Origin of the sequence: Winogradskyella marina, assembly GCF_015645385.1 — a bacterium.
In the GTDB taxonomy this organism is placed as follows: Bacteria; Bacteroidota; Bacteroidia; order Flavobacteriales; family Flavobacteriaceae; genus Winogradskyella; species Winogradskyella marina.
On record NZ_JADOET010000013.1, the window covers coordinates 1 to 57,671 of the forward strand.

Consider the following 57,671-nt stretch of genomic DNA (forward strand, 5'->3'; position numbering starts at 1 on the left):
AGTACTTTGCCTAATGATGTTAACGTATATTTAGAAGACAATGTAGCTCATACGGTTACTTTATTAAATTCTGGTGATTACACGTTAACGCCAAACATGGATTTAAATGGAACAGGTCGCTTCTATCTTCGTTTTTCAAATTCGGTGTTATCCATAATAGATAATGAACTAAATAGTTTACAGATTTTTAGCACAACCAATCCAAAATCAATAGTGATTAAAGGAGTGCTTAATACTGCTACAACTATTAATTTATATGATATTCATGGTCGATTAGTGTTAAATCAATCCATAAATCACCTCAATGACACAAACACTATTGATGTTTCAAGAGTTGGAACAGGAGTATATTTTGTAAAGGTATTGAATGATCATCAAATGAAAACGCAAAAACTTATCATTAGGTAAGCTATAATAGCTGTATCATACTATCGAAAAGCTGTCTTTTTAAAAAGGGCAGCTTTTTTTATTTGTGAGGGTTAATTAAAGTGAGACGACAACGCTAGGCTGAATTTACATCTAGTGTACAAACACCGTTTAATACATCTCAACAGCTTCAAAAGAAAATTAATCTAAAAAATCGGAAATCATAAATCGTAATTCGTAAATCCTTACTATTTTTGCGCATGCAACACAACAAAGTCCTAATATTAGATTTCGGATCGCAATACACACAGCTTATTGCGCGCAGAGTTAGAGAGTTAAACATCTATTGCGAAATACATCCTTACAACAAAATTCCTTCAGACTCAGATAGCTTTAAAGCTGTTATTTTATCTGGTAGTCCAAACTCGGTAAGAGGAGAGGCAGTGCTTCATCCTGACTTAGATAGCATTAGAGGAAAAAAACCAATGCTAGCCGTTTGTTACGGAGCTCAATATTTAGCGCATTTTTCAGGAGGTGAAGTTGCGGAATCCAATACAAGAGAATACGGTAGAGCGAATTTAAGCTTTGTAAAATCTGACGAAGAATTCTTAGAAAATATACACGCAGGCAGCCAAGTTTGGATGAGCCATAGTGATACCATCAAACAATTACCAACAGGAGGTGTACTTTTAGCAAGTACCAATGATGTTGAAAATGCCGCCTATAAAATTGAGGGAGAACAAACATACGCCATTCAATTTCATCCTGAAGTTTACCACAGTACAGATGGACATCAGCTTTTAAATAACTTTTTAATTAAAATTGCTAAGGTTGAACAAGATTGGACACCACAATCTTTTGTTCAAGAAACCGTTGATAGTCTTAAGGAACAGTTAGGAAACGATAAGGTTGTTTTAGGGTTATCAGGAGGAGTAGATTCTTCGGTAGCAGCCATGTTATTGCATAAAGCAATTGGAAAAAACCTCTATTGTATTTTTGTAAATAACGGTTTATTACGTAAAAATGAATTTGAAGATGTTCTGCACCAATACGAAGGTATGGGACTAAATGTTAAAGGAGTTGATGCTTCGGCACGCTTTTTGGATGCTTTAGCAGGACTGAGTGATCCAGAGCTTAAAAGAAAAGCAATAGGCCGTGTGTTTATTGAAGTTTTTGATGATGAAGCACATTTAATACAGGACGTAAAATGGTTAGCTCAAGGCACTATTTATCCAGATGTGATAGAAAGTGTTTCTGCGACAGGTGGTCCAAGTGCAACGATAAAAAGTCATCATAATGTTGGTGGATTACCAGATTTCATGAAGCTTAAAGTGGTAGAGCCGCTTAAAGCTTTATTTAAAGATGAAGTTAGACGAGTTGGTGCGTCTATGAATATGGATAAACAACTATTAGGGCGTCATCCATTTCCTGGTCCAGGATTGGCAATTCGGATTCTTGGAGATCTAACCGCAGAAAAAGTGCGTATATTACAAGAGGTAGATGCTATTTTTATTAATAACCTACGGTCTTGGAATTTGTACGATAAAGTATGGCAAGCAGGAGCTATGTTGCTACCAGTAAATAGTGTTGGAGTCATGGGAGATGAACGTACTTATGAAAAATGTGTAGCTTTAAGAGCTGTAGAAAGTACAGATGGAATGACGGCAGATTGGGTAAATTTACCCTATGAGTTTCTGCAAAAAACGTCAAACGAAATTATAAATAAAGTAAAAGGTGTAAATAGAGTTGTCTATGATATTAGCTCAAAACCACCTGCTACTATTGAGTGGGAATAAATAAAGGACTAAGTGCAAGTTGAATTTGAAGCGTAGTTTGAAGTAAAATAGAATACATGAAAAATATCTTAACCATAATTTTAATTGCTTTTACAATAGGGCTTAGTGCCCAAGGTTATATTGAACATACTGTTAAACCAGGTGAAACAATTGAAAGTATAGCTAAAGGCTATTTAGTAACCGTAGATGATATTTTTGCGTTAAACCCTGATGCCAAACGTAAGTTTCAACCTAATACAGTCTTAATCATTCCAAACTCTAAAGTTAAAAACGACGCTATTGTAGAAGATAGTAGAGAATTAGTTGGCTATAAAAACCATAGGGTAAAACGAAAAGAAACCTTATACGGATTGTCTCAAGAATACGGTGTTTCTGAAGAGGAGATTAAAAAAGCAAATCGCTCGTTGTACTCTGAAAATCTTAAAAAAGGGGATAGAATTAGAATTCCTCGTTTTAGAACAATTGTTTCGCAACAAACTTTAACAAATACAGTTAAAAAATATACGGTTCAACCTAAAGAAGGAAAGTGGAGAATTGCCTATAAATTCGGAATTACTGTTGCAGATTTAGAAGCATTAAATCCATTTATGAATGAAACAATTCAACCAGGAGATGAGCTAAACGTACCTAATATTAACGATAAAGAAGAAAAACAAGTAGAAGCAACTTCTGGTTATTATGAAGTTTTGCCAAAAGAAGGTTTTTTTAGATTAAAGGTAAAGTTGAATTTAACCAAAGCGGAATTAGAAGCACTAAATCCTGAGTTGAAGGAAACAGGTTTAAAAGCTGGAATGATTTTAAAAGTGCCAGCAGGAGTTGCACCTACAGAAGAATTAGAAACTGTTGAGAGCACTAATTTAAAAAGTAACTTAACTAATTTTAAGACTAAAAAAATAGCCTTAATGATGCCGTATCGTCTCGACAGAATTGATGTCGATGCTGTAGACGAAACAAAAGAGATGATAAAAGATAATCGATTATTATCTACAGTATTAGACTTTCATGTCGGAGTTAAGATGGCCTTAGATTCTGCAAAGCAATTAGGGATTTCTACAGATTTAAAGGTTTTTGATACACGCTATCATATTTCGAAAACAGCAGAAATATTAGCAGAGAATGATTTCTCTGATTATGATGCAGTGATTGGACCCATGGAAGAAAATAGTTTTAATCGTGTTGCAATGACATTAAAAGCAGATAATGTGCCCGTAATTGCAGCAATGAGTAAACCAAAACAAGTTTACACTAATGTGTTTCAGACCTTACCAGACGAAAAGTTGTTAAGTAAAGTGATGACAGATTTTGTGAAAGCAGATAGTTTAAAAACTAAAGTGGTTATCATTTCAGATCATGCACATAAAACAAGTAGTGAAGCTTTGCAAAAGGTATTTCCTAACTCTAAATTGATTTTAACGCAAAAAGATAAAAAAGATAAATCAAAAGATGGGTACTTTATTTACCATGCTAATTTAAAGAATGTATTTTCTGAAGGTAGAACATTTGTGTTTCTAGAAACAGATAATTCGTCTTTAGCGTCGAGTGTAGTTAGTATGTTAAATGCTTTAGCGGTAAATAAAACTGAAATTATTTTAGCAACATTAAACAAAGGAAAGGCGTTTGATAAGGATGTAGATAACAATAATTTATCAAACCTCAAATTTCATTACCCTTCAGTACATAAAGACTTTGATGGAACAACATCTAATGGTTTTGTTGAGACCTACAGAAAAGAATATGGAATAGCACCAAGTAAATATGTAGCACGCGGCTTTGATATTACTTTAGATCTTTTAATGCGTTTGGCTACTGCTGATAATTTATATGACGCTTCAATAAACACTATACAAACGGAATACATAGAAAATAAATTTAGATATAATAAAATTCCATTTGGTGGCTATATTAATGAAGCTGTTTATATTGTAAAATACGATGACCTTAAAATTGTGAAGGCAGATTAATATCTTTTAATCGACCATTAATAGTTATTTCCTAGCCTTATATCGCATTTAGTATCCTAATATTGAAAAAGATATTATTTTTAATTCGAAATAATAACGCTTGAAAAATTTACTTATAATTATAACCCTACTTTTTCTTGGAGTACCTTCCAATGAAGAAGCCTCCGTGACTTGGAATGAAACCACCAAGCTTACATGGTCCGATTTTAAAGCATCTCCTGATTTAAAGTCAGGTGCTGTTGCAGTTACGGCTTCAGGGATTACTTTTGGATATTCTGTAAAAACGTCTGATGAAAGAATTGTTGACTTTTCTACAACTGTTCAAGCCCATTTTTACCCTAACAAATCTTGGTATGTAAAAGAAAAAGGAAATGCATACATTTTAGCGCACGAGCAGTTGCATTTTGACATTACAGAACTATACGCACGTAAGTTTAGAGCGCAAATAACCAAATTAACTGTTAACCAGAATGTAAAAGAACAGATGAAGAGGTTGCACGCTACAATTAATGAAGCCGTAAATGAAACTCAAAAACGCTACGATGAGCAAACCAAGCATTCTATGAATAGAGAAATGCAAAAACAATGGGAAGTAACAATTCAGAATGAACTTAGTAAATATGAAGATTTCAAGTCATTGTAGTTTAACTATGTTTCTCAACTTAATGATGTCTTTTCCGATCCACAATCATCTTTTTATTGATACTAAAATTCACTTAAAATGGAATTAGACGGCACAGTTTTAATTGAGTTAGCCCATTACAAAATGCCATTTGGCAAATACAAAAACCAATACCTAATCGATATTCCAGAATATTACTATATCTGGTATCAGCAAAAAGGATTTCCTGATGGAAAACTTGGACGTATGATGGCTCAGATGTGCGAAATAAAAATTAATGGATTAGAAGAGTTAATTTATACGATCCGAAGGGATTTTAGAAAGTAGGTTTAATAGTTTAAACAATGTCTCTCGGAGTATAAGTGCTTTATATCTTTGGTTAAATAATATGAGTTACTAACGCTACCAGGCAAACGAGGTATACGCTTCAGATATAAAATCTATACTATAAATTTAAAAACGACGTCATCATTTTTTGAAGAGCTAAAGGTGTTTGTTTGTAATGATATGTATATCAGTAGGTAAGACTGTCTTTTTTAAATTTTCATCCATAGAAATAATAACATATTAACAAACCATAAACAAATACAAAATAACCCATTAAATTTTGTAATTTTGCCTGCGTTTAAAAGCGTATCATGACTACAAACCCTAAATATATTTTTGTAACTGGAGGCGTGTCTTCTTCTCTCGGGAAAGGCATTATAGCTGCATCTTTAGCAAAACTCCTACAAGCACAAGGTTACAGAGCAACCATTCAAAAATTAGATCCATATATTAATATCGATCCAGGTACTTTAAATCCTTACGAGCATGGAGAATGCTATGTTACGGACGATGGTGCAGAAACCGATTTAGACTTAGGACATTACGAGCGTTTTTTAAACGTTCCAACATCACAAGCTAATAACGTTACAACAGGTAGAATATACCAAAGTGTTATTAATAAAGAAAGACGTGGTGAGTTTTTAGGGAAAACAGTTCAAGTTATCCCTCACATTACTGACGAAATCAAACGAAGAATCCAAATTTTAGGTAACTCTGGTGAGTATGATATTGTTATTACTGAGATCGGAGGAACTGTAGGAGATATTGAATCTTTACCATACATTGAAGCTGTAAGACAGTTGGAGTGGGATCTAGGTGAGCATAATACCTGTGTAATCCATCTAACATTAGTGCCATTTTTATCTGCTGCTGGAGAATTAAAAACAAAGCCAACGCAACACAGTGTAAAAACCTTGATGGAAAGTGGAGTGCAAGCAGACATTTTGGTGTGTAGAACAGAGCATAAACTTAACGATAGTATAAAAACAAAATTAGCGCGTTTTTGTAATGTGAAAAAGGAAGCGGTAATTGAATCTATTGATGCTTCTACTATATACGATGTACCAAATTTAATGCTTGAAGAAGGTTTAGATAAAGTGGTTTTAAATCAGTTGCAACTAAAAAATGTTGTGCCAGATTTAAAACGATGGAATGAATTTTTAGACCGCTTAAATCATCCTAAAAGTGAAGTTACTATAGGTTTAATTGGTAAATACGTAGAGCTTCAAGATTCTTATAAATCGATTCTAGAATCCTTTATACATGCTGGTGCAGAGAATGAAGTAAAAGTAAATGTAGAACCAATTCATTCTGAATATTTATCAGAAAATAATATCGAATTTAAGTTCGGTCATTTAGATGGCGTTTTAGTAGCTCCAGGTTTTGGTGAACGTGGTATTGAAGGTAAAATTGATGCCGTTCGTTTTGTCAGAGAAAATAATATTCCGTTTTTAGGAATTTGCTTAGGAATGCAAATGGCAGTTATAGAATATGCCAGAAATGTACTTAATCTTAAAGATGCGAATTCTGTAGAAATGGATGAGCGCACTCCAAATCCTGTTATTAATTTAATGGAATCGCAAAAAGGGGTCGTAAACAAAGGAGGAACAATGCGATTAGGAACTTGGGATTGTAATCTTGAAAAAGATAGCATTGCCTATAAAGTTTATAATTCAGAAACGATTACTGAAAGACATAGACACCGTTTTGAGTTTAATAACGATTATAAGGCTCAATTTGAAGATGCCGGTATGAAAGCTACAGGTCATAACCCTGAAACAGGTTTAGTAGAAATTGTAGAAATACCTAAGAACGATTGGTTTGTTGGTGTACAATACCATCCGGAATATAAGAGCACAGTGAAAAATCCGCATCCTTTATTTGTTGCGTTTGTAGCTGCTGCCTTAAAATATAAAAACAAAAGAAAGAAAAAATAACTATGCCACTTTGGCGAAAATAAAACTTTGGACAGTTTTTTGGATTGTTCAATCGTTACCATATAAGACCTGTCAAGATGAATATACATGACAGGTCTAAAACTGAAAATTAACCATGGAAGAAAAGAAATTCGACGTTAAATCTATTATAGGCTTTGTCCTCATTTTTGGTATTTTGTTATACATAATGTATCAAAATCAACCAAGCCCAGAAGAGCTTGAAGCACAAAAACTAGCAGAACAAGAGCAGGTTGAAGCTGAGAAAGCAGACAGTAAACAAAATGAGAGTTTAGTTACAACATCGTCAGACTATACAACTAATACTCAAGTTTTAGATTCTACACAAAAAGTTGCTCTTCAAAATAAAGTAGGTTCTTTTGCTTATGCATTAACCTTGCCATCTGCTACAAACGATCAAACTACAGTTGAAACTGATGTTTTTGAACTTAAGTTTAACAATAAAGGTGGTCACTTAGCCGAAGTGAAATTAAGAAACTTTGTCGATTATGATTCTGTACCAATTTATATGGTAAAGGATGATAATAGTGCGTTTAATATCAAATTTGGAACGTCTGATAATAGAACTTTAAATACACAAGATTTTCCGTTTGAACCTTCTGTTTCTCAAAGTGGTGAGAATACAGTTGTGTCCATGAAACTTAAAGTTTCTGAAACAGCGTTTTTAGAATACCGTTACGAGTTAAAACCTGACGATTATATGATTGATTTTTCAATTAAATCTCAAGGTTTAAGTGGAGTTTTTAATACATCGCAACCAATTGAGTTAGATTGGAAACAAAAAAGTATTCGACATTCTAAAAGTATCAGTTACGAAAACCGCTATACAAGGTTAACGTATATGTATGATGATGGCAAGGTTGATAAGTTATCGCAAGCAAGTGATGACGACGAAATTGCTGAAGACGTAGAATGGTTATCTTACAGACAACACTTTTTTAGTTCTATTTTAGTGGCTAATAATAGTCCGTTTAAAAAAGTAGAATTAACATCATTAGATTTAGTAGAAGATGAAGAAATAGATACGCTATATACTAAATTATACACATCAAAAATGCCTTTAGCGTTTAATGGTGGCGAAATAAGCGAAAACTTAGGGCTGTATTATGGACCAACAGATAACGCCACATTAAAAGATTACGATAAAGGACTAGAGGAAAGTATTCCTTTTGGTTGGGGAATTTTTGGATGGATAAATAAAGTGTTATTTATTCCATTGTTTGGGTTCTTAAGTGGTTTCTTACCTTACGGATTTGCTATTATTGTAATGACTATTTTGGTGAAAATTGTATTGTCTTTTGTACAGTATAAGCAGTTCTTGTCTCAGGCAAAGATGAAAATTTTAAAGCCAGAATTAGACGCTGTAAGAGAAAAGTATAAAGACAATAAGTTAAAAGCGCAGCAAGAAACAATGGCTATTCAAAGCCGAGCAGGAGCAAGTCCATTAAGTGGTTGTTTACCAGGTTTAATGCAAATCCCTGTGTTTTATGCCTTATTTATGTTTTTCCCAACAGCTTTTGAGCTAAGACAAAAAGGATTCCTTTGGGCAGACGATTTAAGTTCTTATGATTCTATTTACGACATACCTTTCCATATTCCATTGTACGGTGATCACGTTGCATTATTCCCGATTTTAGCGGCAATAGCAATTTTCTTTTATATGAAAATGACAACTGGTCAGCAAATGGCAACACAGCCAACGCAAGAAGGAATGCCAGATATGGCAAAAATGATGAAGTACATGATTTACTTCTCACCAATTTTAATGTTGGTATTCTTCAACAACTATGCGTCAGGATTAAGTTTGTATTACTTTATATCTAACTTAATTAGTATTGGTATTATGTTAGTGATTAAAAACTACATTATCGATGAAGATAAAGTATTGGCTAAAATTGAGGTCAATAAAAAGAAGCCTAAGAAGCAAAACAAATTTCAGAAGAAAATGGCTGAAATGATGGAGCAAGCTGAAGCACAAAAACAAGCGCAGCAAAAAGGCAAGAAGAAATAAATGATCTTCACTTAATTAATTGATAAAGAAATTATAGCCTCAACATTTTTGTTGAGGCTATTTTTATATAATGATATTTAATTACTCTTGAAGCTATTAACGAAGCTTACATTTTTAAAACGACGACTAATGGCTATGTTTAGGAATACTGTTAGGAGAATAAAAGCCCAAACGTTTTACTGTTTGAGCCTTTACCTAACTAATCAATCAACCTAATATTAATGAGGTGGTATCCCTCTGTTTGTTTTTATTGCATTGGTAAAAGTACTTTATCAATAACATGAACTACACCGTTAATAGACTGTATATCTACTAAACTTGTAACAATATTACTAACACGTGCGTTTGGATCTGTTAACGTAAATGCTGAATTATCAGCAGTAATATCTCCACCTAAAGTTGCTACAGTTCCGTTTGGCAAACTACTAGACTGAACATTTCCACTTACAATATGATAGGTTAAAACAGCATCAACAGTTGCTGGATCTAAATCACCAAGCGATGTGTTTCCAGAAGGGTCTAATTCTATTAGTAAATCTGCAAACGCATCGTTAGATGGTGCAAATACTGTAAACGGTCCAGCTGAAGCGTCAGATACTGTAGAAATATATGGCACTGTTGGTGTACCAGAATCAGCTAATTGTAATGCAGCTACTAAATTAGATAAAGCCGGATTTGTTGTCGCAAAAGTGGCGATAGTTGGTAGTCCAATCACTTCGTCAACAATATGCACAACACCGTTGCTAGCAACGTTATCTGCATTTGTAACAGTTGAAGACCCGTTTAACATAACTCCAGTAGACGTTGTAAAGTATAAACTTAAATTCGCTTGGTTTGGACCTGTTGCTGCTGTATTGGTATAACCAGAACCAGCATTAACCAAATCTGTAGAGCTTGTAACCGAACCAATAATGACATGGTTCAAAAGAATATTCTTTACTAAGGCTTCTTCAGCTGTAGATAAATTTTCTAAATCTAAACCAGTGTCAGTTAATAGTTGTGTGAATGCATCGTTTGAAGGTGCAAAAACGGTAAATGGTCCATCACCTTGTAAAGTAGATGTTAAATCAGTGGCCTCTAAAGCAGCTGCTAAAGATGTTAAATTGTTAGCTAGAGCTACATCCACAACGGTTGTCCGTGTTGGAGTAATTGTGTCGTCATCATCACTACAAGCAGTAGTTCCTATCACTAATAGAAATACTGAAAGTAATTTGAAGGTTTTTAAAATAATTTTCATTGTTTTGAGTTTTTATATTGTTCAACATTCAAACCTCGACTGGTTTGTTTAACAAAATTACAAAATGATTAAACAAAATATTTGTATAATTTTTACTTTAACACTATTTTTAACATCTACCTATGCGCAAAATCCAGTAAATCAGTTCGATAAAGATGGACTACGACATGGTTTTTGGACTAAGAACTATCACAAAACCAATGAGATACGTTACGAAGGGGTGTTTAATCATGGTAAAGAAATCGACTCCTTTAAATTTTACACCTTGTCTGGCGGAAAAAGTGTTTTAAGTGCTATAAAAGTGTTTAATGAGAAGGACAGTATTGCAGATGTGACATTTTTGGCTTCAACAAAGAAAGTGATTAGTGAAGGTAAAATGAATGGCAAACGCTTTATTGGTAAATGGACGTTTTATCATAAGAATTCTGATATCAAAATGATTGAAGAAAACTATAATAACGAAGGTTTGCTTGAAGGCGAACGCTTTGTATATTTCAAAAATGGAACGATTGCAGAAAGTGCCCATTATAAAAATGGAGCCTTAGATGGTGAATCTAAATGGTTTTCTGAGAAAGGTGTTTTGTTAAGACACACACATTATAAAGAAGGTGAACTCGATGGTAAAACCATTAATTACGATGCACTTGGAAACATTACGTCAGAAGGAAACTATAGTAATAGTCAGAAAACAGGTGTTTGGAATTATTACAAGGATGGTGTACTAACAAAAGAAATAAACCATACGACACAAGAAGTTATTTCAAAAAAGGAATAGTTTTAGACTATTAATATTATAGAATTTCAGAATGGCAATCGTAATAGGATTGCCTTTTTTATTTTGTAATTTTGCTGCGGTTTTTTCGAACAAAGACCATAACGTATTCAAATGTTGAATACTTAAATTGTCCTCTTGAGGGGACTTTAGGGGTGTTTTTAGTAACATCTAAATTATTAACTAAAAGATTTCTGCTGTGGCAGGAAATGTTATGAAAAGAGTCATTGTAGGACTGTCAGGAGGAGTAGATTCTAGCGTTGCAGCTTATCTTTTAAAAGAGCAAGGCTACGAGGTTATTGGGTTATTTATGAAAAATTGGCACGATGATTCTGTGACTATTTCAGATGAATGTCCTTGGTTAGAAGATAGTAATGATGCCATGCTAGTGGCAGATAAATTAGGGATCCCATTTCAAACCGTAGATTTAAGTGTGCAGTACAAAGAGCGTATTGTAGATTATATGTTTAACGAATACGAAAAAGGACGCACACCTAACCCTGATGTACTTTGTAATCGCGAAATTAAATTTGATGTCTTTATGGATATCGCTTTAGAATTAGGTGCAGATTACGTTGCTACAGGTCATTATTGTAGAAAAGCTACTATTGAAAAAGATGGAAAGGAAATTCATCAGCTATTAGCTGGTGCAGACCCAAATAAAGATCAATCGTATTTTTTGTGTCAATTATCGCAATCACAATTGGCAAAAGCGCTTTTCCCTGTAGGCGAATTATTGAAACCAGAAGTTAGAGATATCGCTAAAGCACAAGATTTAATTACCGCAGAAAAGAAAGATTCTCAAGGCTTGTGTTTTATTGGTAAAGTAAGATTACCAGAATTTTTACAGCAACAATTAAAACCAAAAGAAGGAGCTATCGTTGAGGTTGATGATGCTTTTGAAGCTTATAATCAAACGCTGCCAAAGTTCGATTCTAAAGAAGAGGAGCTCGAATTTTTATCCAAAAAACCAGTTTATAATCCTAACGATGGAAAAGTAGTTGGGAAACATCAAGGTGCACATTATTTTACTAAAGGACAGCGAAAAGGTCTTGGAGTAGGAGGAACCGTTGAACCATTATTTGTTATTGACACTGACGTTAATGCGAATGTAATTTACACAGGACAAGGAAAGAACCATCCAGGCTTATATAGAAATGTGTTGTTTGTGAGCAACGAGGAATTACATTGGGTCAGAGCAGATTTGGCTTTGTCAGAAGGAGAAACCATGTCAGTTATGGCAAGAATTCGTTATAGACAGGCTTTAGAAGCGGCAATATTACATAAAGTTGCTTCAGGTTTGTATGTAGAGTTTAACAACCCACAATCAGCAATAACCGAAGGTCAGTTTGTGGCTTGGTATTTAGAAGACGAATTGTTAGGTTCGGGTGTAATTTCTTAACTTGCCTTTTAAGAGATAAGTTATTAAATATTGAGTTACTTAGGGTTTTTCCTAAATGATTCTTGCTGAGAATTGTCCCCTTGAGGGGACTTTAGGGGTGTATAGAACAATAAATTGGAAGGCTATTACTTTCGAACACGGTTGTTTCATAAATGCAATAGGTCTTAGCAGTAAAAACCCAATGTCCGTTCGAGGGCAGTAGAACTCTATTCGATGACTTAAAAAGATTTCGACGGCGTTCAACGACCACTAAGTTAAGTGTGAAGCATCGTTATAGGCATATATATACTAATTTTTGAAAGTTAATTCCATGAAAAGAACGTTTACACTACTTCTATTTTTTGCAGTTACATTAGTTTTTGCGCAAGAAGACGCATGGATTTCCCTCACAGACAAGCCGAACGTTGCAGCCTCCATTGCAAATCCTATAAGTATTCTCACACAAAAGGCTATCGATAGAAAACAAAATCACAGTGTAGCGATTGATGAGCGCGATGTGCCTGTAAATGAAACTTATATTTCAAATTTAAAAAGTCAAACTGGCATCACCGTCTTGGCAAAATCTAAATGGTTTAATGCTGTTCATGTTAGAGGTACAGAAGACAATATTAATTCACTTAGCAATTTGTCGTTTGTTGAAAACATTGATTTTGCAAATCAGAATTTGGATACGTCTTCTAGAGGTACAGTAAGATTAGACAAAACAGCTATCGAAAACGAAACAATAGCTTTTACGTATGGTGATACCCAAAATCAGGTGGAAATGATTAATGTTGATCAACTTCATCTGTCAGGTTTTACAGGAGAAGGTATGACAATTGCCGTAATGGATGCAGGATTTCCAAATGTGAATACTATGGCGGCATTTCAAAGACTGCGAGATAATAATGATTTACTAGATGGTTATGATTTTGTGGATAGGACTTCAGCTATTTATGCTTTCGCAGGAAGTAATCATGGTACAAAGGTGTTAAGTACAATGGCTGGCTTTATTCAAGATCAGTATGTTGGCACTGCACCTGATGCATCTTATTATTTGTTTAGAACCGAAGACCCAGGAAGTGAAAATCCGGTTGAAGAAAGCTATTGGGTTGAGGCTGCAGAACGAGCAGATAGTTTAGGTGTAGATATGATTAACACTTCATTAGGTTATACGGTTTATGATAATTCTAATTACAGTTACACGCCAGATGATATGAATGGGCAAACGACCTATATTTCTAAAGGTGCTTCCATTGCTGCTGAAAAAGGAATTTTGGTCGTCGTGAGTGCAGGTAATTCAGGAGCAACAGAATGGCAGACGGTTGGTTCACCTGCAGATTCGCCAAACGTGTTGAGTATTGGAGCGGTTAATGCAAATGAAGACTATGTGTCATTTAGCTCGCAAGGTAGTACAGCGCAAGTGGGTTATCAAAAACCAGATGTGGTGGCTAGAGGTGGAGCTGCTTATGTAATAGACGAGTTTGATAATATCGTTCAGAATAATGGTACATCGTTTAGTGGCCCTATTATGTGTGGAGGTATTGCGAGTTTATGGCAAGCTATTCCTGATGTATTACCAACTGAAGTTATGAATTTAGTAAGGCAATCCGCCTCACAATTTACAACACCAGACGATTTTTTAGGCTATGGTATTCCAGATTTAGATGTCGCAAGAACTATGGCTCTATCTCTTGATGAATCTGAGCTGGAACGGATTCAGTTGTTTCCAAATCCTGTAAAATCTTATTTACATATCGAGATACCTTCAAACTTTAATCAAGTGGAAGTTTCAATTTATAACCAATTAGGTCAAGAAATTTTTAATCAAATAGTGACTAAACATTCAAAAACGATTGATGTTTCAAATTATACATCGGGATTTTACATGATGAAAGTTTCTACTGAAAACAATTCAAAAACATTCAAAATTATAAAAACTTGAAGTTAAGCCACAGCGTGGCGAAATATTAATTTAAACATGTCACTCCTCTGGAGTTTAAACAAACAAATGTATCTTGACTATTATTAATATAAAGCTTCAATAAAAACTTAATTATAAAACTCAAGACTAAAAAACCAATTCAGAAATGGCAAATAGAATCACATCACTTTTCAATATAAAATATCCAATTATACAAGCAGGAATGATTTGGAATTCTGGCTGGAGATTAGCCTCAGCAGCAAGTAATTCAGGTATATTAGGTTTAATAGGTGCAGGTTCAATGTATCCTGATGTGTTGCGTGAGCATATTCAAAAATGTAAAGCGGCGACTGATCAACCTTTTGGTGTTAATGTACCTATGTTGTATCCGAATATTGAAGAAATTATGAATATTCTTGTAGAAGAAGATGTGAAAATTGTGTTTACTTCTGCCGGAAATCCAAAAACCTGGACCAAATGGTTACAAGATAAAGGCATAACGGTTGTTCATGTGGTAAGTAGTGTAAAGTTCGCCTTAAAAGCACAAGCTGCAGGTGTCGATGCTATTGTAGCCGAAGGTTTTGAAGCCGGAGGACATAACGGACGCGATGAAACCACGACCTTAACGTTGATTCCAATGGTAAAGGAACAACTTCAAATTCCATTAATCGCAGCAGGTGGCATCGCAACCGGAAAAGCCATGCTAGCTTGTATGATTTTAGGAGCGGATGGAGTACAGGTTGGAAGCCGCTTTGTAGCCAGTGAAGAGTCTTCTGCGCACCAAGCATTTAAGCAAGTGGTTATCGATGCCAAAGAAGGGGATACCCAATTAACCTTAAAAGAATTAGCACCAGTACGATTGGTGAAAAACAAATTTTTTAATGACATCCAAGACTTATATAAAACTAGTCCAACACCTGACCAACTGAAAGAATTACTTGGAAGAGCCAGAGCCAAACGTGGTATGTTTGAAGGCGATTTAGAAGATGGTGAGCTTGAGATTGGACAAATTGCAGGTTTGATTCATGATGTAAAACCAGTTACTGAGATTGTGGAAGATATGGTTAATGAGTTTGAGGACGCTAAGAAAACCATGAGTTTATTTTAAAATAACCGTAAACGCCTATGAATATGATAAATAATGCGGTTTTATTTTTTGTATAATTCAATATTCTACCTTTTTTTAACGATTATTACACCAACTACTAGTAAGAAAAAAGTTAATTTTGCGCTTACTAAATTTCAGCTACTAACGGATGAATTTAACCACCGAGAATATACTTTTAATTGGCTCACTATTACTTTTTATAAGTATTGTTGTAGGTAAAACATCATATAAATTTGGTGTACCAACATTAATACTTTTCTTAGCTATTGGAATGCTTGCAGGCTCTGATGGTATTGGAGGTATTCGCTTTGATGATCCTAAACTGGCCCAGTTAATTGGTATTATTTCTTTAAATTTTATATTGTTTTCGGGTGGTTTAGATACCAATTTTAAGGCTATAAAACCCATACTTAAAGAAGGACTCATCTTATCAACACTTGGTGTTTTTCTTACTGCAGCAACATTGGGAACATTTGTCTGGTATGTCACAGATTTTACAATCTATGAAAGTATGTTATTGGGTTCTATTGTGTCTTCTACTGATGCTGCCGCTGTATTTTCTATTTTACGATCAAAGAATTTAGCTTTAAAAACAAATTTAAGACCAACATTAGAGTTAGAAAGTGGAAGTAATGATCCTATGGCTTATGTTTTAACATTGGCGTGTTTAAGTTTGGTTATTAATCAGGATCAGTCTTTTCTCAATATGATTTTTATGTTTTTCCAGCAAATGATCTTAGGTGGTATTGCAGGTTTTGCTTTTGGGAAATTGAGTGAGATGATTATTAATAGAATTAAATTGGGTTTTGAAGGCCTTTACCCAGTTTTAGTTATTGCTTTAATGTTCATTACATTTTCAGCAACGGATTTTGTGGGAGGAAATGGGTTTCTCGCTATTTATATATGTGCGGTTTACTTAGGAAATCAAGATTTAATACATAAATCGACCATTTTAAAAATGTTTGATGGAATAGCATGGTTAATGCAAATCGTTTTATTCTTAACCCTAGGTTTACTCGTTTTTCCTTCACAAATAATACCTTATATGGGAATTGGCTTACTCATTTCTGTATTCCTAATTTTAGTGGCAAGACCAATAAGTGTATTTATAAGTTTAATGTTTTTTAAAATGAAACTTAAAAGGAGGTTCTACATTTCGTGGGTTGGTTTACGTGGTGCTGTTCCTATTGTATTTGCAACGTATCCACTTTTAGCGGGAATTGATAAAGCCCCTATGATTTTTAATATTGTATTTTTTATCTCGGTGACTTCTGTACTAATTCAAGGTACAACCTTATCTCTTTTTGCGAAATGGTTAAATGTTGCACTACCAGAAAAGATAAAGCCTATTGCAGAAAATGATCGCTACATTCTTAATCTACCGAAATCTGCAATGGAAGAAATTTTAGTGACAGAGAATAGTTTCGCTGTAGACAAACGTATTATTGATTTACATTTTCCAAATTCTGCATTTATTATAATGATTAAACGGAATGATAAATTTGTGCGTCCAGGTGGATCTACAGTTATTGAAGCTAACGACATCTTAGTTTTACTCTTGGATAATGAAGATAGTTTAGCTGAAGTGAAGGACATATTAAAAGTAACTAATGGTTAATTACTAGTCCAATAGCTTATTTATTGCGCTTAATATTCTTTGTTTTTTATTTGCAGTTTTAAAATTAATCTGTATAATTAAGTGCTTAAATAAATTATATCTGTCGTTTATCTATGAATCATAAATCAAAATTTCACAGAATGAAAAGAGTCTTAGTTTTATTTGTTGTGGTTTTTGGTTTGTATTCTTGTAATGAAATTTTAGGTAAGGTTGAATTTGAAAAAGTTAAATGGGATGATCGTGAAGCGACTATAAAAAATGTAGACACGTTAACGTCTGGTCAGTCGTATTTATCTATTTATTCTCAAATTAACAGTTATTCGCATAAAAAGATTTATAATCTTACAGCTATGGTAAGTCTTAGAAATACGAGTATAAAAGATAGTATTTACCTTTTTAAAATAGACTATTTCGATAGTGATGGCTCCTTGTTTAAATCTTATATTGATAACCCTATTTTTATAAGACCTATGGAAACTGTTGATATCGTCATTGATGAAGTAGAAGTTGCGGGTGGCACAGGACCTAATTTTATTTTGGATTGGAAAACACCAGAAAACTGTCCTGAACCTATTTTTGAAGGTGTTATGACTTCCACTTCTGGTCAGCAAGGCCTATCATTTATAACACAGGCCAAAAGAATAAAGTAAATATTCATATTGTTTATAGGTTATTTTAAGGCCTATCATCTTCTTAATTATTTAGCAAATAATTCACTTTTAAAACTAAAAGGAGTAGTACTTTTGCTGCATGGTTTTAAGCAACTACACTAAGGAATTTAGATACAACCTGAAGCTCGCATCCCCTGTGATGCTGGGTATGCTTGGTCATACTTTTGTGAGTTTTATAGATAATATAATGGTTGGTCAATTAGGTGCAGCAGAGTTAGCAGCTGTATCTCTAGGAAACAGTTTTATTTTTATTGCCATGTCCATTGGTATTGGGTTTTCTACAGCCATTACACCTTTAGTAGCTGAGGCTGATTCTGAAGGAAATTTTGAAAAAGGAAAATCAGTATTTAAGCATGGACTGTTTTTGTGTACGGTATTAGGCTTGGTGCTATTTGGGATTTTATTATTCGCAAAGCCATTAATGTATATAATGGATCAGCCAGAAGAGGTGGTGAATTTAGCAATACCTTATTTAGATTTGGTTGCGTTTTCATTAGTTCCATTAATTGTTTTTCAGGCATTTAAGCAATTTAGTGATGGTTTGTCATTAACTAAATATCCTATGTATGCGACAATTCTTGCCAATCTTCTCAATGTTGCCATTAACTATGTTTTAATTTTTGGAAAGTTCGGTTTTCCTCAAATGGGAATTGTAGGAGCAGCAGTCGGAACCTTAGTATCTCGTTTTGTAATGGTGGCGTATTTATGGTGGTTATTAGCAAAACGCGAAAAATCGAAATCCTATGTTACTAATATTAAATTCTTTCAACTAAGTAAACAACCCATTAGAAAGTTGAGCAATTTAGGCTTACCAAGTGCGATGCAAATGTTTTTTGAAGTTGGAATTTTTACAGCTGCCATTTGGTTAAGCGGTACATTAGGAGCTAATGCGCAAGCGGCAAATCAAATTGCATTAAATCTATCTTCCATGACCTTTATGGTAGCAACAGGATTAAGTGTTGCGGCAATGATTAGAGTAGGAAACCAAAAAGGCTTAAAAGACTTTACGGCATTAAAACGTATTGCAGAATCCATATTTCTTGTCGGTTTTATTTTTGCTGTGATTTTTGCACTGTTTTTTGTAGCGTTTCATCAGTTCCTTCCAGATTTGTATGTGGATTTAGACGATCCTGAAAATGCATTAGATACAGCAGAAGTGGTAAGTATTGCTGCAACTTTACTTTTAGCAGCAGCCGTTTTTCAAATTTCAGATAGCCTGCAGGTTATTGCTTTGGGGGCTTTACGTGGACTTCAAGATGTTAAAATGCCGACTTTAATTACCTTTATTTCGTATTGGGTTGTCGGTTTTCCTATCAGTTATTATTTAGGAAAAGCAGACGCTTATGGTAGCTTAGGAATTTGGATTGGACTTATTGCAGGACTAACTGTAGCTGCCATTCTTTTATTTATACGATTCAATTTACTGACTAAAAAATTAATAGCTAAATCAATACAATAAGAACAGAGTTTTAGGAGGTTTTGATATTGTAATATTTATCGAGTAGCTCATTCAAAATCTATATATTTGTAACTTAAGTTGAAAAGCTTCGGATTTTTCAAACATAAAATTCAAACAGAAATGGAACTACCAAAATTTATATTAGGAGACAATACAGATTATCCTGATGCCATATTCATTATACATACTGAATTCCCGCGTTTTATCATTAATCTTGAAGATGATGAAGTAGAATGGTTTGAAGAATTTGATCAGCACGACGAAAAGGAATTAGAAACTGAAACAGAAAATTACATTCAGCAAGCTACAGACTTTTACGATAGAGAAATTGCTAGATACGACGATTGATGCTAGAACAACTAATAGAGTACGATAAAGAACTTTTTATATATCTCAATAATTTAGGCTCTGAAACTTGGGATAACCTATGGTTGGTAATTACAAATAAGTTCACCTCAATTCCGTTATATGCTGCATTATTGTTTTTAATTTATAAGAAATTTGGGTGGAAGGCTTTGTTATTAATGGTTGTCGTAATCGCAGGTATGATTACGTTTACAGATCAAATGACCAATCTTTTTAAGGATACGTTTCAACGCCCAAGACCATGTAGAGCAGAAGGTGTTATGGATTTAATGCGTTACATTGCTCCGCGTTGCGGTAAATATGGTTTTTTCTCTGGCCATGCATCTAACTCAATGTCAACTGCAATTTTTGCTGGCTTGTTATTAAGGCCGTATTTAAAAAACCTTATCTACCTGCTAATTATTTGGAGCTTAATTGTTACTTATAGTCGTATTTATGTTGGAGTACATTATCCATTAGATGTAATCTGTGGAATCACCTTTGGTGCGATTGCTGGTTTTGGCTTTTATAAGTTGAACCAATTTCTTTTAAATAAATTTATTTCAAAGTAAGCTTATAAAGTTGGTTTACTAATCTGGATTTGTGGTCTCTATCAGAAAAATTTAAATCATAAGTGCCTATAAATTCAATAGTATAAAGTTGTGCTAATTCTTCAATGTCTTCAGGTTTAGATGTTGTAGTTAACAGTCTGAATTGTTTTTCAGAAGGAAGTATTAGTCCTTCGCTTAACTTAATACGCGGAATCTTGTCTCCATAATTATAAATGGCTTCAGGAGCTACACCATCTAAAGTATAAAGTGATATTTTGTCTGATGCTAACTCAGAAAGGGGTTTGTAATTTTCTTGTGGTTGTACCTTTGCCAACGGCAACACCAAAACACCTATACTAAGCATAAAGGCAATGGTTAGATAGAATGTGTTTTTTATATTTTTAGCTTTTAAATGCTTCAAGATATAGAAGCCTATTATGGCTAAAACAATACTAGCAAGTATAAATCTTACCCAAACCATTCCGGTAAATGAAGGTGCTAAAAAGAAACCAAGTATCCAAAATAGTATGGCTATAGTTCCTATTAAACCAAATTGAAAATATACAGGAATCGTTTCTTTTTTAATGTTTATGGTCTTGAATTCACGAATTAAGTAATCGATATAAAATCCAATATTTAAGGCTAGCGGAATTAAAACAGGCATTAAATAACGCGATTTCTTTTCAGGAATTAACGATAATAAAATCACAGCAAAGAGGGTCCAAAAGAAACTAAAACGATAGGCTTTTAGATCTGTCACTCTTGTTTTTAAATAAGGATATAATAAACTAATAAACGCAGGAATTGTCCATAAACCACTCTGAATAAAGAAACTCCAGTAATAGTAAAATGGTCTTACATTGTAACTGTGCCAATTAGAGGTTTCGCGTTCTGCAATGGCTATAAAAGTTTCAGGATCTGCAAGGCGAACATGAAAATACCACCAACCTCCTAAAACTATTCCAAAAACCAAAAGACTAAATAATTTTAAATAATGAAGTGTTCGGCCTTTAAATTTGAAAGCGAATCCGTATGCCAATACAAAAGGTAAGAAAAGTACATAAAGTGATACAGGCCCTTTTGATAATACTGAACCAGCTAAAAACAGTACAAACAACAAACTTCTGAGAAGTGTTGTTTCTTTATTTTGAAACATTAGAAATAATTGATACAATGCCATTAGCATAAAACCATGTGTGTAAATATCCCAAGGGGCTTCAATAGTAATTCCGATGATATAAAAAGAGGATAACGCAATAAAACCATTAATGACGCTATGGGATTTAGATAACTCTAATTTTTTCGATAATAAGTAGATGCCAATTCCAATACTCGCTACAAAAATCAGTGTAGGCCAACGTAAAGCTAAAACAGATTTAATACCAAATAGGTATCCAAAAACAGCTGTAATCCATGTTGGTAATGGAGGTTTTTCATATCGCGCCTCTCCATTCATTGTGGTTAAAATCCAGTTATTATCAGTGAGCATTTCTCGTGCAGAAATAAAGTTTCGTGCCTCCATGATGGTTACAGGAATAGAATCTATAGTAAAACCTAACATCACAATTACAAAAAGTAAAAGGCTGAGTATAGGATATTTTTCAATGTGTTTAATCATTAGTTTGTCTTATTAAATAAGCGTTACGAGCATAAATCACTAAACCGAATAAATGACCTACAAACAGTACTGGGTCTTCTCGTATAATAGCATAGGTTAATATTAGCCCAGCTCCTATTAAACTCAATACCCAAAACCCCATAGGCAATGTAGATTCTTTATGACGCTCAGAATGTATCCATTGGTATACAAATCGAAGTGTAAAAACTACTTGTGCTACAATTCCTAAAACTAACAACCAAAATGGAATGTTATCGTTTTGAAATAATAATTCGAGATCTATTTTATTGTTGTTATAATAGAATACTACAATTATAATCGGAACAATAAAAAGTAAATACTGTACGATTATTGGAAATTTTCGCCACTGACCTTGCAGTTGTAAGTTTCTAATATAAATATAATAGGTTAAACTCTGACCTAACATAATAGCAAAGTCTAATCGTAAGTATCCATATATAAATAATAGAAAAGACGCCATTAAACTAAGTGTCCAAAATGTTTTTGGAGTGATAACTTTACGTTGCTTTTCTGAAGTTATCCATTGAATGATAAGCCGAGAAGAAAATAAAATCTGAGCTAAAAATCCGATGCTGTAAATAATCCAGTCTTTCAAATTATAGATGTTGTTTACTAGATTTTTCTATGTCGTAATTAATGTATTTTTTCTTCATCCATAAATAGGCAAAACAATCCATTAATGGTCCCAGTAGCCGATTCCATAATCCAAATTTTGCGGTGCCAGCGATTCTAGGAAAATGCTGAACAGGGATTTGTGTCACACGTCCGTTTTGCAGCATAATCATGGCAGGTAAAAAACGATGCAAGCCTCTAAACATTGGAATGCGTTTCGCATAATCAGTTTTTATAATTTTAAGAGGGCAGCCTGTATCATCCATGCCGTCGTGTGTAAAGGCACGTCGTATGCCATTGGCAATTTTAGATGACATATTTTTAACAAAAGAATCTTTTCTGTTAGAGCGCACACCTGTAACCAACTCATAAGAATTAATGTGTTCTAAAAGCTTATTAAAATCTTCTGGTGAAGTTTGTAAATCAGAATCTATGTAGCCTACCAATTCAGAATCTACATGTTCAAATCCTGCTTTTATAGCAGCACTTAAGCCTCTGTTTTGTTTAAATAAGATGAATTCAAAAGCATCATTCCGTTCACAAATAGTTTCAATTATGGCTTGACTGTTGTCTACAGATCCATCATTAACAAAGAGAACAGATGTTGAAACCGTAGCAATCTTAAGGTATTTTAAAAGCTCTGATTCTACACGTTGTAAATTTTCCTCTTCATTATAAACAGGAACTATGATAGTGAATTGGTACGTCATTTGCTTTATGGCTTAGTCAGAACAAAAGTATAGTTTTTTTATACGTTCGCAAGGTCTTATAATGTATTTCAAGCTGTATTATCTTGCTGCATCCATTTTTAGCCGCACTTCATTTGTTATTTGTCGCAACTCTAAATTATCTGGATCTTTCATTTCATTTTTTACAGCGTCAATATATTCTGGAAAATCTCTATATGTCATTTCTAAAATAGTTTCAGATTTTGTAAAATACAAAAGTAAACCCATTGCAAAAATTATAGAAAGTCGAACGAGAAGCGCGCTATACATCTTGTTTTTATGTTGACTATATTTTATAATTACAACGCCAATAATTGGTACGATACTCACTAACCCTATCAACAAATTGATACTACTATAGGGCCACCTTTGAAACTTAAATAAAATACTGATGCTTATTATAGATAAAACAAACCCAGTACCAATTGTTCCGATGAGTCTTAAGGTACTGATACCTTTGTAGGATTCCTTTTTTAATAGATTTCTAAATCGAATTTGATTTAAAAGCCCGAAACTAAATACTGAATATAACATAGCCAACACTAGAGTGAGTATTGTAATTAGTAGAGATGCGTACGGATACATAACGTTTAATCGTACCACCATAAGAAGTACTATGCCGATGCCAATAATTAATTCCGTTTGTTTCATGTTTTAGTTGTTTAGTCTAATCGCTACAGCGAAAGTAAGTATTCTGCAGCTGCAAAAGGTGTTGTTTTTCCAGCTTCAACTAATAGAATTTGTTTTGGCAATTCTAATTTAATTTTAGGCGCATTGTAGAAATTAGATTTTAAACGATCTTCTATGGTTTGTAGTAGCCAAAATTTATTTTGATTATTTCTATTGGTTTCAAAATAGTGATTTGCTGTTGTCACTTTGGTGTAATCTTCAATCATATTCCAAATTTCAGAAATACCTTCTCGCTTAAGAGCGCTACACAAGGACACTTTTGGCGACCACTCAGAGGCTTTGGCAGGATATAAATGTAAAGCTCTATTAAATTCTACTTTAGCTGTTTTTGCAGCTTTTATATTTTCTCCATCAGCCTTATTGATCACAATAGCATCTGCCATTTCAATAATACCACGTTTAATACCTTGCAATTCATCACCAGCTCCAGCCAGTTTTAACAACAAAAAGAAATCTACCATACCATGTACAGCAGTTTCACTTTGGCCAACACCAACCGTTTCGATAATAATGGTGTCAAAGCCAGCAGCTTCACATAAAATTATGGTTTCACGCGTTTTTCTTGCGACACCTCCTAACGAATTTCCAGAAGGAGACGGTCTAATAAAAGCGTTGTCGTTTTTTACCAAATCTTCCATTCGAGTTTTATCTCCTAAAATACTACCTTGACTTAGGCTACTACTCGGATCTACGGCTAATACTGCAACCTTTTTTTGTAAGGATGTAAGATGAATTCCAAACGCTTCTATAAACGTACTTTTACCAACTCCAGGAACACCAGTAATTCCAATTCTTGTAGATGTATTGGCGTGTGGTAAACATTTAGAAATAATGTCGTTTGCTTTTTTAGAATGCGAAGGATTGGTGCTCTCAATTAAAGTAATCGCTCTACTTAAAGCTGTAATATTTCCGGCTAAAATACCAGACACCAATTCAGTAACCGAAATGGTTTTTTTTCGATTTGCTTTTATGATTTTGGCAACATTAGGACTTAAACTCTTTGACGATTCTACGCCATCTTTTTCTTGCATAGCAGATTTGTATGTCTTCTTTTTCTTAGCCACTCTGCAAACAATTTATTGTTGTGTTTCTTTTAGTTCAATTGGGACTTCAATTAAGGTGTTATCCCAAGCCATGGTTAATTTTAAATGACCTGTTTTATTATCAAAAGCAATCGTAAATTTTTCAACGGTAACATCTAATTCTTGCGTAGGCACCTGAAATTCTAGAACATCGAAGTTTGGATCCCACATTGGCTCCATTCTTTCATTAACTCCCCAATCATACTGTTTAGAGTTAAACATAACTTTCCAAGTGTCTTTCATTGGGACTGTCCATATGGTATATTTTCCTTTGTTCAACACTATATCATCAATCAATAACTGCTGATTAGTCTCAAAAGTTGTCGCTTCATTTGCGCCTGTTCTCCAAACTTTGTCAAATGGGACTAATGCACCAAAAATGTCACGATCTCGTTTTGATGGCCTGTTGTATTCTACTTTTAATGTTAAATCGTTAAGGGAAATTTCTGCCTTATCTTTTGGACTTAATGGAGGTGAAAAAATATTCTCGACAAAAACAGAATATAATAGCAAGCCTAATGCTAAAATAGATAGGAAAATAAGGAGGCGTTTTAACATGATTTTTACTCTTAAAATAAATAGGTTCTAGTTAATATGCAAATTTATGCATTCAAGAATTAAAGATAATTGAAATCCCTAGATTTAAGAGTGCAAAGGTTGAATTTTATGTTAATCTTATAAATTTAAAATTAAATTGAAGATTTCTGCAATACTTCAAAATTTATTTCGACTTTATCACTTAATTTGGGACATAAATACTATACGATGCTACTTTCGTCTTTTGAAGCCTTTCTAAAATCACTCAAAACAAATTCACTGTTTGATGTTGCTATGTCAATGCGTGATTTTACTCCAATAGATTTATCAACGCACAATTCCGAATTGAATAAAATCAATGTATCATCACCTGAAGATTTAGAACAATTTATCTGGAATGCCCTAAGAACTCATAATGCCAATGTAGCGTTTGGTGGTTATCTCGAAAAACGAGCAATTTACCAACGTAGCACGTATTTTAATCAAACAAATCCTGAAACAGAACGTAATATTCATTTAGGATTAGACCTTTGGATAGAAGCCAATACGGCAATTTTTGCACCGTTATCAGGAACCATTCATAGTTTTAAAAACAATACCAATTATGGTGATTACGGACCAACTATTGTTTTGAAACATCACATTGAAGAATTTGAATTTTATACCCTCTATGGTCATCTTAGTTTAGAATCTATTGAAGACTTAGAAGTTGGAGTAGAAGTGAACCAAGGCGAGCAAATAGCAACATTAGGAACGGCAGGTGTTAATGGAGATTATCCGCCACATTTACATTTTCAAATTATAAAAGATATTCAGGGTTTTGTAGGCGATTATCCAGGTGTTTGTTCACAAAAGGATTTAGAATTTTATAGAGAAAATTGTCCGGATCCTAACTATCTATTAAAAATTAATAGAGGTCAGTAGTTGAGAACTATTCGTTTACTAAAGGAAGGTTTCGACTGCGCTCAACCAGAGATTTGGGTTAAAATTAATACTAATTAGTAATCAATTGCTTTTTAGACCATGTTTTGCCTAAATAGAATCCAATAATAGCAAATAATCCATCTGAAATGTTGAACCATAGTTCTTTAGGTAACATCACAATATTATAAAATGTAGCTGCAAGCATTAAAATACCAACAATATAACTTGGTACCATACTTTTTTTAGAAATCTTGGCTGCCACGAGCATTCCAATAATTATGCCTGCAAAATGTGCAATAACGACACAGATTTTCATACCTACAGGAATCATATTCATGTTATTACTTAACCATTCCATGTTCAAAGGGTCAGCTCCATCTGGTAACGGAAATAAATTATGACCAATAAGGTTTTCAACTAAGTAAACCGTTAAAGATGCAGCGATAAAGCCAATAATAGTTGCTAGTATATTTCGCATAATTAGATAAGTTCGTTTTTAGTTAATTTATTTAAAAATAGCGCACTACAAGGTGTCCTTAAGCCATTTAAAAAATTCGTGTTGCCAAACTAAAGCATTCTGCGGATTTAGAATCCAATGATTTTCTTCAGGGAAATAAAGTAGTTTACTTTTAATATCTAACATTTGTGCGGCTTGGTACGCACTTAAACCTTGTTCAATGGGAACACGGTAATCTTTTCCTCCTTGAATAATTAAAATAGGTGTATTCCATTCTGAAACTTTAGTAATAGGATTAAACTCATTATATGTTTTTTGAGCGGCTTCGTTGTTTATATCCCAATAGGTGCCACCAAAATCATGGTTAACAAAAAATAACTCTTCGGTTGTACCATACATAGATCTCGTATCAAAAACACCATCGTGAGAGATAAATGTTTTAAAACGATTATTATGAATTCCGGCTAAATAAAAAACAGAATAACCACCAAAACTGGCACCAACAGCTCCAAGACGATCGTTATCTACATAAGGTTCTTTGGCGAGTTCGTCAATGGCAGAAAGGTAATCGTCCATAACTTGGCCTCCCCAATCTTTACTAATATCCTCGTTCCATTCTACGCCATGGCCTGGCATACCACGACGGTTAGGCGCAACCACAATGTAGCCTTGCGATGCCATAAGTTGAAAATTCCAACGGTAAGAATAAAACTGTGTCAAAGGTGATTGTGGTCCACCTTGTGCATATAATAAGGTTGGGTATTTTTTAGACGCATCAAAGTTTGGTGGCAAAATAACCCAAACCAACATTTGTTTGCCGTCTGTTGTGGTAACGTATCGTTGTTCTACTTTAGGTAAATCGACACTATCGTACAAATCTTTGTTGATATTAGTTAGTTGCTTAAAATTATGGTCCTTTAAATTGAAACTATAAATATCAGCTGCATGATTCATATCTGTTCTGGTCACTACTAACGTATTATCTTTTTGAGCGATAATACTAGTGACGTCAAACTGGCCTTCAGACAGTTGTTTTACTACAGGAGCCATTCGTTTTTTACCGGGATAATTCACTTTAAAAATTTGAATGGTGCCATCTACAGGAGCCGTAAAATAGGCGTGATTTCCATCGTTACTCCATATGAAACTTCTAACTGTGCCATCCCATTGCTGTGTAAGATTTTGTTTTATTCCGTTATCTAAAACTACAATATCGTTTTTATCACTTTCGTAGCCATCAGTTTTCATTTGTAACCAAGCTAAAGCACCATGTGTAGAAAACGCAGGACTTGTATCGTAACCTTCGTTGTCATTTGTTATATTTTCAGTGGTTTTAGACGCTAGATTGTATTTATAAATATCTGAGTTCGTACTATTAGCGTATGCTTTGCCTTGTAATTTTTTACTTACGTAGTATATGTTTTTGCTATCTGGTGACCAAATGTAATCTTCATCACCACCAAAGGGTTGTTGAGGTGAGTGGTATGGTTCGTTAGGCATAATGTCAATGCCTGCGTTATCTTCAGCATCTGCTTTTTTATAAAACACATGGCTAAAACCACCATCGCTCCACGTATCCCAATGACGAATATCCAAATCTGAGTATATATAAACGTCAGATTTATCTAAATTTTTATAGTTGTCTGTACCTTTAATGTTTTCAATATGAACATCTTTATGAAATAGTTTGTACATACCATCTCCTGAAACATTTTTGTCTACTGCTGCTACATCTTCCTTTTTTATTTCAATAATATCACCACCATTAACAGGCATTTTAAAGTAGGTATAATCATAGCTATTTTTCTCGATATTCGGAGTGTTTACGGCAAAATAGAGCGTAGTACCTTCGCTATCTAAACCCATAACACTAAGTCGTTCTACTTGCCATAAAAGCTCTGGAGTCATGGTTTGCTGAGCTGTTAACAAGTTAGTAGTAAGGAGTAAACCGATAAAAAGGAAGATGTTTTTCATAATGGATGAATTAAAAAAATATAATTGCTCTTTGCTTAATTACACGTATAGTGATTGAGAAAAACCAATCGTTGAAGGTTTTGGTTTTTCATATGCACACAGATGTAAAGTTAAGAAGATTTTTTTATAGCATCCAATAGTTAAGAAAGACTTAAGATGTAATTTTATGGTGTGTAATAGTTACCATCATAACGGCCTATAATAACTTCGCCATCATTTCTAGTAAAGGTAAATGTGAACACAATATTATAAGGTGTAAAATTAGTAATTGATAGTGAACCTGATGCTGCATAGCTATCCAATTCAGGATGATCACTAGCTAAAAGAATAGTGCCTGGATTAAATTCACTGTCTATAACAGATCCATTAATTGAAATATTATAATCTTCAAAGGTATTGTAAGTCGTATTTTGTAAACTTTCGGTATTTATATTAAAGTGCACATAATCAACATCAGTTAAATCACTATTACTCGTAATTTCTGAACTTATTTTATTAAAGAGTCTAATTTCAGTCGTGTTAGACGAATTATCGTTGCTAATTATAGCTGATAAAAGTGGATAAGAATTACCATTAAATACAAATTCATTTATGTCTTCAGGTGCAGTATTAGTGTTGTCTTCTGGAGAACAGGCTATGAAAATAAATATAAGGACAAGTGTGAGAAGTTGGAATCTTTGGGATTTCATAACGATTAAGTGTTTAATTAATAAGTAGGTATTGGAAGTAAATATAGTATATATAATTCATTACGTCAGTTCGAGTGATATGCGAGACATGAGTAAATTGTATCGAGAGCAATTCTCTCTATAACCGAAAACTGTACTCCCTTATACTCAGTCTGTGTGGATTTATTTTTCCACTGTATCCAATGTTCTTCAAAGTCGTCTTTAGTAGTTTTTAAATCGCTATTAATTAATTGTTGATTTGATAACAATACAACTTTTAACTGTGCTTTACGTTGTAAAAGAGCAATTTTAGGATTCTAAACACCTAAATGGTAAAAAGGGATTTAAGCTTAGACTTCTTTGAAGTTATCTTAATTTTTAATAATTTTCTTGTTTATAATATCTTTTGAGGCTGTAATAATTTTTATAAAGTATATACCTGATTTAAAATCTTCCAAATCAATAATGCTATTATTAAATATTTTTAATTGCTTGCCTGCAGTGTCAAACAAAATTACTGTTTCAACAATTTTATTACTAATTTTTATATTCAAAATACTGGAAGTGGGATTTGGATACAAAGTAACTATGTTATAATTACTTGTTTCAAATTCTTCAATCGTCAATAAGTTTTCTATTGTACCAAATTTATGAATGAAACCTCTTGCCCATCCATATTCATTAAATGTCGATATTCTATTCCCATTTTGCCCAACCATAATTACATCTCCTTGATTATCAAACTTTGAATACCAGTTGTGTAAGTAACCAGATTGCAAATACAAATGTTTTACAACGGAGCCATTGTTATCAATTATTCTAATATTATTATCATAATAAGTGCCAAGTAATATATAATCACCATGAGTCATCAAATATATATTTGAAACGTCTAAATCGTCTCCGTTTGATAGTAAATTAAGGTCATCATCTAAGACAAGTGTATTATCATTGTTTAGAAATAAAAACATGTTTCCATTACTAAATTTTTTCAAGCCATAAATTTGGTCTGCAGTTAGATAATATGAGTAATTATTGTAGATGTCTAGTTTATTGAGTCTTCTTTCTGGTGGATTTCTTGTACTAAAAAACAATGTGCCATTTTCATCGATTTCATAAGGGAAAATCCCGTAATTATTATCTAAGCTTCTTGTAAATTGTTTTACACCGTTTTTATATAGGTAAATAAAGTCTGGTGTATTGTTTGTAATACTTTCATAAGTGTAGAAATAATAATCTTCACCTATTGTAAAAATTTCTAAAAATTCTTCATGTCCAACTTCAATTTCATTTATTAAATTTCCCGTAACCTTATCTAATATATAAATCTTGCTTGTGTCATCATACATGAAATAATCTTCTGCCATTAAAATATAATTTTCATTTGCATGAAACATCTTAGCGACATAAGTGTCATTCACATATTCTATATTTCCATTAGGCGTAACTTTATACAAACTGTAACCTAGACCATAATTATTACCTGCCCTTGGTAGATTTAAAAAGAGGTTATTATCTGCATCAAAAAAGAAATCGATATCTTTACCTCCATGATTTACAAGGTTAAATATGTTATTAGGAATTTCTACTTCCCAAAGCATTTCTAAATCAGAATCATATTTAATAATTCGTTTATTTAATGGAGGGTTTACACCTCCAATTCCTAAATATTCTGGTCCCATTTTTTCTGTTACTAATACCAGATAATTATTGTCGTTATCAATAATAACGCGTTGCTGAAATGCTTTAGACGTGCCTATACCAGAGTAAGTATAATTGTTAATTACTTCGGTAGAGTTGATTTTCTCTACTTCAATATCTAATTGTGTATAGTAATCCGATGTAGGAAACATTTTGCTATAACTAGTTCCAATTACATTTATGGTTTCATTATTTATTTTTGAAAAATCTATTAACTCAAAAGAATCTGAAGTGTTAAAAACAGTTAGTTCAGTTAGTGTATTAGAAAATAAACGAATATTTGAATTACTTGTCGTTATAAAAAAGGAACCATCCGTGTTTTTTTTGAAACCAGTCGCTACAGTGTTTTCAACATTAGATAATGATTGAATGGTGTTGTTGGCATCAACAAACAGGTATTGAAGCGTGTTGTCATCATTTTTATTTACAACCGAAATATTTTCATTTTCGTTATTTATAAAAGTATCTATTAATGTATAATTATTTGAAATATTGGTTGTTGTTGAATAGGAGACTGAATTGTTAGAACCTATTTTTGTCAAATTAATTTTTCCTATAGCGTCGTTATCATATATGTTATTAAACGCTATGTAAAAATTGGAGTTGTTGTCTATAGTTAATTTAACCTGATCAGATAGTCCTGAATTGTTGTAATAGCTTAGGAATTCAGAATTAGTAATTTGAAAACTATCTTGATTATTTTCGTCCTGAATCTTATGAAAGTTATATGTCAAAGAATAATCAATATCATTTAACTCTTGAGTTAAGAAATAAAATGTCTCATTGTTAATTTTTCCTATGATGCCATTTTCTGGTATTTCTTGAGTAAATGAATTGATAATATCACCATTATTATTTACTTTTAAAAATACAAAATCATCAAGGTTTTCAGAATCGAATTCAATAGGATTATAAACAAGACTCAGTGTGCCATCATTATTTAAATCGACATCCATGTAACTATAATCTCTATAGTCAGATGCATCAGTATTTCCAATTGTTATATTATAAATAATATCACCATTCTCATTAAGTTTTATAATAAAGATTAGACCATTAGATAAAGATTGATTAAAAGAGCTTCTGCCAATCACGTAAGTTTCATTATTTGTATTTACAAACGACTTAACAGGTATATCATAAGATAAATTGGTGTCTTGCGATACACGTTTCTGCCATACAAGATTAAAATTAGCATCAATTTTAGTTACTAAAACATCTGTAAAGGTTGAGTCTTTTTCTGTTGTAGCTATAATAATTGTATTTTCATTACTATCTACATGCGAGAAATAGGATACATCTCTATTTGTGTGATTGTTTAAGCCAAACGTCTCACTGGTTATTGGAGAAAACAATTCTTGGGAGAAAATTTTAAAACAAGAAATAAAGAGAATTATAAAAAGTAGTTTATGTTTCATATGACGTAAGTAGGCTTAGAAATAGTTGATCGGTTCGATTATAAAAGTAATAATTGAAAATTAATTGCACACAATTATTCTAAAGAATTTATGCACGCTCGGTTTTTGTGGATTCGTTTTTCCACGGTATCCAATGTTATTTTAAACTGACTTTAGTTATTTTTATAATACTAATTACTTTCATCTGCTAAAGGCGAAATCATAATATGTGCTCTATGTGTTCCAGGATTCATTATCCAAGGATGGTTAGACGCAACTGGCTTTTCTGGTAATCCTGTAGATTCGGCTGTAGCCCAAGGTAAATAGACCACGTAACGTAGCTTTGCTTCATCTACTTTAGACGTTTCTGGGTCGAACTCAGCTTTTGGTCCAGAATACACATGTAACGTAGCTCCTGTAGGAATTTTAAATTTACCTGCTTTTGCTTCAATTTCTCTGATATCAAAAATTTCTTGGTGTTTTTTGCCTTCTGCTTTTAAGGCTCTTCCTCTTGCCATAAAAGGTTCTAGATCTTTATGATAACAAGCAGCATTAAACCCTTTTTTATTCGGGTCATCGGCAAGTACAATAAATTCATTATCACCTTCTTTTAAGGTTACAAATTCGCCTGCCATATTATAACCAATCACTTTGCTTCCCGCTCTGCTTTCTTCAGGAGCAGCCATTAATGCGGTTGCGATTAAGTCTTCATCAGTTGTAATAGCTTTTAACTGTGTCTTTGATTCTGTTGATTCGCTTACTTCTGTCGTTTCAATGTCAGCAGTGGTTTCTGTTGTCGTTTTTGTTTTGTCTGAAGAATTACAAGACATTAGAATGCCAGAAAAAATAAATGCGGTGATGATGTGTTTCATATTGTATACGTTTCTTTTAGATTATTAATTAGTCTATTGATTGTTGTTTTTAAAGTTACTAAAATCTGTTTAGATATAATTAGTTTAAAGAAAGATAAGGGAAAATAGGTGTGTTTTTCATGAGAATGCCATAGGTCTTCTGTTGCATTTAGACTGCGCTTAGCGTACCTCTTCTCGATACAAAATTTTCTAAAAAGCGAAAATTTCACTCGAAGTGACGTTTTGGGTTTATTTGTGTTGTGTCATAATGCGATTACTATATCGTCCGTTCGAGTGGTTTTCGAAGGATGAAAAAATTGTATTGAGAACCTTGATTACTTGTGTTGCATTCAGACTATGCTCAACGTACCACTTCTCGATACAAAATTCCGAAAAGCAATTTCACGCGTAGTGATGGAATAATTTGTAACAAAAAAATCCTAATGAGTTACATTAGGATTTTAAAATTCTATTAATAGACACTTCGACTGCGCTCAGTGTGACAGTGGTTTTATTCAACAAGTACCCATTCTCCTTTTTCAATTAAAGGAATGGCTTGCTTGTATTTTACTTCTTTTGAATCACCACTCATAACGTGTTTAATTGTAACCTTATCATTACGGCCAATTTTTGGTTGGTCTCTAACAATGGTTTCAACAACTTGCTGTTGTTGGCGCGATGCACCTTCACCAGCTTGTCTATTTTGTGCAGCACGTTCGTCCATGTTTGGAATGTCGTCTTTCTGCGTTTCTAACTTTTCTTGTTTACGCGTTCTTGCTTCTTGAATTGTATTTGCAGTTTCTTGCGGGATTTCTCCTTTAAATAAGAATGAAATGACATCTTTATTAACTTGGTCAATCATTAATTTAAATAACTCAAAAGACTCAAACTTATAAATTAATAATGGATCTTTTTGTTCGTGTACTGCTAATTGAACAGACTGCTTAAGTTCATCCATTTTACGTAAATGTACTTTCCAAGCGTCATCTACAATAGCTAATGTAATGTTCTTTTCAAAATCATTGATTAACTGTGTTCCTTTAGTTTCGTATGCTTTTTCAAGGTCTGTTACAACTTGAAGATTTTTTACACCATCTGTAAACGGTACAACGATTCTTTTGAATTTATCGCGTTGTGTATTATATACATTTTCAATAACAGGAAATGCTAAATCTGCAGCACGTTGCATTTTTTCTCTGTAGTGCTTAAAAGCCGCTTTATAAATGATACCCGAAATTTCAGTCGCACTCTTCTTACCAAATTCAGCTTCAGTAATAGGCGATTCCATTGAGAAATAACGAATCAATTCGAATTCAAAATTCTTATAATCGTTAGCGTTTTTATTCGTTTCAGCAATACCTTCAGAGGTGTCAAAAATCATGTTGGCTAAATCGACTCTCAAACGTTCACCATGTAAAGCATTACGACGACGTTTGTAAATGACTTCACGTTGTGCGTTCATGACATCATCATATTCTAACAAACGCTTACGAACACCAAAGTTATTTTCTTCTACTTTTTTCTGAGCACGTTCAATAGACTTAGAAATCATACCATGTTGAATAACTTCTCCTTCTTTTAAGCCCATTCTATCCATCATCTTGGCAATACGCTCAGAACCAAATAAACGCATCAAGTTATCTTCAAGAGATACATAAAACTGTGAACTTCCTGGATCTCCTTGACGACCAGCTCTACCACGCAACTGTCTATCAACACGACGCGAATCGTGACGCTCTGTACCAACAATGGCCAAACCACCTGCGGCTTTTACTTCGTCACTTAATTTAATATCTGTACCACGACCAGCCATGTTGGTAGCAATGGTTACTTGACCTGCATTACCAGCTTGTGCTACAATGTCGGCTTCTTTTTTGTGTTGTTTCGCGTTTAAGACGTTATGATTTATTTTACGAATGCTTAACATTTTACCTAAAAGCTCTGAAATCTCAACGTTGGTTGTACCAATTAAAACTGGACGTCCTGCTTTTGCTAATTCCGTGACTTCATCGATAACAGCATTGTATTTTTCACGCTTCGTTTTGTAAACTAAATCGTCTCTATCATCTCTAGCGATTGGTCTGTTGGTTGGAATTTCAACCACATCTAATTTGTAGATTTCCCAAAGCTCACCTGCTTCTGTAACCGCAGTACCTGTCATACCAGACAGCTTACGATACATTCTAAAGTAATTTTGAAGGGTTACAGTTGCGAACGTTTGTGTAGCTGCTTCAATTTTTACGTTTTCCTTGGCTTCAATCGCTTGGTGTAGTCCATCCGAATAACGACGACCATCCATAATACGACCGGTTTGCTCATCGACGATCATTACCTTGTTGTCCATAACAACATATTGATTGTCTTTTTCGAAAAGTGCGTAGGCTTTTAGTAATTGATTCAACGTATGAATACGTTCTGACTTAATGCCGAAGTCTCTAAATAACTCCTCTTTAAGGTTGGCTTCATCTTCGGTTGACAAGCCTTGCTTTTCAATTTTAGCGATTTCAGTACCCATTTCTGGCATAACAAAGAAATCTGGATCGTCTTTACCGGATAAGAATTCAACACCCTTATCAGATAATTCAACTTGATTATTTTTTTCATCAATAACATAATAGAGTTCTGCATCTACTAAAGGCATTTCTCTATTGTTGTCTTGCATGTAATAATTTTCGGTTTTTTGAAGCAATTGCTTAATACCTTCCTCACTTAAATATTTGATTAAGGCTTTATTTTTAGGAATACCTCTATAAGCTCTTAATAATTGGAAACCACCTTCCTTAGTGTCACCTGCAGCAATTAATTTCTTCGCTTCAGCTAAAACACCAACTAAATATTTACGTTGTACTTCTTCAATTTGTTGCACTTTTGGTTTAAGCGCGTCAAACTCGTGTTCGTCTCCTCTTGGTACAGGACCAGAAATGATTAATGGTGTACGTGCATCATCGACTAATACAGAATCGACCTCATCGACAATTGCATAATGATGTGGACGTTGTACTAAATCGTCTGGCGAATGTGCCATGTTATCACGTAAATAATCGAAACCAAATTCGTTGTTAGTTCCGTATGTAATATCTGCGTTGTAAGCTTTACGACGTGCATCAGAGTTAGGTTGGTGGTAATCGATACAATCGATACTCATACCGTGAAACTGAAAGATTGGTGCCATCCATGCGCTATCTCGTTTTGCTAAGTAATCGTTCACTGTGACAAGGTGTACTCCTTTTTCGGCTAGTGCATTTAAATACACAGGAAGTGTTGCAACTAAGGTTTTACCTTCACCAGTTTGCATCTCTGCAATTTTTCCTTGATGCATTGCTACACCACCGATAAGTTGCACATCGTAGTGAATCATGTCCCAAGTAATTGGCTTACCGGCTGCATCCCATGAATTTGCCCAAATGGCTTGATCACCCTCTAAAGTGACGTAATCGTGCTCTCCAGAAACTTCACGGTCAAATGCATTTGCCGTTACCTGAATTTGTGTGTTATGAACAAAACGCTTTGCTGTTTCTTTTACGACAGCGAAAGCCTCAGGAAGAATGTCGTTTAAAACCCCTTCGGTTACCTCGTAGATTTCATCATCTATTTTATCGACTTCGAGATATATGTCTTCACGTTCATCGATATCTTCAGTAACTTTTGCTTTTTCTAAAAGGGCTTCTTTTTTGGTTTGAAACGGTTGCCTAGCTTCAGCAATTTTTGCTTTAAATTCAGTGGTTTTTGCTCTAAGTTCATCGTGAGAAAGGGCTTCTAAAGCACTTTCGAACGTTTTTATTTTTTCAACAATAGGTTTAATTGAACCTACGTCTTGTTTGGATTTATCTCCAACAAAAACTTTAAGGACTTTATCTAAAAAGGTCATATTGTATGTTTTGTAATCGATTGAATGGTTTCAATCTTGTTTTTTTGTTTCAGTTAGTTTGAAAATATTAACTTGAATAATCAAGTTGATGTTGTATAATATATTTCAAATTTTAGACGTGTTTTTAGATTATAAGAACACCTCTAAGGTCCCCTCAAGGGGACAATCTTTCAATTGTTAATTCTTTTAAATCGGAGTCCGTTTTAATTTCAAATTAAAAAAGCATCCGAAAATAAAAAAAGTCTCTTAGTTATAGTAACGCAAGAGACTTTTTTTATGATAATTTTATATGTTAGTATTCATCCTCATTCCAGAGGTAATCTTCGTCCGTTGGATAGTCTGGCCAAATTTCTTCAATAGAGTCGTAAGAATCTCCTTCATCTTCTATCGCTTGTAAATTTTCAACGACCTCTAATGGCGCTCCTGTTCTAATTGCGTAGTCAATAAGCTCATCTTTGGTTGCTGGCCAAGGCGCATCACTTAAATAAGATGCTAATTCTAATGTCCAATACATAGTTGCGTGTGTAATTTAATTTTTGCAAAAATAATTTTTTAGTTGAACAATCCAAGAAAAAATCAAATTAAATAATCATTATTAAAAAGAACGTGTAATCTTCAACTTTTGTTTTTGGACCACCTTTTGCAATTTGTAATCCTATTCTGATTTCGAAACCTGCATTAAGATTCCTTTTTTGGAATCCACTTTATTTCGTCAGCGTTTAAATCATGTGACAACTTCCGTGCCAACACAAAAAGGTAGTCAGATAGTCTATTAATATACATTAATGTTTCGGGTTGAAAAGGTTCTAAGTCATTAAGATGCGACGCTAAACGTTCTGCTCTACGGCAAACTGTACGTGCTATATGACAGAATGACACGGTTTGATGACCTCCTGGTAATACAAAATGCGTCATTGGAGGCAGGCTGTCTTCCATAAGATCCATTTCCTTTTCTAACTTTTCAATGTCTTCGTTGGATATTTTTGGAATGTTTAAACGGTCTTTTCCACTTTTTAATGTTGCTTTTTTAGGATCAGTCGCTAAGATGGCTCCAACCGTAAATAAGCGATCTTGAATGTCCATCAAGGTGTTTTTGTACAGTTGGTTAATATCTTGATCTCTGATTAAGCCGATATGAGCGTTTAGCTCGTCTATAGTGCCGTAGCTTTCTATTCTTATATGATGTTTAGGAACTCTAGTGCCACCGAAAAGTGCGGTTGTGCCTTTGTCTCCTGTTTTTGTGTATACTTTCAAGGTTTGAAGTTTATGGTTTTGTATTCAAAGTTAAGGAATAAGGTTGGAAGTTGGAAGTTGGTGGCATGAAGTTTTCTCGCTGAGGAGCAGAGTTGAAAAGTGCTTGTTACGCAGAGATTCGTGGAGGTTGCACAGAGATTCACGGAGGTTTTATTCTTAAAGATATAGGTGCTTCATAATTTTATTACTGAGATTTGTGGTCTCGCGAGAATGCGCCAAGTCGAGAAGTTTCATTTACACAGAGGTTTGCGGAGTTTGTTCGGAGGTTCGCGGAGGGTTCTTTTAGAGAAAGAGACGCTTTATAAATGTTTTGCTGAGATTTGTGGTTTCGTGCAGAGGCGCAGAGTCGCGAAGTTCTTTTTTCGCAGAGGTTCGCGCAGGTTTAATTCTTTTTGTTAAGTTTTTTGTTTCGCGCAAAGATACTGAGTCGCAAAGTGCAGGTTACGCAGAGGTTCGTGGAGGTTGCACAGAGATACACGGAGGGTTATTCTTGGTAGTAAGGTTTTATGTTTCACGCAGAGGCGCAGAGTCGCAAAGAAAAAATAAGGAATGTGTTTTATTATGAACTTACCTGTCAATTAATACTGACTTAGTTCAAGAAAGCTTATTTTCTATTTATCTGTTCATTTTGTCTTGATACAAACCCCTTCGACTACGCTCAGGATAAACCTAGCCAAAATACCACAATCAATTTGAGGAAATTACTCTCGTTTTTTATTCTTTAATAAGGATTTCATGAATGCTAAACATTTGCCTAGGCATCATTCTCTTTCGTAATTTCGTGCTTAAAGCTTCGCTTTGCATCTACATTCCTTCGATCATTATTTCTGCAAATTGATGTTTTCGACGCTGTCGAAATTTAGGACTTGAATATTAGCTAATGTCATTTAATGGCCCTTTGACTCTAATCTTATATTACATGCTACTGTCAACCAAAAACTGCAACTGAAAACCGCCTACTGAGGACTATTAAATGTATCACTTTCAATAATACCATCACGTAAACGAATAACGCGTTTGGCGTGTGCTGCAATGTCTTCTTCATGAGTGACCATAATTACGGTGTTTCCTGCGGCATGAATGTCATCAAAGAGCTTCATGATTTCTACACCTGTTTTAGAGTCTAAGTTTCCTGTTGGCTCATCAGCTAGAATAATAGAGGGTTTATTAACTAAAGCTCTTCCGACGGCTACACGTTGACGTTGCCCTCCAGAAAGTTGATTGGGTTTGTGATCCATTCGGTCTGCTAAGCCTACATCTGTTAAAACTTCCGTAGCACGTTCTACGCGTTCTTTTTTTGATGCTCCTGCATAGACCATAGGTAAGGCGACATTATCTAAAGCGGTGGTTCTAGGAAGTAAGTTGAACGTTTGAAACACGAAACCTATTTCCGTATTTCTAATGTCTGCGAGTTCGTCATCTGACATTTGACTGACGTCATTTCCATTTAAATTATATGAACCTGCTGTTGGGGTATCTAAGCAACCTAATAAATTCATGAGTGTCGACTTACCAGAACCAGAAGGTCCCATTATGGCAACATATTCTCCACGTTTAATGTCTAAATCAATGCCTTTTAATACATGAACAATTTCTTGTCCAAGTTTAAAATCTCTAATAATGTTTCTAATTTCAATGACATTGTTACTCATATATAAAAGATATAGTTGCTTAAACCTTTTGCAAGATAAAAGAATTTAAAAGTCGGTTCAAACAATAAGACGTTAAAGTTGTTGGGTTGTTACACGCTAATGGAAATTATTATAATTTGGGATGGTTTTGATAGACCCTTCGACTGCGCTCAGGGTGACATTTAAGTTGTATAATTTAAGAGACCTTTCGACTGCGCTCAAGGTGACGATGTTTGTAAATTTAGATTTAGGTGCTATTTAGAGATCCTTCGGCTGCGCTCAGGATGACATTGTGGTTACAATCTGATTTTAAAATGTTCTTTGACTTGTTCTCTTCTGAAAAATACGAAGCCTAAATGGAAGGTGTCAACAGTTACGGTTACGGACTTGTGGTTTTTTATGTATTCCCAGGCTTCTGTCATGCCTTTGGACCAATAGATGTCATCAAAAATAAAAATAGTATCATTGTGAACTTTAGGTAATAGGGCTTCAAAATACTGTATGGTTGCTAGCTTATTGTGGTGCCCATCGAAATAGATGACATCATAGTTGTCTTGTTTTAAAGCCGGAATGGTATCTGAAAAATTACCGATTATGAATTCGACGTTCTTTATGTTTTTGCCTGTAAGTTTGGACTGTGCAAAAGCTGATGTGTTTGGGCAACCTTCAATAGTTGTAATTTGAGAGTTTGTGTTTTCTAAAGCGAATGCATAAGTGCCCATACCTATAGACGTCCCTAATTCTAAACAGGTTTTAAATTTGAAGTATTTTGAAAGCCTAAATAATAGTTCTGCGTCTTTTTTAGAACTGCTTGAGGTTTTTGCCATTTTGCTAACTTGTCTTTGGTTAGCGTCTAAGGTTTTTGAGCCTTCTCCTAAATCTGTAATTTCAAGAACGGCTTTAGAGGTTTGTAATTCTTGTTTATACTGTTTAAGTTTTGTGTAAGCTTGATGTTTTGTTTTACTATAAAGGCATTTGGTGACGAAGTTGTATATAAAAGGGGAGTGGACTCCGTGTTGGTTGGTGGAGGTGATTAGAAATTTTATGTATGATATTAATTGGTACATGTTGTTCTTAATTTATTTACTCGCAAAGTCGCGGAGGCGCAAAGTGTTGAGGAAGCTAGAAGCTAGAAGTTGGAAGTTGGAAGCACGAAGTTGGAAAAATAACTTCAATAGGAGTGTTGATTAAAACTCTTGGTGCTTGAAGTTATATTTTCAGCTTTTTTTACTTTACACTTTTTACTAACCACTAATTTTCAAGCTTCTCAGCCAACTCAAACTAGTGCCTTTCTTTTTCTTCGATAGTGTTGCTTAAGACTTGTAATTTTTCTGATAGTTTATTAGTTTGGATTTGCTATAAAGTACAAAGAAACTATATTTTTTTTGTTTTCTTTGTTCATTTTGTCTTGATACAAAACCCTTCGACGACGCTCAGGATAAACCTAGCCAAAAAATCACAATCAATTTGAGGAAATTACTCTCGTTTTTCATTTCTTAATAAGGATTTCGTGAATGCTAAACATTTGCCTAGGCACCATTCTCTTTCGGAATTTCGTGCTTAAAGCTTCGCTTTGCATTTACATTCCTTCGTTCATTATTTCTGCAAATTGATGTTTTCGACGCTGTCGAAATTTGGGACTTTCATATTTGCAAATGCTTATTTTATTCCTAATCGCTAGTTACTTGTATCTCAACACTGCGACAAACTCTATCCTTCCAACTTCTCAGCCAACTCAAACCAGCGCATTTCTTTTTCTTCAATAGTGTCGATTATAACTTGTAATTTTTCAGATAGTTCATTGATTTGGTCTTGAGATAAATCAGGGTTAAGGAACTTGGCTTCCATAGCTGTTTTATCTAATTCCAATGCTCTAATTTTTGATTCTAAATTCTTATATTCTTTTTGTTCGTTATAATCTAATTTATTGGCTTCGTTTTGTTTTACGGCTTTAGTGTTATCTACTTTTTCAACGGCTTCTGTCTGTTTGGGTTGACTTTCATCATAGGCTCTGAAATCGGAATAATTACCAGGAAAATCATCCACAACACCATCTCCTCTAAATACAAACATGTGGTCGACAATCTTATCCATAAAATAACGGTCGTGCGACACCACTAATAATACGCCCGGGAAATCCATTAAGAAATCTTCCAACACATTTAAAGTAACGATATCTAGGTCGTTTGTTGGCTCATCGAGGATTAATACATTTGGGTTCTGAATTAAAACCGTACACAAATAGAGGCGTTTTTGTTCGCCACCACTTAGTTTTTCAACAAAGTCCCATTGTTTTTTTCGGTCGAAAAGAAAGCGTTCTAGTAATTGCTGCGCACTGATTTGACGGCCTTTTGATAAGGGAATATAATCGCCAAATTCTTTAATGACATCAATGACTTTTTGATTGGGTTTTGCGGTTATGCCTCCTTGGGTATAATAACCGATTTTGACGGTTTCTCCAATGACCACTTTTCCGGCATCTGGTTGTAAGGTTTGGGTTAATATGTTGAGAAAGCTTGATTTTCCGGTTCCGTTTTTACCGATAATGCCGATTCGCTCCCCTTTTTTGAAGGTGTATTCAAAACCATCTAAAATTGTTTTGTCTTTAAAGGCTTTAGAGACGTTGTGAAACTCTATGATTTTGCTGCCTAGGCGTTCCATATTAATTTCTAATTGCACTTTATGATCGTTACGACGTTTATGTGCTTTCGATTTTATTTCATGAAAATCATCAATCCTACTTTTAGATTTTGTAGTACGTGCTTTGGGTTGGCGACGCATCCAATCGAGTTCTTTTTTGAAGAGTTGTTTGGCTTTGCCGACTTCGGTAGCCTGGTTTTCGATTCGGGCTTCTTTCTTTTCTAAATAATAGGAATAATTGCCTTTATAGGTGTGTAATTCACCTTCATCTAATTCAATAATTTCATTACAAACACGCTCTAAGAAATAACGGTCGTGCGTGACCATAAATAAGGTCTGTTGAGTTTTGGCGAAGTACTCTTCTAACCATTCAATCATTTCTAAATCGAGATGGTTAGTAGGCTCATCTAGAATTAAAATATCGGGTTTACTTAATAAAGCTTGAGCTAAGGCTAGACGTTTTTTTTGTCCACCAGATAGTGCTTTTACTTTAATAGAAAGATCATCGAGTTTTAGTTGCGACAAGGTCTGTTGGTATTGTGTTTCAAACTCCCAAGCGTTGTTTCTATCCATGCCTTCAAATGCCTTTTGATAGGCTTCGGTATCTTCTGGATGTTTTAAAGCTTTCTCATACGCTTCAATAACTTTTATTATCGGAATATCGGAAGCAAAAATCGTTTCTTCGAGTGTAAGATTAGGATCGAGATCGGGTTCTTGGTCTAAGAATGCAAGCCGAAGTCCTTTTCTTACGACTATTTGTCCTTCATCTGGGGCATCTTTTCCTGCTAAAATATTAAGGATAGAGGTTTTTCCACTTCCATTTTTAGCGACAAACGCAATCTTCTGATCTTTATGAATGCTAAAGGATAAGTCTTTGAAAAGTACTAGCTCTCCAAACGATTTTGATATGTTTTCAACATTGAGGTAATTCAAACTCTTTTTTTTACAAAGAACGGAAATAAACCAAAAATAAACGTATTAGTTTTGATATTAGTGTTGATAGATTATATTTGTCCATTAAGATCCATAGTCCTTATGCTGCGTATGAAGCTTTTAATCATTTTTTTGAGTTGTATTGTTGTGTCCTCATGTATTCCTCATAAAGATACTATATATCTCCAGAATAAAGGGAATGCTACACACGATAGTATACCGTATAACCTTACAGAAATTCAGAAACCATACCGGGTTCAAGTTAACGATATATTGAATGTGCGGGTTAAAGCTTTGGACCAAGAAACGGTATCAATATTAAACCCAGCAGGAGAAGAGAATTTAAATGCTAGTAGTGCAGAACGTGCCTTCTTTGATGGGTTTACGGTAGATGTGCACGGCAATATACGAATGCCTACTTTAGGTTATATTAATGTTTTAGGATATACTACGGAAGACATTGAAAAGAAAATTGAGAAACAACTTCTAGAAGAGCAATTTAAGGAAACCGCAAACATATTTGTTACTGTGAAATTGGCAGGATTACGCTATACAGCGAATGGTGAAGTAGGTAACCCGGGAAGTCAAGTATTGTTTACAGAACGTGTTAATATTTTTGAAGCCATTGCTAACGTTGGAGAAATTCCTGTGACTGGTAATAAAAAAGATGTTAAAATAATACGCCAATATCCACACGGACAGAAAATTCATAGTCTGGATTTAACGGATGTAAGGGTGATGGAATCTCCATATTACTATATACAACCTAATGATATTATTTATGTAGAACCCTTAAAACAGAAGTCACTAGGAACTGGGGAGACAGCGTTGTCTAGCCTCACTGCAATAGCTTCTATAATTTCTTTGATTTCTACAGGAGTGTTACTATATACCAGACTATAATAATCTTATGAAAGACTATGTTGAGATAGAAGACCAGGATTCACAGAATATTAGTTTTGATTTTAAAGGCTATCTTTTTAAAGTCTTAAACTTATGGAAATTTGTGTTGATTTGCATAGGGACCGCTCTTCTAATTGCTTATTTTATCAATGTAAGAAAGCAAAATGTTTACCGTTTGGATTCCCTAATTTCTGTAGATAACGATCAGAACCCTTTTTTTACAGCAAATACAAGTATATCTTTTAATTGGGGTGGGGTTTCAGGTAAAGTAGGGAAGATTATGACCGCTATTAAAACGCGGACGCACAATGAAAAGGTAGTGGATTCGCTCCAATACTATATGGATTATTTGGAGGAAGGGAAGTATCGTAAGGTAGATATTTATAAAAAAGCTCCCTTTGAGTTTATTATCGATAAGTCTAAAGCACAGGTTCTTAATTATCCTGTAGGTATACGATTTGTAAGTGATAGTGAGTTTGAAGTATTTACGGCATTTGAAGGGGCAAGTGCATCGGCTCAAATCTATGGAGATAAGTCTAGATCTCGAATTCAAGTGCCTACTGGAGAATTTTCTAAACCTTTTAAAAGTGGAGAGACTATAGACTTGCCCTTTTTAAATGGTCAGGTGGTTGTAAAGCCTTCTCAAAACATTACGTCAGGATCAGAATATTTTATTAAGTTTAGTGATTTTGATGGTGTTGTTAATTCCTATAAATCAAATATTCAAATCGGTACGGTTTCTGCAGCTTCAGCTTCTATATTAAAACTAGAATTGACAGGAAATAATAAAGACAAGATTGTAGATTATCTGAACACTACAGCTGCAGTTTTAAGTGAGACAGAGTTAGAGCGGAAGAACTTATACGCGACCAATACCATTAAGTTTATTGATAGTAGTCTCGCTGCCACTAATGTTAACCTAAAAGACGTTACGGATGAGATGAATCAATTCCGAAAAGATAATAAGGTTTTTGATGTTAGTGCCGAAATTACTCAAATATCCAATGAACTACGGCAGTTTGAACAAGTCAAACAAGCAGAAGAGTCTAAATTGGATTACTTAAATAGTCTTGAAACGTATTTAAATACCAAAACGGATTATACAGGTATTGCTGCTCCTACAAGTGTTGGGATAGAAGAAGGTAATATTCAAAGAAGTGTTTCAAACATTATAGCCTTGGCTGCTGAACGCCAAAACTTAGAGTACACCACTAAAGAAGGTTCAGGGCTTTTTAAAGAATTAGACCGTCGTATAGACTCTGAAAAGAATGTGCTTCTTGAGACTATTGATGCCACAGAGCGCACTATTACAATTCAATTAAACACCTTACAACGGAATATTGCGAATTTAGAAGCTGAGTTGAGTGGTTTGCCTGAGGATGAACAGGAGTTTTTAAAGATTCAACGACAATTAGATATGAGCCAAGAGGCTTACGACATTTATTTAGCAAAACGTAGCGAAGCTGCCATTGTTAAAGCGGCTAATATTTCTGACCTTAGTATTGTAGATGAAGCCAAAGATATAGGGGGAGGTTTAATTGGACCTAATAAGAGTCTTAATTATATGATGGGCTTAATGCTTGGGTTTTTCATTCCGATGTTATTAATCTTCTTTGTGTATTTGTTAGATAATACGATTCATGGATCCGATGAGATAACGCGAATGTCTACTATTCCCATATTGGGCTTGGTAGGGAAATACCGCTATAAAAATAACCTGGTATCTTATGAGAAACCAAAATCTGCAGTAGCCGAATCCTTTAGAGCTATTCGGTCTAGCTTGCAGTTTATTTTTAAAAAGACAGGAGCTAATACTCGAGCTAATACTTTAATGGTAACTTCTTCTGTTAGTGGTGAAGGAAAAACATTTACGTCTATAAACATTGCTACCGTTTATGCACTTTCTGGTAAAAAGACGATTTTATTAGGATTGGATTTACGTAAACCTAAAATCTTTGATGATTTTAATATCACTAACGAAAAAGGTGTGGTAAATTACCTCATTGGTGATGATACTTTTGAGGATATTGTGACGCATACACATATTGAAAATTTGGATGTTGTTCCTTCTGGACCAGTACCTCCAAATCCTTCCGAGTTATTAATGAGTGATAATTTAAAAGCACTTATAGATTCGCTTAAGGAGACGTATGATGTGATTATTTTAGATACACCTCCATTAGGTTTGGTAACTGATGCTTTAGAATTAACACAATATGCTGATGCAACTATATTTATGGTCCGCTTAGATTATACTAAGAAAGGAATGTTGCAATTGGTGAATGCAAAATACCGTTCAGGTGAACTTAAAAATGTGAGCTTTGTTCTCAATTTCTATAGGCATAAAAACAATAGTAATTATGGCTATGGCTACGGTTATGGCTACGGTTATGGCTATGGCTATGGAGTTTATGGGAATTCTTATCATGAAAAGGATAGACAGTCTGTTTTTGAGAAGGTGAAGGGGTTTTTGCGGAGGATTTGATGAGGAAGTTGGAAGTTGGAAGTTTGAAGCTTGAAGTTGGTAGCACGGAGTTTGAAGTGGGGCGTTAGAAAAAGAACCTTCCGTCTTTGATTTCTTTAGGTGAAATCAAATCCACCTTCCTTTGAAAAAAAGGAAGGAGCTTGATGATGTTTAAAGTTTGAAGCATGGAGTTGGAAGCTTGAAGCTTGGAGTTGGGAGCTTGAAGTGAGAAGTGTAAAGTGAAGCTAGTAAAGTGTTTTTATTTTGGATACTATACACACGATTAAAGATTACTACTCTTCTTTCTGGTTGTAATAAAAACTTTTTGAATCACTTATATTAAATTAGACCTTCATGATCAGTAAAACGCAACTTAAAGTCAAACGTATTTTTGATGTTGCCGTTGTGTTGGTGTTTTTGCCATTACTAATTATTCCTATTCTATTATTAGTGCTTATTGCGACTATAGATACAAAACAATGGGGCATATATTCTCAGCTTCGGGTTGGTCAGTATGGCAAACTATTCAGAATTTATAAACTAAGAACGTTAGCAGACGGTGCACATCAATTAGGACAGTTAGATCACCTTGCGTCTTCAATGGGGAGGTTTTTGAGACAATCGAAATTAAACGAACTTCCTCAGCTTTTTAATGTGTTAATAGGTGATATGAGTTTGGTAGGGCCGCGACCTGATTTGCAGGGTTTTGCAGATGAATTGAAAGGCGAAGATCGGATTATTTTAAAGGTGAAACCCGGTATAACAGGTCCGGCAAGTTTAAAATACAGGCATGAAGAACAGCTTTTAGCAGTTCGCAAAGACCCTGAACACTACAATAGAACGATTATTTGGGCTGATAAAGTGAAAATTAATAAAAATTACGTTCAGAATTACAGTTTTTACTTAGATTTGACACTTATTTTAAAATCTATTTTAAATAAATGAATCATTCAGAAGATAAAATTGCCATTATAGGATTAGGTTATGTTGGTTTACCGCTTGCCGTAGAATTTGCTAAACAATTTTTTGTTGTTGGTTTCGATATTAATAAACAACGTATCAGTGAATTAAATTCAGGGCTCGATAAAACTCTGGAAGTTGAAAATGAGCACTTAAAATCTGTATTAACTACAGACTTAAACGCCGATAAGGGACTTTATATTACAGATGATTTAGACGCTTTAGCCGTGACTAATTATTATATCATTACTGTTCCTACACCTACAGATGCTTTAAATAAACCTGTGTTTACACCTTTAATTAAGGCGAGTGAAACTGTTGGTAAGGTGTTGTCTAAAGGTGATATTGTGGTTTATGAATCAACAGTTTACCCTGGAGCGACCGAAGATATTTGTATTCCTGTTTTAGAAGCATCCTCTGGATTCGTTTATAATACAGATTTTTACGCTGGTTATTCTCCAGAACGAATTAACCCAGGAGATAAACTTCATACGGTGACCAAAATATTAAAAGTAACCTCTGGCTCTACACCAGAAGTTGCGATAAAAGTTGATGAACTTTATAAAAAAGTAATTACTGCAGGTACGCATTTAGCTCCTTCGATAAAGGTGGCTGAAGCGGCTAAAGTGATTGAGAATTCGCAACGCGATATCAATATTGCCTTTGTTAATGAATTGTCTAAAATATTTAGGCTGCTCGATATTGATACTAAGGCTGTTTTGGAGGCAGCTGGAACGAAGTGGAATTTCTTGAAATTTTCCCCAGGATTAGTTGGAGGCCATTGTATTGGAGTTGACCCTTATTATTTAGCACAAAAAGCTATTGAATCGGGTTATAATCCAGAGATTATTTTAGCAGGTCGTAAGATGAATGACAGTATGGGAAGCTATGTAGCAACCGAAACTGTAAAGATGATGATTAAAAAAGGAGCGACGATAAAAGGTGCAAAAGCCCTTGTTTTAGGGATTACCTTTAAAGAGAATTGTCCGGATATCAGAAACTCTAGAGTCATTGATATTATTGAAGAATTAGAAACCTATCACGTTAATGTAGATGTTTTTGATCCGTGGGCATCTAAAGACGAAGTAAAGCATGAGTATCAATTGGACTTAATTAGTGATTTTGATAAATTAAGTACGGATTATGATGCTGTTATTTTAGCCGTTTCTCATAACGAATTCTTAGAAATAGATATCGCCAAATTAAAATCACAAACCGGTGTTGTATTCGATGTGAAATCATTACTGCCAATAAACACTGTAGACGCCAGATTATAATGTACGAAAACCCACATCACAACACAGACTTATCACAGTTCAGTTTTTTAATTACTGGAGGTGGCGGCTTTATTGGCTCTAACCTGGCTGAATATTTACTAAAATATAAGGCGAAAAAAGTCCGTGTTTTAGATAACTTCTCTAATGGTCACCGTGAGAACTTAACGGAGTTTATGGATCATCCTGCCTTTGAATTGATTGAAGGTGATATTCGAGATTTAGACACTTGTAAAAGTGCGATGGATGGTATGGATTATGTGTCGCACCAAGCGGCGTTAGGTTCTGTACCACGTTCAATAAACGATCCAGCAACGACTAATGCCGTAAATATCTCTGGGTTTTTAAATATGATGATTGCCCTTAAGGATAGTCCATCTGTGAAACGTATGGTGTATGCCGCATCTAGTTCAACTTATGGTGATAGTAAAGCGTTGCCTAAAGTAGAAGATACTATTGGTAAACCTTTATCTCCTTATGCGGTAACCAAGTACGTCAACGAATTGTATGCTGATGTTTTTGGAACCACTTATGATACGGATGTTATTGGTTTACGCTACTTTAATGTGTTTGGGCCAAAACAAAGTCCGGATGGAGCCTATGCAGCAGTAATTCCTTTATTTATGCAAGCGCTTAAAGATAATACCTCTCCAAAAATAAATGGGGATGGAGAACAAACGCGAGATTTCACCTTTATAGACAACGTGGTGCAAGCCAATGTTAAAGGCTTTTTTGCTTCAAAAGACGCTAAGAATGAGGTTTTTAATGTGGCTTGTGGTGAGCGAATTACCATTAATTATTTATGGGAGTCGTTGCGACTTGCAGCAGATTCTGATTTAAAAGCTGTTTACGGGCCTAATCGACAAGGTGATGTTAGAGATTCTTTAGCGGATATTTCTAAGGCACAGGATCTGATGGGCTATGAGCCGCGGTTTACTGTTCGGGAAGGGTTGGGGATTACTTGGGATTATTTTATTTAGTTAAAATTTATCAATATTTGTACGTTTGATATGAATACCTTTATTTTGATCTAACTATATGACATTTAGTATATACCCTAATAATTCCAATTAAAAAAATAAATATTAATTATTAATGACAAACATTTTAGTTACCGGCGGTGCTGGTCAGTTAGGGAGTTCAATTGCAGCAAAACTAGCGTTAAAAGAAGATGTAACAGTTATAATTATAGATAACCTCTCTACCGGTGAGAAATCAAAAATTCCAATTAGAGATAATATCAAATTTATAAAGGCAGATGTTAATGACTACAATGATATTATGTCCATATTTGCAACGTTTAAATTTGATTATGTATTTCATTTTGCCGCTGTTGTTGGTGTTGAGAGAACTTTAGAAAACCCCATAAATGTTCTACATGATATAGATGGTATAAAAAATATACTATCATTATCTAAGAACGCTTGTGTAAAACGTGTTTTTTATTCGAGTTCGTCAGAAGTGTATGGTGAGCCTTTTGAGATTCCACAAAATGAAAATACCACTCCACTTAATTCGAGACTACCTTATGCTATCGTAAAAAATGTTGGTGAAGCTTTTTTTAAAGCCTACCAAAGAGAGAATGATTTAGATTATACGATTTTCCGTTTTTTTAATACCTACGGCCCTTATCAGAGTAATGATTTTGTAATGCCAAGATTTGTGAAATTAGCAATGAACAATGAGCCGATACCAATTTATGGAGAAGGAGACCAAACACGTTCATTTTGTTATATTGATGATAATATAGATACTTGTCTTAATGCGTTGGACGACGACAATTACATAAATGAAGTTCTTAACGTGGGTAATGACGTGGAGATCAGTATACTAGAATTGGCTCATAAAATTATTGAACGAACCGGTTCAGAATCTAAAATTACTTTTCTTCCATCCTTGAAAGAAGGGGATATGACAAGAAGGTGTCCTGATATTACAAAAATGAAGAATTTACTAGGTAGGGAATTGATATCTTTGAATGAAGGCATTGATAAAATGATGAATCACTATAATTTGTATACCACTCAGAAAGCTTAGTGATTAAGCTGCTTTTTTTTGTATTTTTCGGTAAAAAGAAAAGCCCCTAGATGAGATTGTTTCTTTAAAATTGAGATAGAATATTTATTACTCAGTTTTAAAATTAGATCGTATTTTACTTAAAACAGACGAAAGGCCATCAAAAACCATTTTGTTCTTAAAATGAATGACTTTGTAGCCTAAACGTTCTAATTATTGGGTTCGTTTATTGTCATAGTCTTGAGCTTTGGGATTATTGTGGATTTCACCGTCTAGCTCTATGATTAGTTTTTCTGAAGGGCAATACAAATCGACTATGTAATAGTTAATGCTGTGTTGTTTTGTGAAGCGTCTGTTGTTTAATTGTCTTGCTTTTAAATGTTTCCATAATAAGGCTTCTGCAGGTGTTAAGTTTTTTCGCAGTGCTCTTCTGTATTCTTTTAATTCTTTTTTGGTGTGAAGTTTTTATTTTGGCATGTTTAAAATTATGGAATATTTTTTTCTTGGTAGAACTCCCTTTTCTTCACCTCGTGTCTCGGTGAATTTGTCCCGTGCCGGCTCGCCCCATCGCTAAAATAGTCCAGTGGACTATTTTTATACGCTCACTCGTCCTCTTTAAAAAAAAGAGGGGATCGGGTGCGGGTGCTGGGTGAGGTTATTCTATTTGATTTGGTTTTCTGTGTTTTGAATTTTTAGACATAAAAAAAGCTGCCTGAAAAGGCAGCTTTTAAAATGGGTAATTGTGCTTACAGCACCTCTATTAACTGAAGCGCATTGAAGGCTCCGTTGTTTAAGGGGTATTGTATGCTGTTTACTTCTTGAAAGAATGCTACTTTTAGGAAGTAAAACTGATTTCCAGTACCCGATGGGACAGCTGTTGGTGTTAAGGTTACTGTGGATGCGATACCGTTAATTGGTAAATTAACGATAGGACTCACTTGCAACTCCTTGTTACCTGAACTGAAATCGAGATCTAGAAATCCTGCACTGAAGCTAACATGTGTTGCTCCTCCCGGAATCCCTAAGTCGTGATTTGGGGTTAGGTCTACAATGGTTACTTCTCCGGTAGTGCTATCTAATGTAAAATCAGATCGCAGCACGGAGCTTAGCTGTGCATTATTATTGAAGTCGAAGCCTATTAAATGTGCTCTTCCTTCTGGTGTTGCTAGGCCAATGGCTACTTGCCGTTGACCACGTACGGACGTTATGTCCGAATTCTTAACTTTACTCATCACTTGAGTTAAACGTGATGTGACACGATTGTCTTTAGCATCAGCTAATAAGTTAATGATTGCACGACGCAGTATTTTACCACTGGTTGCACAATGTCCAAATTCTGAACCATTTTCTCGGGTTCTTGCAAATGCAGGGTCGCTTTTAATACGATTTGCACTTACACCACCTTTGGTTCTTACTAAATACCCTTCTTTGCCCTTGTAAAAGGTAAGGTCGTCCAGGGTTTCTTCGACCTTTATTAAGCTTTTTAACTTCGCCATAATTATGGGGTTTAAAAATTATTAATAAAAATTCATACCAGTACTTATTGTAAGAACTTCGATTATCATTGGCGCCTTATTGAGCACGAGGTTGATACTTTGACTACTGATATGACAAATTTAGGTGGAAGCTAAGGGCGTTTTTTTTGATATTTCCGAATTAGGACTTGATTTGTATTTATTGCCGATATTGTCTTTTATTGCTGATTTTGCTCTAGTGAAATTTAGTTGTATCTGGGTTTTCATACACTCATCATACATTATCTATACACGATCTATTCACCATCTATACTCTAGCTATATATTATTAAGTTGCCAATTTGACTTAAATTGTTCTATAATCATACGTTGAATTATGAGGTTTTTGTTTTTGGTCTAGATAAGTATCGTATTCGATGAAATGCATTAGTTACATATATGTAGTATATTTTCTTACTTATAACTACGCTTTATCGAAAATTAATGTTTTTAATAGTCTGAAATACAGTGGATTTTATAAATTGTAGCTAATTAATTTTATTGAACTTTAAACAGCCCCCAAATGGAAAAGAAAAAATTATTTTTAACCTCAACAGATGTGCAGCAAATCACCGGATTAAGTATGCGTACTGCACGAAACATTATGCAATTTATACGTGATGAACGCCAATTAGGAACTCGCCAATACATTCATATTTATGATTTTTGTTCCGTATTTAACCTTCCTGTAAATGTTTTATTTGATTATTTGAATACAAACATTTATCATAAAGGACCTATTGATGATGAAGCTTTAAGACGTGACTATCAAAAAAAATCTTTAGAAGATGGTTATACAAGTTATTTACAACATAAAGATTTTGAGATTTGTATGACAGCTAAGGATTTGAAGAAGCATTTAGGTTCGGATGAATTAGATGAATTGGATGATGAGAGTGAGGTTGCTTGATTTGAACTCCCCTTTCTTCACCTCGTTCCTCGGGAATTCATTCCCCTCTTTAAAAAAAGAGGGGAGCTGGATTAGGTTGTTGTTTTTGGCATTGCTTTATGCTTAATACTTTTTTTGAATATTTAAACTTCTTAAAAAAAAAAGAGGGGAGCTGTGAAAGGTTGTTCTATTTAGCATTGGATATTGGGATTTTACTTTTTTATTATTTATATTTTTCTTAAAAAAAAAGAAAGAGCATTGTAGTAGGTGGATTATTTATTTTGTAGCCTGCTGTTACTTTTGAAATTCTTTTGCCTTATAATAGGAATCCGAAAGTTTGTAGTTTATAAAACTTATTTTGGTCTCCTTTATGAGCTCCTCCCTTTAGAAAAAAGGAGGTGGATGAACCGCCGTAGAAGGTTTAGACGGTGGGTTTGAGTTTATTTATTTTATAAGTCTTCACCTCTTAGAACTCCCCTTTCTTTACCTCGTGCCTTAGTGAATTCTTTCCCCTTTTTTTTAAGAGGGAATGGGAGTTGGATCTGGGTGAGGTGCTCTTTTTAGTGTTTTTTTAGTAGTGATTTTGCCGTGGTATTGTTTCTGTGTTTTTATTCCTTATTCTGAGTTTTAGATTGTTAATGGAATTAGTATATTAGCCCAATTGAAAAAAAGGGTGTTTTCCTTAATATTTTAAACGTTGCATGGCCTTAGAAACTCGAGTTTACCAGAAAGAACGAACCATTAAATTTGGTGCGCTTTTAAAAGCGAGCTTAAAAGACATGTTTCAATCGCGTTTTTTGGCGCGTCAATTGGCAGAACGCGATATAAAAGCGATGTACCGCCAATCTTATCTAGGGATTGTATGGGCTTTTATTATGCCTATAACTACAGCTGCTGTATGGGTTTTCTTAAATAGCACTGGTACCATTAAATTAACTGATACTGGAATTCCATACCCTGTTTATGCCTTTTCTGGAACTTTGATTTGGTCTATTATTGTGGAGTCTATTAATTCGCCAATGACCAGTACGCAAGCTGCCAAAGGAATATTGACTAAAATTAATTTCCCAAAAGAAGCCTTATTGCTCTCAGGTATTTATAAATTGTTATTTGATACATGTATTAAAATACTCATATTAGTAGCATTCGTACTGCTTTATGGTGTGGGTTTACAATGGAGCTTACTGTTGTTTCCAATTGCTATTTTGGGTGCCATTATTTTTGGAACTACCGTAGGTTTGTTTTTAACTCCATTAGGCCTTTTGTATAAAGATATTGGTAAAATTATAACTTTTGGAATGCAGTTTTTAATGTATGTAACTCCTGTGGTGTATGCGATTCCTAAAACTGGCATTATGAAAACAATAATGACCTATAATCCTATTACTCCGATTCTGTTAACCGCTAGGGATATGGTTGTTGGTTTTACACCAGACTATCTCAATTATTTTTTAATCGTGTTAGCTGTTTGTATTCCATTTTTGTTTTTAGGGTTAATTATTTATCGTATTTCAATTCCTATTATTGTGGAACGGTTGAGTGCGTAGATGGGTGTTGGGTGTTGAGTTGTTTGTTGTTGAGTTGGAGAAGTTGGAAGTTGGAAGTTTGAAGTTTGAAGTTGGAAGTTGGCAGCACGAAGTCAAATCCTTCTGTTTGCCTAGTAGGTATGGAGGTCTTTGATTTCTTAAAGTGAAATTAAATCCACCTTCCTAGTGAAAAGGATGAGATATTGGAATATAGGATTTGAAGAGAGATTTGAGTTTGGATGAGTAAAACCCTTCCGTCTTTGATTTTTTTAAGTGAAATCAAATCCACCTTCCCTTATGCATAAGGGAAGAGCTGGGGAGAATTTTTAAGATAAGGTATATAGATAGGAAAGATTAATAGATTTAGATGTCTGATAAAAATGAAATAGTAGCTGATGGTGCTGTCCTTGTTAAGGTTGAGGGTTTGAGCAAAAAGTTTTGCAAAGATCTTAAAACTAGCCTTTGGTATGGATTAAAAGATTTGGTGAGTGGCGTTTCTGGCTCAACGGAAGACAGGTTATTGCGGCCAAAAGAGTTTTGGGCAGTAAAGGATATTAGTTTTGAACTGCGACGTGGTGAGTGTTTGGGTTTAATTGGGCATAATGGAGCAGGTAAAAGTACTTTGTTAAAAATACTTAACGGTCTTATAAACCCAGACGCAGGTAAAGTCACCATGAAAGGTCGTATTGGTGCGTTAATAGAATTAGGCGCTGGTTTTAACCCTATTCTTAGCGGCCGAGAAAATATTTATAATAATGGTGCTATATTAGGCTTTAGCCGAAAAGAGATTGATAGCAAGTTAGAGGCTATTATTGCTTTTGCAGAATTAGAAGACTTTATAGACATGCCTGTACAGCATTACAGTTCTGGTATGAAAGTACGTTTAGGCTTTGCCGTAGCCGCTCAAATGGAACCTGATGTGTTGATTATTGATGAAGTGTTAGCTGTTGGAGATTTAGGCTTTATTTTGAAATGTTTTAAAACTATTGATACTATTTTGCCACACACTGCGGTAATATTTGTTTCACATAGTATGCCTATGATATCTCGTATTTGTAGTCAAATTGTTTTGATGGACCGTGGGGAATCAAAATTTCAAGGAGGTGATGTAGGAAAAGCAATAGATTTATATTATAATAGGTTTGCCATAAATGAAAGTTCAGTGGTGTATACAGATTCATGTATAGAGTTAAATCACAGTGCTGTTTTAGCAGAAAAGTATGAAAAAAACATAGCTCAATTACCTTGGAGAGAAAAGCTTGAATTTTTATTTGAATTTAATATTTTGGCACCAATTAAAGACTATGAATTTTTTATAATTATTATTGATAAAGAACAGCGACCAGTGGCTCGTTTTAAGCAAAACAACTTTGATTTATCGCCGAAATCAAATTCTTCTGTAATATCTTTTAAAGCTTCTCATAATGATTTACAACTGTCAAAAGGGGTGTATTCAGTTAATTTAGCAGTAAGAGAACGAATGAGTAAAAATCCAGTTTATAGAATTAATGGAATTTTACCATTTCAAATTACGGATAAAGATGAAACTTGGGAGCCTTTTTTGTTAACTTCAAGTTTTGAATCAATCTCTAATTAAAGCGTAAGTTATTTTATGATAAACGTCACCAAAACATTTTTACCTCCACAAGAAGAGTACAATGCTATATTAAAGAGTGCATGGGATACTGGTTGGATGACTAATAGAGGTGTTTTGGTTCAAGAACTCGAAGCTAAACTAAAAACATATTTAGGAATCTCAAACATTATAGCGACTACTAATGGTACGTTGCCTTTGCAAATTGCTATAAAAGCCTTAGGATTAACTGGCGAAATTATAACCACTCCTTTTAGTTATGTTGCGACGACGAGCAGTATTGTTTGGGAGGGGTGTAAACCTGTTTTTGTAGATATTGATCCTGAGTATTTAACGATAGACGAAACCAAAATAGAAGCTGCTATCACAGCAAAAACATCAGCTATATTAGCAACCCATGTTTTTGGGAATCCTTGTGCTATAGAAGCTATAGAAGTCATAGCAAAAAGACACGACTTAAAAGTTGTTTATGATGCTGCCCATTGTTTTGGAGTGACCTATAACGGACAATCTATTTTTAATTATGGCAACGTTAGTACCTGTAGTTTTCATGCGACAAAGTTGTTTCATACCGGTGAAGGAGGTGCCTTGTTTGCTAAAGATGAGACATTACATAATAAATTTTTTTATCATCATAATTTTGGGCATGATGGTCCAGAAGCTTTTCAGGGTATAGGTATTAATGCTAAGATGAGTGAACCACAAGCTGCTATGGGTTTGGCTGTGTTACCTTATATGGGTGAAATTTTAGAAGAACGAAAACATATTGCTGAGACTTATAATGCTGCCTTTAAAGACACTACGCTTAAATTATTTAAAATTAGAGAAGGGGCTCGTTGGA

46 protein-coding genes and 1 pseudogene (1 of these 47 running past the window's edge) are annotated in these 57,671 nt (G+C 34.3%); 27 read left to right on the forward strand and 20 right to left on the reverse strand.

Annotated features, from left to right (window positions below):
- The 7 genes from ITJ86_RS13530 to yidC all read left to right on the forward strand — a co-directional run.
- Window positions 1-408: T9SS type A sorting domain-containing protein (locus tag ITJ86_RS13530; RefSeq protein ID WP_195872189.1), on the forward strand; the 408-nt coding region annotated here is incomplete at its 5' end.
- A 218-nt stretch (window positions 409-626) separates the two neighbouring features.
- Window positions 627-2,162, forward strand: coding sequence for a glutamine-hydrolyzing GMP synthase (gene guaA / locus ITJ86_RS13535; protein WP_195872190.1), 1,536 nt, complete (start codon window positions 627-629; stop codon window positions 2,160-2,162).
- Between the two features lie 56 nt (window positions 2,163-2,218).
- Window positions 2,219-4,123 (forward strand): LysM peptidoglycan-binding domain-containing protein, encoded by a 1,905-nt coding sequence (locus ITJ86_RS13540; protein WP_195872191.1) that lies wholly within the window; start codon window positions 2,219-2,221, stop codon window positions 4,121-4,123.
- 100 nt (window positions 4,124-4,223) lie between these two features.
- Window positions 4,224-4,766: a DUF922 domain-containing protein gene (locus tag ITJ86_RS13545; RefSeq protein ID WP_230080311.1), complete on the forward strand. Its 543-nt coding sequence runs from the start codon at window positions 4,224-4,226 to the stop codon at window positions 4,764-4,766.
- A 78-nt stretch (window positions 4,767-4,844) separates the two neighbouring features.
- The gene (locus ITJ86_RS13550) at window positions 4,845-5,072 is read left to right on the forward strand and encodes a DUF3820 family protein (RefSeq protein WP_178984662.1); all 228 of its coding nucleotides are present in this window, start codon (window positions 4,845-4,847) and stop codon (window positions 5,070-5,072) included.
- A 311-nt stretch (window positions 5,073-5,383) separates the two neighbouring features.
- Window positions 5,384-7,009 carry a CTP synthase gene (locus ITJ86_RS13555; RefSeq protein ID WP_195872192.1) on the forward strand — a complete coding sequence of 542 codons (1,626 nt, stop codon included), beginning with the start codon at window positions 5,384-5,386 and terminating at the stop codon, window positions 7,007-7,009.
- A 115-nt stretch (window positions 7,010-7,124) separates the two neighbouring features.
- The gene (gene yidC / locus ITJ86_RS13560; protein ID WP_195872193.1) at window positions 7,125-9,038 is read left to right on the forward strand and encodes a membrane protein insertase YidC; all 1,914 of its coding nucleotides are present in this window, start codon (window positions 7,125-7,127) and stop codon (window positions 9,036-9,038) included.
- A 247-nt stretch (window positions 9,039-9,285) separates the two neighbouring features.
- Here the strand turns inward: yidC and ITJ86_RS13565 are convergent, their stop codons facing one another.
- Entirely contained in the window at window positions 9,286-10,275 is a 990-nt protein-coding gene (locus ITJ86_RS13565; RefSeq protein WP_195872194.1) for a fasciclin domain-containing protein, read from the reverse strand.
- A 64-nt stretch (window positions 10,276-10,339) separates the two neighbouring features.
- Here ITJ86_RS13565 and ITJ86_RS13570 point away from each other — a divergent pair, with 64 nt between their 5' ends.
- The 9 genes from ITJ86_RS13570 (at window position 10,340) to ITJ86_RS13610 (ending at window position 20,125) form a co-directional block, all read left to right on the forward strand.
- Window positions 10,340-11,050 carry a toxin-antitoxin system YwqK family antitoxin gene (locus ITJ86_RS13570; RefSeq protein WP_195872195.1) on the forward strand — a complete coding sequence of 237 codons (711 nt, stop codon included), beginning with the start codon at window positions 10,340-10,342 and terminating at the stop codon, window positions 11,048-11,050.
- Window positions 11,051-11,246: 196 nt separating this feature from the next.
- Complete coding sequence (gene mnmA / locus ITJ86_RS13575) at window positions 11,247-12,449, forward strand: tRNA 2-thiouridine(34) synthase MnmA (RefSeq protein ID WP_317190630.1); 1,203 nt, start codon at window positions 11,247-11,249, stop codon at window positions 12,447-12,449.
- Between the two features lie 310 nt (window positions 12,450-12,759).
- Window positions 12,760-14,373 carry a S8 family serine peptidase gene (locus ITJ86_RS13580; protein ID WP_195872197.1) on the forward strand — a complete coding sequence of 538 codons (1,614 nt, stop codon included), beginning with the start codon at window positions 12,760-12,762 and terminating at the stop codon, window positions 14,371-14,373.
- Window positions 14,374-14,518: 145 nt separating this feature from the next.
- Window positions 14,519-15,460, forward strand: coding sequence for an NAD(P)H-dependent flavin oxidoreductase (locus ITJ86_RS13585; protein WP_195872198.1), 942 nt, complete (start codon window positions 14,519-14,521; stop codon window positions 15,458-15,460).
- 148 nt (window positions 15,461-15,608) lie between these two features.
- Window positions 15,609-17,078 carry a potassium/proton antiporter gene (locus tag ITJ86_RS13590; protein WP_195872199.1) on the forward strand — a complete coding sequence of 490 codons (1,470 nt, stop codon included), beginning with the start codon at window positions 15,609-15,611 and terminating at the stop codon, window positions 17,076-17,078.
- A 140-nt stretch (window positions 17,079-17,218) separates the two neighbouring features.
- Window positions 17,219-17,728, forward strand: coding sequence for a DUF3124 domain-containing protein (locus tag ITJ86_RS13595; RefSeq protein WP_195872200.1), 510 nt, complete (start codon window positions 17,219-17,221; stop codon window positions 17,726-17,728).
- A gap of 100 nt (window positions 17,729-17,828) precedes the next feature.
- Window positions 17,829-19,208, forward strand: coding sequence for an MATE family efflux transporter (locus tag ITJ86_RS13600; protein WP_195872201.1), 1,380 nt, complete (start codon window positions 17,829-17,831; stop codon window positions 19,206-19,208).
- Window positions 19,209-19,328: 120 nt separating this feature from the next.
- The gene (locus ITJ86_RS13605; RefSeq protein WP_195872202.1) at window positions 19,329-19,556 is read left to right on the forward strand and encodes a hypothetical protein; all 228 of its coding nucleotides are present in this window, start codon (window positions 19,329-19,331) and stop codon (window positions 19,554-19,556) included.
- A complete protein-coding gene (locus tag ITJ86_RS13610; RefSeq protein WP_195872203.1) occupies window positions 19,556-20,125 on the forward strand; it encodes a phosphatase PAP2 family protein in 570 nt (189 codons plus the stop codon). Before ITJ86_RS13605 ends, ITJ86_RS13610 begins: the two co-directional genes overlap by 1 nt.
- On the opposite strand, the gene ITJ86_RS13615 is transcribed toward ITJ86_RS13610, so the two are convergent.
- From ITJ86_RS13615 to ITJ86_RS13640, 6 genes are all read right to left on the reverse strand, one after another.
- Complete coding sequence (locus tag ITJ86_RS13615) at window positions 20,112-21,722, reverse strand: ArnT family glycosyltransferase (protein WP_195872204.1); 1,611 nt, start codon at window positions 21,720-21,722, stop codon at window positions 20,112-20,114. The genes ITJ86_RS13610 and ITJ86_RS13615 overlap by 14 nt on opposite strands.
- On the reverse strand, window positions 21,715-22,338 hold the full coding sequence (locus ITJ86_RS13620) for a lipid-A-disaccharide synthase N-terminal domain-containing protein (RefSeq protein ID WP_195872205.1): 624 nt from the start codon (window positions 22,336-22,338) through the stop codon (window positions 21,715-21,717). The genes ITJ86_RS13615 and ITJ86_RS13620 overlap by 8 nt, the downstream gene beginning before the upstream one ends.
- Before the next feature lies 1 nt (window position 22,339).
- The gene (locus ITJ86_RS13625; protein WP_195872206.1) at window positions 22,340-23,065 is read right to left on the reverse strand and encodes a glycosyltransferase family 2 protein; all 726 of its coding nucleotides are present in this window, start codon (window positions 23,063-23,065) and stop codon (window positions 22,340-22,342) included.
- 78 nt (window positions 23,066-23,143) lie between these two features.
- On the reverse strand, window positions 23,144-23,734 hold the full coding sequence (locus ITJ86_RS13630; RefSeq protein WP_195872207.1) for a hypothetical protein: 591 nt from the start codon (window positions 23,732-23,734) through the stop codon (window positions 23,144-23,146).
- 23 nt (window positions 23,735-23,757) lie between these two features.
- Window positions 23,758-24,804, reverse strand: coding sequence for a methylmalonyl Co-A mutase-associated GTPase MeaB (gene meaB / locus ITJ86_RS13635; RefSeq protein WP_195872269.1), 1,047 nt, complete (start codon window positions 24,802-24,804; stop codon window positions 23,758-23,760).
- Between the two features lie 45 nt (window positions 24,805-24,849).
- Window positions 24,850-25,413, reverse strand: coding sequence for a DUF2911 domain-containing protein (locus tag ITJ86_RS13640; protein ID WP_195872208.1), 564 nt, complete (start codon window positions 25,411-25,413; stop codon window positions 24,850-24,852).
- Window positions 25,414-25,599: 186 nt separating this feature from the next.
- Between ITJ86_RS13640 and ITJ86_RS13645 the strand changes: the two genes are divergently transcribed.
- A complete protein-coding gene (locus ITJ86_RS13645) occupies window positions 25,600-26,316 on the forward strand; it encodes a peptidoglycan DD-metalloendopeptidase family protein (RefSeq protein WP_317190632.1) in 717 nt (238 codons plus the stop codon).
- A gap of 70 nt (window positions 26,317-26,386) precedes the next feature.
- On the opposite strand, the gene ITJ86_RS13650 is transcribed toward ITJ86_RS13645, so the two are convergent.
- The 11 genes from ITJ86_RS13650 to ITJ86_RS13700 form a co-directional block, all read right to left on the reverse strand.
- Window positions 26,387-26,794: a hypothetical protein gene (locus ITJ86_RS13650; RefSeq protein WP_195872209.1), complete on the reverse strand. Its 408-nt coding sequence runs from the start codon at window positions 26,792-26,794 to the stop codon at window positions 26,387-26,389.
- 45 nt (window positions 26,795-26,839) lie between these two features.
- Window positions 26,840-28,747 carry a S9 family peptidase gene (locus ITJ86_RS13655; RefSeq protein WP_195872210.1) on the reverse strand — a complete coding sequence of 636 codons (1,908 nt, stop codon included), beginning with the start codon at window positions 28,745-28,747 and terminating at the stop codon, window positions 26,840-26,842.
- A gap of 164 nt (window positions 28,748-28,911) precedes the next feature.
- On the reverse strand, window positions 28,912-29,436 hold the full coding sequence (locus ITJ86_RS13660; protein WP_195872211.1) for a hypothetical protein: 525 nt from the start codon (window positions 29,434-29,436) through the stop codon (window positions 28,912-28,914).
- A 350-nt stretch (window positions 29,437-29,786) separates the two neighbouring features.
- Window positions 29,787-32,534, reverse strand: a complete 2,748-nt coding sequence (locus tag ITJ86_RS13665; RefSeq protein ID WP_195872212.1) for a T9SS type A sorting domain-containing protein — start codon at window positions 32,532-32,534, stop codon at window positions 29,787-29,789.
- A gap of 170 nt (window positions 32,535-32,704) precedes the next feature.
- Window positions 32,705-33,385 (reverse strand): hypothetical protein, encoded by a 681-nt coding sequence (locus tag ITJ86_RS13670; protein WP_195872213.1) that lies wholly within the window; start codon window positions 33,383-33,385, stop codon window positions 32,705-32,707.
- 490 nt (window positions 33,386-33,875) lie between these two features.
- Window positions 33,876-37,232: a preprotein translocase subunit SecA gene (gene secA / locus ITJ86_RS13675; protein ID WP_195872214.1), complete on the reverse strand. Its 3,357-nt coding sequence runs from the start codon at window positions 37,230-37,232 to the stop codon at window positions 33,876-33,878.
- 292 nt (window positions 37,233-37,524) lie between these two features.
- Window positions 37,525-37,746, reverse strand: coding sequence for a DUF2795 domain-containing protein (locus ITJ86_RS13680; protein ID WP_008272287.1), 222 nt, complete (start codon window positions 37,744-37,746; stop codon window positions 37,525-37,527).
- A 164-nt stretch (window positions 37,747-37,910) separates the two neighbouring features.
- On the reverse strand, window positions 37,911-38,486 hold the full coding sequence (locus tag ITJ86_RS13685) for a cob(I)yrinic acid a,c-diamide adenosyltransferase (RefSeq protein ID WP_195872215.1): 576 nt from the start codon (window positions 38,484-38,486) through the stop codon (window positions 37,911-37,913).
- A gap of 956 nt (window positions 38,487-39,442) precedes the next feature.
- Entirely contained in the window at window positions 39,443-40,138 is a 696-nt protein-coding gene (locus tag ITJ86_RS13690) for an ABC transporter ATP-binding protein (RefSeq protein WP_195872216.1), read from the reverse strand.
- 275 nt (window positions 40,139-40,413) lie between these two features.
- Window positions 40,414-41,184, reverse strand: a complete 771-nt coding sequence (locus ITJ86_RS13695; protein WP_195872217.1) for an O-methyltransferase — start codon at window positions 41,182-41,184, stop codon at window positions 40,414-40,416.
- A gap of 643 nt (window positions 41,185-41,827) precedes the next feature.
- Entirely contained in the window at window positions 41,828-43,690 is a 1,863-nt protein-coding gene (locus ITJ86_RS13700; RefSeq protein ID WP_195872218.1) for an ABC-F family ATP-binding cassette domain-containing protein, read from the reverse strand.
- A 132-nt stretch (window positions 43,691-43,822) separates the two neighbouring features.
- Here ITJ86_RS13700 and ITJ86_RS13705 point away from each other — a divergent pair, with 132 nt between their 5' ends.
- The 6 genes from ITJ86_RS13705 to ITJ86_RS13730 all read left to right on the forward strand — a co-directional run bounded on the left by ITJ86_RS13705 (window position 43,823) and on the right by ITJ86_RS13730 (window position 51,328).
- Window positions 43,823-44,593, forward strand: a complete 771-nt coding sequence (locus ITJ86_RS13705; RefSeq protein WP_317190633.1) for a polysaccharide biosynthesis/export family protein — start codon at window positions 43,823-43,825, stop codon at window positions 44,591-44,593.
- Window positions 44,594-44,768: 175 nt separating this feature from the next.
- Complete coding sequence (locus ITJ86_RS13710; protein ID WP_230080312.1) at window positions 44,769-47,078, forward strand: polysaccharide biosynthesis tyrosine autokinase; 2,310 nt, start codon at window positions 44,769-44,771, stop codon at window positions 47,076-47,078.
- 333 nt (window positions 47,079-47,411) lie between these two features.
- Window positions 47,412-48,002 carry a sugar transferase gene (locus ITJ86_RS13715; RefSeq protein WP_195872220.1) on the forward strand — a complete coding sequence of 197 codons (591 nt, stop codon included), beginning with the start codon at window positions 47,412-47,414 and terminating at the stop codon, window positions 48,000-48,002.
- Complete coding sequence (locus tag ITJ86_RS13720) at window positions 47,999-49,294, forward strand: nucleotide sugar dehydrogenase (protein WP_195872221.1); 1,296 nt, start codon at window positions 47,999-48,001, stop codon at window positions 49,292-49,294. The genes ITJ86_RS13715 and ITJ86_RS13720 overlap by 4 nt, the downstream gene beginning before the upstream one ends.
- A complete protein-coding gene (locus tag ITJ86_RS13725) occupies window positions 49,294-50,271 on the forward strand; it encodes an SDR family oxidoreductase (protein WP_195872222.1) in 978 nt (325 codons plus the stop codon). Before ITJ86_RS13720 ends, ITJ86_RS13725 begins: the two co-directional genes overlap by 1 nt.
- Before the next feature lie 115 nt (window positions 50,272-50,386).
- A complete protein-coding gene (locus tag ITJ86_RS13730) occupies window positions 50,387-51,328 on the forward strand; it encodes an NAD-dependent epimerase/dehydratase family protein (protein WP_195872223.1) in 942 nt (313 codons plus the stop codon).
- 192 nt (window positions 51,329-51,520) lie between these two features.
- On the opposite strand, the pseudogene ITJ86_RS17545 reads toward ITJ86_RS13730, so the two are convergent.
- Together ITJ86_RS17545 and ITJ86_RS13740 are read right to left on the reverse strand one after the other, a co-directional pair.
- Window positions 51,521-51,742 (reverse strand): annotated as a pseudogene (locus ITJ86_RS17545) (endonuclease domain-containing protein); the annotation flags it as partial.
- 311 nt (window positions 51,743-52,053) lie between these two features.
- Window positions 52,054-52,803: a hypothetical protein gene (locus ITJ86_RS13740; protein ID WP_195872224.1), complete on the reverse strand. Its 750-nt coding sequence runs from the start codon at window positions 52,801-52,803 to the stop codon at window positions 52,054-52,056.
- Window positions 52,804-53,344: 541 nt separating this feature from the next.
- Here ITJ86_RS13740 and ITJ86_RS13745 point away from each other — a divergent pair.
- The 4 genes from ITJ86_RS13745 to ITJ86_RS13760 all read left to right on the forward strand — a co-directional run.
- Window positions 53,345-53,731: a hypothetical protein gene (locus ITJ86_RS13745; RefSeq protein WP_195872225.1), complete on the forward strand. Its 387-nt coding sequence runs from the start codon at window positions 53,345-53,347 to the stop codon at window positions 53,729-53,731.
- Between the two features lie 680 nt (window positions 53,732-54,411).
- Entirely contained in the window at window positions 54,412-55,257 is an 846-nt protein-coding gene (locus ITJ86_RS13750) for an ABC transporter permease (protein ID WP_195872226.1), read from the forward strand.
- A 346-nt stretch (window positions 55,258-55,603) separates the two neighbouring features.
- On the forward strand, window positions 55,604-56,833 hold the full coding sequence (locus ITJ86_RS13755; RefSeq protein ID WP_195872227.1) for an ABC transporter ATP-binding protein: 1,230 nt from the start codon (window positions 55,604-55,606) through the stop codon (window positions 56,831-56,833).
- Window positions 56,834-56,848: 15 nt separating this feature from the next.
- A protein-coding gene (locus ITJ86_RS13760; protein ID WP_195872228.1) for a DegT/DnrJ/EryC1/StrS family aminotransferase crosses the window boundary here: on the forward strand, window positions 56,849-57,671 show its 5' portion. The gene runs 251 nt beyond the window's last position; only the first 823 of its 1,074 coding nucleotides appear in the window; the start codon lies at window positions 56,849-56,851; its stop codon lies off the right edge, out of view.

Coding starts and splice junctions, on each gene's coding strand:
- ITJ86_RS13725 (WP_195872222.1), top strand. CDS start 49,294: ATGTACGAAAACCCACATCACAACACAGACTTATCACAGTTCAGTTTT.
- ITJ86_RS13695 (WP_195872217.1), bottom strand. CDS start 41,184: ATGTACCAATTAATATCATACATAAAATTTCTAATCACCTCCACCAAC.
- yidC (WP_195872193.1), top strand. CDS start 7,125: ATGGAAGAAAAGAAATTCGACGTTAAATCTATTATAGGCTTTGTCCTC.
- ITJ86_RS13570 (WP_195872195.1), top strand. CDS start 10,340: ATGATTAAACAAAATATTTGTATAATTTTTACTTTAACACTATTTTTA.
- ITJ86_RS13650 (WP_195872209.1), bottom strand. CDS start 26,794: ATGCGAAATATACTAGCAACTATTATTGGCTTTATCGCTGCATCTTTA.
- ITJ86_RS13665 (WP_195872212.1), bottom strand. CDS start 32,534: ATGAAACATAAACTACTTTTTATAATTCTCTTTATTTCTTGTTTTAAA.
- ITJ86_RS13720 (WP_195872221.1), top strand. CDS start 47,999: ATGAATCATTCAGAAGATAAAATTGCCATTATAGGATTAGGTTATGTT.
- ITJ86_RS13755 (WP_195872227.1), top strand. CDS start 55,604: ATGTCTGATAAAAATGAAATAGTAGCTGATGGTGCTGTCCTTGTTAAG.
- ITJ86_RS13580 (WP_195872197.1), top strand. CDS start 12,760: ATGAAAAGAACGTTTACACTACTTCTATTTTTTGCAGTTACATTAGTT.
- meaB (WP_195872269.1), bottom strand. CDS start 24,804: ATGCAAGAAAAAGATGGCGTAGAATCGTCAAAGAGTTTAAGTCCTAAT.
- ITJ86_RS13590 (WP_195872199.1), top strand. CDS start 15,609: ATGAATTTAACCACCGAGAATATACTTTTAATTGGCTCACTATTACTT.
- ITJ86_RS13745 (WP_195872225.1), top strand. CDS start 53,345: ATGGAAAAGAAAAAATTATTTTTAACCTCAACAGATGTGCAGCAAATC.
- secA (WP_195872214.1), bottom strand. CDS start 37,232: ATGACCTTTTTAGATAAAGTCCTTAAAGTTTTTGTTGGAGATAAATCC.
- ITJ86_RS13615 (WP_195872204.1), bottom strand. CDS start 21,722: ATGATTAAACACATTGAAAAATATCCTATACTCAGCCTTTTACTTTTT.
- ITJ86_RS13670 (WP_195872213.1), bottom strand. CDS start 33,385: ATGAAACACATCATCACCGCATTTATTTTTTCTGGCATTCTAATGTCT.
- guaA (WP_195872190.1), top strand. CDS start 627: ATGCAACACAACAAAGTCCTAATATTAGATTTCGGATCGCAATACACA.
- ITJ86_RS13690 (WP_195872216.1), bottom strand. CDS start 40,138: ATGAGTAACAATGTCATTGAAATTAGAAACATTATTAGAGATTTTAAA.
- ITJ86_RS13640 (WP_195872208.1), bottom strand. CDS start 25,413: ATGTTAAAACGCCTCCTTATTTTCCTATCTATTTTAGCATTAGGCTTG.
- ITJ86_RS13730 (WP_195872223.1), top strand. CDS start 50,387: ATGACAAACATTTTAGTTACCGGCGGTGCTGGTCAGTTAGGGAGTTCA.
- ITJ86_RS13600 (WP_195872201.1), top strand. CDS start 17,829: ATGGTTTTAAGCAACTACACTAAGGAATTTAGATACAACCTGAAGCTC.
- ITJ86_RS13585 (WP_195872198.1), top strand. CDS start 14,519: ATGGCAAATAGAATCACATCACTTTTCAATATAAAATATCCAATTATA.
- ITJ86_RS13680 (WP_008272287.1), bottom strand. CDS start 37,746: ATGTATTGGACATTAGAATTAGCATCTTATTTAAGTGATGCGCCTTGG.
- ITJ86_RS13750 (WP_195872226.1), top strand. CDS start 54,412: ATGGCCTTAGAAACTCGAGTTTACCAGAAAGAACGAACCATTAAATTT.
- ITJ86_RS13610 (WP_195872203.1), top strand. CDS start 19,556: ATGCTAGAACAACTAATAGAGTACGATAAAGAACTTTTTATATATCTC.
- ITJ86_RS13605 (WP_195872202.1), top strand. CDS start 19,329: ATGGAACTACCAAAATTTATATTAGGAGACAATACAGATTATCCTGAT.
- ITJ86_RS13715 (WP_195872220.1), top strand. CDS start 47,412: ATGATCAGTAAAACGCAACTTAAAGTCAAACGTATTTTTGATGTTGCC.
- ITJ86_RS13625 (WP_195872206.1), bottom strand. CDS start 23,065: ATGACGTACCAATTCACTATCATAGTTCCTGTTTATAATGAAGAGGAA.
- ITJ86_RS13555 (WP_195872192.1), top strand. CDS start 5,384: ATGACTACAAACCCTAAATATATTTTTGTAACTGGAGGCGTGTCTTCT.
- ITJ86_RS13740 (WP_195872224.1), bottom strand. CDS start 52,803: ATGGCGAAGTTAAAAAGCTTAATAAAGGTCGAAGAAACCCTGGACGAC.
- ITJ86_RS13540 (WP_195872191.1), top strand. CDS start 2,219: ATGAAAAATATCTTAACCATAATTTTAATTGCTTTTACAATAGGGCTT.
- ITJ86_RS13630 (WP_195872207.1), bottom strand. CDS start 23,734: ATGAAACAAACGGAATTAATTATTGGCATCGGCATAGTACTTCTTATG.
- ITJ86_RS13595 (WP_195872200.1), top strand. CDS start 17,219: ATGAAAAGAGTCTTAGTTTTATTTGTTGTGGTTTTTGGTTTGTATTCT.
- ITJ86_RS13655 (WP_195872210.1), bottom strand. CDS start 28,747: ATGAAAAACATCTTCCTTTTTATCGGTTTACTCCTTACTACTAACTTG.
- ITJ86_RS13660 (WP_195872211.1), bottom strand. CDS start 29,436: ATGAAATCCCAAAGATTCCAACTTCTCACACTTGTCCTTATATTTATT.
- ITJ86_RS13550 (WP_178984662.1), top strand. CDS start 4,845: ATGGAATTAGACGGCACAGTTTTAATTGAGTTAGCCCATTACAAAATG.
- ITJ86_RS13565 (WP_195872194.1), bottom strand. CDS start 10,275: ATGAAAATTATTTTAAAAACCTTCAAATTACTTTCAGTATTTCTATTA.